At 68.3% G+C, this 56,163-nt stretch carries 55 protein-coding genes and 1 tRNA gene (1 of these 56 running past the window's edge); 16 read left to right on the top strand and 40 right to left on the bottom strand.

The window, feature by feature from the left end; genetic code table 11:
- From rplJ to ACXJ3V_RS04835, 7 genes are all read right to left on the bottom strand, one after another.
- A protein-coding gene (gene rplJ, locus ACXJ3V_RS04865; protein ID WP_457099423.1) for a 50S ribosomal protein L10 crosses the window boundary here: on the bottom strand, positions 1–337 show its 5' portion. Its footprint begins 179 nt before the window's first position; only the first 337 of its 516 coding nucleotides appear in the window; the start codon lies at positions 335–337; its stop codon lies off the left edge, out of view.
- Between the two features lie 272 nt (positions 338–609).
- Positions 610–1,725 carry a Gfo/Idh/MocA family protein gene (locus tag ACXJ3V_RS04860; protein WP_457099130.1) on the bottom strand — a complete coding sequence of 372 codons (1,116 nt, stop codon included), beginning with the start codon at positions 1,723–1,725 and terminating at the stop codon, positions 610–612.
- Positions 1,722–3,578 carry a DUF6807 family protein gene (locus ACXJ3V_RS04855; RefSeq protein ID WP_457099129.1) on the bottom strand — a complete coding sequence of 619 codons (1,857 nt, stop codon included), beginning with the start codon at positions 3,576–3,578 and terminating at the stop codon, positions 1,722–1,724. The genes ACXJ3V_RS04860 and ACXJ3V_RS04855 overlap by 4 nt, the downstream gene beginning before the upstream one ends.
- 175 nt (positions 3,579–3,753) lie before the next feature.
- Positions 3,754–5,097, bottom strand: a complete 1,344-nt coding sequence (locus ACXJ3V_RS04850; RefSeq protein ID WP_457099128.1) for an ABC transporter substrate-binding protein — start codon at positions 5,095–5,097, stop codon at positions 3,754–3,756.
- 99 nt (positions 5,098–5,196) lie between these two features.
- Positions 5,197–6,120: a carbohydrate ABC transporter permease gene (locus tag ACXJ3V_RS04845; RefSeq protein ID WP_457099127.1), complete on the bottom strand. Its 924-nt coding sequence runs from the start codon at positions 6,118–6,120 to the stop codon at positions 5,197–5,199.
- Positions 6,107–7,033 (bottom strand): carbohydrate ABC transporter permease, encoded by a 927-nt coding sequence (locus tag ACXJ3V_RS04840; protein WP_457099126.1) that lies wholly within the window; start codon positions 7,031–7,033, stop codon positions 6,107–6,109. The genes ACXJ3V_RS04845 and ACXJ3V_RS04840 overlap by 14 nt, the downstream gene beginning before the upstream one ends.
- 294 nt (positions 7,034–7,327) lie before the next feature.
- The gene (locus ACXJ3V_RS04835; protein ID WP_457099125.1) at positions 7,328–7,963 is read right to left on the bottom strand and encodes a 4a-hydroxytetrahydrobiopterin dehydratase; all 636 of its coding nucleotides are present in this window, start codon (positions 7,961–7,963) and stop codon (positions 7,328–7,330) included.
- Between the two features lie 91 nt (positions 7,964–8,054).
- On the opposite strand from ACXJ3V_RS04835, the gene ACXJ3V_RS04830 reads away from it, so the two are divergent.
- The 4 genes from ACXJ3V_RS04830 (at position 8,055) to ACXJ3V_RS04815 (ending at position 12,384) form a co-directional block, all read left to right on the top strand.
- Positions 8,055–8,756: a YqaJ viral recombinase family protein gene (locus tag ACXJ3V_RS04830; protein ID WP_457099124.1), complete on the top strand. Its 702-nt coding sequence runs from the start codon at positions 8,055–8,057 to the stop codon at positions 8,754–8,756.
- Between the two features lie 195 nt (positions 8,757–8,951).
- Positions 8,952–10,685 (top strand): MDR family MFS transporter, encoded by a 1,734-nt coding sequence (locus ACXJ3V_RS04825; protein WP_457099123.1) that lies wholly within the window; start codon positions 8,952–8,954, stop codon positions 10,683–10,685.
- A gap of 11 nt (positions 10,686–10,696) precedes the next feature.
- The gene (locus ACXJ3V_RS04820; RefSeq protein WP_457099122.1) at positions 10,697–11,155 is read left to right on the top strand and encodes a MarR family winged helix-turn-helix transcriptional regulator; all 459 of its coding nucleotides are present in this window, start codon (positions 10,697–10,699) and stop codon (positions 11,153–11,155) included.
- Between the two features lie 197 nt (positions 11,156–11,352).
- Complete coding sequence (locus ACXJ3V_RS04815; protein ID WP_457099121.1) at positions 11,353–12,384, top strand: NADP-dependent oxidoreductase; 1,032 nt, start codon at positions 11,353–11,355, stop codon at positions 12,382–12,384.
- An 8-nt stretch (positions 12,385–12,392) separates the two neighbouring features.
- Here the strand turns inward: ACXJ3V_RS04815 and ACXJ3V_RS04810 are convergent, their stop codons facing one another.
- Positions 12,393–13,298 (bottom strand): LysR family transcriptional regulator ArgP, encoded by a 906-nt coding sequence (locus tag ACXJ3V_RS04810; protein WP_457099120.1) that lies wholly within the window; start codon positions 13,296–13,298, stop codon positions 12,393–12,395.
- A gap of 72 nt (positions 13,299–13,370) precedes the next feature.
- On the opposite strand from ACXJ3V_RS04810, the gene ACXJ3V_RS04805 reads away from it, so the two are divergent.
- Entirely contained in the window at positions 13,371–14,027 is a 657-nt protein-coding gene (locus ACXJ3V_RS04805) for a LysE/ArgO family amino acid transporter (RefSeq protein ID WP_457099119.1), read from the top strand.
- Positions 14,028–14,032: 5 nt separating this feature from the next.
- Here ACXJ3V_RS04805 and ACXJ3V_RS04800 read toward each other — a convergent pair whose 3' ends face one another.
- Positions 14,033–14,377: an iron chaperone gene (locus tag ACXJ3V_RS04800; protein ID WP_457099118.1), complete on the bottom strand. Its 345-nt coding sequence runs from the start codon at positions 14,375–14,377 to the stop codon at positions 14,033–14,035.
- Positions 14,378–14,448: 71 nt separating this feature from the next.
- Between ACXJ3V_RS04800 and ACXJ3V_RS04795 the strand changes: the two genes are divergently transcribed.
- A complete protein-coding gene (locus ACXJ3V_RS04795) occupies positions 14,449–14,724 on the top strand; it encodes an acylphosphatase (protein WP_457099117.1) in 276 nt (91 codons plus the stop codon).
- Positions 14,725–14,729: 5 nt separating this feature from the next.
- On the opposite strand, the gene ACXJ3V_RS04790 is transcribed toward ACXJ3V_RS04795, so the two are convergent.
- The 14 genes from ACXJ3V_RS04790 to gabT form a co-directional block, all read right to left on the bottom strand.
- Positions 14,730–15,533, bottom strand: coding sequence for an amino acid ABC transporter ATP-binding protein (locus tag ACXJ3V_RS04790; RefSeq protein ID WP_457099116.1), 804 nt, complete (start codon positions 15,531–15,533; stop codon positions 14,730–14,732).
- Positions 15,520–16,242: an amino acid ABC transporter permease gene (locus ACXJ3V_RS04785; RefSeq protein WP_457099115.1), complete on the bottom strand. Its 723-nt coding sequence runs from the start codon at positions 16,240–16,242 to the stop codon at positions 15,520–15,522. Before ACXJ3V_RS04785 ends, ACXJ3V_RS04790 begins: the two co-directional genes overlap by 14 nt.
- 22 nt (positions 16,243–16,264) lie before the next feature.
- Positions 16,265–17,074, bottom strand: coding sequence for an amino acid ABC transporter substrate-binding protein (locus ACXJ3V_RS04780; RefSeq protein ID WP_457099114.1), 810 nt, complete (start codon positions 17,072–17,074; stop codon positions 16,265–16,267).
- 192 nt (positions 17,075–17,266) lie between these two features.
- Positions 17,267–17,956, bottom strand: a complete 690-nt coding sequence (gene rplA, locus ACXJ3V_RS04775; protein ID WP_457099113.1) for a 50S ribosomal protein L1 — start codon at positions 17,954–17,956, stop codon at positions 17,267–17,269.
- 14 nt (positions 17,957–17,970) lie between these two features.
- Positions 17,971–18,402, bottom strand: coding sequence for a 50S ribosomal protein L11 (gene rplK, locus ACXJ3V_RS04770; protein ID WP_457099112.1), 432 nt, complete (start codon positions 18,400–18,402; stop codon positions 17,971–17,973).
- Positions 18,403–18,532: 130 nt separating this feature from the next.
- Positions 18,533–19,621, bottom strand: coding sequence for a transcription termination/antitermination protein NusG (gene nusG, locus ACXJ3V_RS04765; RefSeq protein WP_457099111.1), 1,089 nt, complete (start codon positions 19,619–19,621; stop codon positions 18,533–18,535).
- Between the two features lie 60 nt (positions 19,622–19,681).
- Complete coding sequence (secE, locus tag ACXJ3V_RS04760) at positions 19,682–19,951, bottom strand: preprotein translocase subunit SecE (protein WP_457099110.1); 270 nt, start codon at positions 19,949–19,951, stop codon at positions 19,682–19,684.
- A gap of 45 nt (positions 19,952–19,996) precedes the next feature.
- Positions 19,997–20,069 (bottom strand) — tRNA-Trp (locus ACXJ3V_RS04755).
- 157 nt (positions 20,070–20,226) lie between these two features.
- Positions 20,227–20,673, bottom strand: coding sequence for a pyridoxamine 5'-phosphate oxidase family protein (locus tag ACXJ3V_RS04750; protein WP_457099109.1), 447 nt, complete (start codon positions 20,671–20,673; stop codon positions 20,227–20,229).
- Positions 20,674–20,730: 57 nt separating this feature from the next.
- Complete coding sequence (locus tag ACXJ3V_RS04745) at positions 20,731–22,095, bottom strand: NAD-dependent succinate-semialdehyde dehydrogenase (protein WP_457099108.1); 1,365 nt, start codon at positions 22,093–22,095, stop codon at positions 20,731–20,733.
- Between the two features lie 19 nt (positions 22,096–22,114).
- Entirely contained in the window at positions 22,115–23,683 is a 1,569-nt protein-coding gene (locus ACXJ3V_RS04740) for an APC family permease (protein WP_457099107.1), read from the bottom strand.
- Entirely contained in the window at positions 23,680–24,564 is an 885-nt protein-coding gene (locus tag ACXJ3V_RS04735; protein WP_457099106.1) for a universal stress protein, read from the bottom strand. Before ACXJ3V_RS04735 ends, ACXJ3V_RS04740 begins: the two co-directional genes overlap by 4 nt.
- The gene (locus ACXJ3V_RS04730) at positions 24,561–25,937 is read right to left on the bottom strand and encodes a flavin monoamine oxidase family protein (protein ID WP_457099105.1); all 1,377 of its coding nucleotides are present in this window, start codon (positions 25,935–25,937) and stop codon (positions 24,561–24,563) included. Before ACXJ3V_RS04730 ends, ACXJ3V_RS04735 begins: the two co-directional genes overlap by 4 nt.
- Positions 25,938–26,042: 105 nt before the next feature.
- Complete coding sequence (gene gabT, locus ACXJ3V_RS04725; RefSeq protein ID WP_457099104.1) at positions 26,043–27,401, bottom strand: 4-aminobutyrate--2-oxoglutarate transaminase; 1,359 nt, start codon at positions 27,399–27,401, stop codon at positions 26,043–26,045.
- Positions 27,402–27,446: 45 nt separating this feature from the next.
- On the opposite strand from gabT, the gene ACXJ3V_RS04720 reads away from it, so the two are divergent.
- On the top strand, positions 27,447–29,027 hold the full coding sequence (locus ACXJ3V_RS04720) for a PucR family transcriptional regulator (protein WP_457099103.1): 1,581 nt from the start codon (positions 27,447–27,449) through the stop codon (positions 29,025–29,027).
- Positions 29,028–29,191: 164 nt separating this feature from the next.
- Here the strand turns inward: ACXJ3V_RS04720 and ACXJ3V_RS04715 are convergent, their stop codons facing one another.
- Positions 29,192–30,670 (bottom strand): helix-turn-helix domain-containing protein, encoded by a 1,479-nt coding sequence (locus ACXJ3V_RS04715; RefSeq protein WP_457099102.1) that lies wholly within the window; start codon positions 30,668–30,670, stop codon positions 29,192–29,194.
- 117 nt (positions 30,671–30,787) lie between these two features.
- Here ACXJ3V_RS04715 and aceA point away from each other — a divergent pair, with 117 nt between their 5' ends.
- The 3 genes from aceA to ACXJ3V_RS04700 all read left to right on the top strand — a co-directional run bounded on the left by aceA (position 30,788) and on the right by ACXJ3V_RS04700 (position 34,257).
- On the top strand, positions 30,788–32,104 hold the full coding sequence (aceA, locus tag ACXJ3V_RS04710; protein WP_457099101.1) for an isocitrate lyase: 1,317 nt from the start codon (positions 30,788–30,790) through the stop codon (positions 32,102–32,104).
- A 19-nt stretch (positions 32,105–32,123) separates the two neighbouring features.
- Positions 32,124–33,770, top strand: a complete 1,647-nt coding sequence (gene aceB / locus ACXJ3V_RS04705; RefSeq protein ID WP_457099100.1) for a malate synthase A — start codon at positions 32,124–32,126, stop codon at positions 33,768–33,770.
- Between the two features lie 148 nt (positions 33,771–33,918).
- Complete coding sequence (locus ACXJ3V_RS04700; protein ID WP_457099099.1) at positions 33,919–34,257, top strand: YciI family protein; 339 nt, start codon at positions 33,919–33,921, stop codon at positions 34,255–34,257.
- Between the two features lie 5 nt (positions 34,258–34,262).
- Here the strand turns inward: ACXJ3V_RS04700 and ACXJ3V_RS04695 are convergent, their stop codons facing one another.
- Positions 34,263–34,619 carry a hypothetical protein gene (locus ACXJ3V_RS04695; protein ID WP_457099098.1) on the bottom strand — a complete coding sequence of 119 codons (357 nt, stop codon included), beginning with the start codon at positions 34,617–34,619 and terminating at the stop codon, positions 34,263–34,265.
- Between the two features lie 108 nt (positions 34,620–34,727).
- Here ACXJ3V_RS04695 and ACXJ3V_RS04690 point away from each other — a divergent pair, with 108 nt between their 5' ends.
- Entirely contained in the window at positions 34,728–35,930 is a 1,203-nt protein-coding gene (locus tag ACXJ3V_RS04690) for a pyridoxal phosphate-dependent aminotransferase (RefSeq protein WP_457099097.1), read from the top strand.
- Between the two features lie 12 nt (positions 35,931–35,942).
- Here the strand turns inward: ACXJ3V_RS04690 and ACXJ3V_RS04685 are convergent, their stop codons facing one another.
- From ACXJ3V_RS04685 to ACXJ3V_RS04645, 9 genes are all read right to left on the bottom strand, one after another.
- Positions 35,943–37,079 (bottom strand): UDP-N-acetylmuramate dehydrogenase, encoded by a 1,137-nt coding sequence (locus ACXJ3V_RS04685; protein WP_457099422.1) that lies wholly within the window; start codon positions 37,077–37,079, stop codon positions 35,943–35,945.
- Between the two features lie 3 nt (positions 37,080–37,082).
- Positions 37,083–37,487: a MaoC/PaaZ C-terminal domain-containing protein gene (locus tag ACXJ3V_RS04680; RefSeq protein ID WP_457099096.1), complete on the bottom strand. Its 405-nt coding sequence runs from the start codon at positions 37,485–37,487 to the stop codon at positions 37,083–37,085.
- On the bottom strand, positions 37,487–37,933 hold the full coding sequence (locus ACXJ3V_RS04675; RefSeq protein ID WP_457099095.1) for an FAS1-like dehydratase domain-containing protein: 447 nt from the start codon (positions 37,931–37,933) through the stop codon (positions 37,487–37,489). The genes ACXJ3V_RS04680 and ACXJ3V_RS04675 overlap by 1 nt, the downstream gene beginning before the upstream one ends.
- 50 nt (positions 37,934–37,983) lie before the next feature.
- Positions 37,984–38,781 carry a sulfite exporter TauE/SafE family protein gene (locus ACXJ3V_RS04670; protein ID WP_457099094.1) on the bottom strand — a complete coding sequence of 266 codons (798 nt, stop codon included), beginning with the start codon at positions 38,779–38,781 and terminating at the stop codon, positions 37,984–37,986.
- A 3-nt stretch (positions 38,782–38,784) separates the two neighbouring features.
- Positions 38,785–39,456 (bottom strand): DUF2510 domain-containing protein, encoded by a 672-nt coding sequence (locus ACXJ3V_RS04665; protein ID WP_457099093.1) that lies wholly within the window; start codon positions 39,454–39,456, stop codon positions 38,785–38,787.
- A 77-nt stretch (positions 39,457–39,533) separates the two neighbouring features.
- On the bottom strand, positions 39,534–40,253 hold the full coding sequence (locus tag ACXJ3V_RS04660; protein WP_457099092.1) for a DUF2510 domain-containing protein: 720 nt from the start codon (positions 40,251–40,253) through the stop codon (positions 39,534–39,536).
- A gap of 90 nt (positions 40,254–40,343) precedes the next feature.
- Positions 40,344–41,345 carry a sugar phosphate isomerase/epimerase family protein gene (locus tag ACXJ3V_RS04655; protein WP_457099091.1) on the bottom strand — a complete coding sequence of 334 codons (1,002 nt, stop codon included), beginning with the start codon at positions 41,343–41,345 and terminating at the stop codon, positions 40,344–40,346.
- Between the two features lie 42 nt (positions 41,346–41,387).
- Positions 41,388–42,533, bottom strand: coding sequence for a Gfo/Idh/MocA family protein (locus ACXJ3V_RS04650; protein WP_457099421.1), 1,146 nt, complete (start codon positions 42,531–42,533; stop codon positions 41,388–41,390).
- 94 nt (positions 42,534–42,627) lie between these two features.
- On the bottom strand, positions 42,628–43,674 hold the full coding sequence (locus ACXJ3V_RS04645) for a substrate-binding domain-containing protein (RefSeq protein WP_457099090.1): 1,047 nt from the start codon (positions 43,672–43,674) through the stop codon (positions 42,628–42,630).
- Positions 43,675–43,991: 317 nt separating this feature from the next.
- On the opposite strand from ACXJ3V_RS04645, the gene ACXJ3V_RS04640 reads away from it, so the two are divergent.
- The 3 genes from ACXJ3V_RS04640 to ACXJ3V_RS04630 all read left to right on the top strand — a co-directional run bounded on the left by ACXJ3V_RS04640 (position 43,992) and on the right by ACXJ3V_RS04630 (position 47,824).
- Positions 43,992–45,467 (top strand): sugar ABC transporter ATP-binding protein, encoded by a 1,476-nt coding sequence (locus ACXJ3V_RS04640; RefSeq protein WP_457099089.1) that lies wholly within the window; start codon positions 43,992–43,994, stop codon positions 45,465–45,467.
- Complete coding sequence (locus ACXJ3V_RS04635; protein WP_457099088.1) at positions 45,464–46,522, top strand: ABC transporter permease; 1,059 nt, start codon at positions 45,464–45,466, stop codon at positions 46,520–46,522. Before ACXJ3V_RS04640 ends, ACXJ3V_RS04635 begins: the two co-directional genes overlap by 4 nt.
- A gap of 123 nt (positions 46,523–46,645) precedes the next feature.
- Entirely contained in the window at positions 46,646–47,824 is a 1,179-nt protein-coding gene (locus ACXJ3V_RS04630) for an ROK family protein (RefSeq protein ID WP_457099087.1), read from the top strand.
- A 37-nt stretch (positions 47,825–47,861) separates the two neighbouring features.
- Here the strand turns inward: ACXJ3V_RS04630 and ACXJ3V_RS04625 are convergent, their stop codons facing one another.
- The gene (locus tag ACXJ3V_RS04625) at positions 47,862–49,103 is read right to left on the bottom strand and encodes a glycosyltransferase (protein WP_457099086.1); all 1,242 of its coding nucleotides are present in this window, start codon (positions 49,101–49,103) and stop codon (positions 47,862–47,864) included.
- 118 nt (positions 49,104–49,221) lie between these two features.
- On the opposite strand from ACXJ3V_RS04625, the gene ACXJ3V_RS04620 reads away from it, so the two are divergent.
- Positions 49,222–50,301 carry a DNA polymerase IV gene (locus tag ACXJ3V_RS04620; protein ID WP_457099085.1) on the top strand — a complete coding sequence of 360 codons (1,080 nt, stop codon included), beginning with the start codon at positions 49,222–49,224 and terminating at the stop codon, positions 50,299–50,301.
- 13 nt (positions 50,302–50,314) lie between these two features.
- Here the strand turns inward: ACXJ3V_RS04620 and ACXJ3V_RS04615 are convergent, their stop codons facing one another.
- The 3 genes from ACXJ3V_RS04615 to ACXJ3V_RS04605 all read right to left on the bottom strand — a co-directional run bounded on the left by ACXJ3V_RS04615 (position 50,315) and on the right by ACXJ3V_RS04605 (position 53,771).
- Complete coding sequence (locus ACXJ3V_RS04615) at positions 50,315–51,655, bottom strand: class I SAM-dependent methyltransferase (protein ID WP_457099084.1); 1,341 nt, start codon at positions 51,653–51,655, stop codon at positions 50,315–50,317.
- Entirely contained in the window at positions 51,652–53,031 is a 1,380-nt protein-coding gene (locus ACXJ3V_RS04610; RefSeq protein WP_457099083.1) for an FAD-binding oxidoreductase, read from the bottom strand. The genes ACXJ3V_RS04615 and ACXJ3V_RS04610 overlap by 4 nt, the downstream gene beginning before the upstream one ends.
- 62 nt (positions 53,032–53,093) lie before the next feature.
- Positions 53,094–53,771, bottom strand: coding sequence for a DUF6766 family protein (locus ACXJ3V_RS04605; protein WP_457099082.1), 678 nt, complete (start codon positions 53,769–53,771; stop codon positions 53,094–53,096).
- 318 nt (positions 53,772–54,089) lie between these two features.
- Here ACXJ3V_RS04605 and ACXJ3V_RS04600 point away from each other — a divergent pair, with 318 nt between their 5' ends.
- Positions 54,090–54,374, top strand: coding sequence for a hypothetical protein (locus ACXJ3V_RS04600; protein WP_457099081.1), 285 nt, complete (start codon positions 54,090–54,092; stop codon positions 54,372–54,374).
- Positions 54,375–54,378: 4 nt separating this feature from the next.
- On the opposite strand, the gene ACXJ3V_RS04595 is transcribed toward ACXJ3V_RS04600, so the two are convergent.
- Complete coding sequence (locus ACXJ3V_RS04595; protein ID WP_457099080.1) at positions 54,379–55,236, bottom strand: hypothetical protein; 858 nt, start codon at positions 55,234–55,236, stop codon at positions 54,379–54,381.
- A 66-nt stretch (positions 55,237–55,302) separates the two neighbouring features.
- On the bottom strand, positions 55,303–56,133 hold the full coding sequence (locus ACXJ3V_RS04590) for an SDR family oxidoreductase (RefSeq protein ID WP_457099079.1): 831 nt from the start codon (positions 56,131–56,133) through the stop codon (positions 55,303–55,305).
- Between the last annotated feature and the right edge of the window lie 30 nt (positions 56,134–56,163).

Below are 56,163 nucleotides of genomic sequence, written 5' to 3'. Positions count from 1 at the left end.
GGGGGGCGCCATCGAAGTAGCCGCCCTTGATCACCAGAAGAGGGTGTGCCTTGGCAAAGGCACGCAGTCCCTTCGCGACGGCGACCGGGTCACCGTGCACGAACGCGATGGCAGACGGACCCTTGAGTTCGTCGTCCAGCGTCGAGATCCCCGCGTTGTTCGCGGCGATCTTGGTCAGCGTGTTCTTCACCACGGCGTATTCCGCGTCCTGACGAATGCTGTTGCGCAGCTCCTTGAGCTGGGCAACCGTCAGACCGCGGTACTCGGTCAGCAGAACGGCGCTCGAGTCCTCGAAATTCTTCGTGAGCTCGGCGACCGATGCTTCCTTCTGCGCCATGGCCACTCCTTGTGTGAATGAGACGCCCGCGGTGGCGGAACGTCAGCCTCCGGCATCCGCTCACCCGATCTGGCGCCGCAAATGAAAAAGCTCCGGCGCAAGCGCACGGAGCTGAAATCCTGAATTCAGGGGAATCGTTCGTACACCTGCGCGGGTCCCTGCATCTGCAGTGCTTCGATCTCAATGCGCTTGCGCGCACCAGGATGACCGGCGGTCTTTGGCTTCGGACTACATTACCGGATGCCGGATCCCCGGCCAAATCGGCGCTGGTGTCACCACGGCGCGCCGAGCTCGCTGAACGTCCGCCCCTCCCACGCGACGCGCTCAGACCAGGCCTCGATCCCGTGCACAACCCGGAACTGCTCGTCGCCGCGACGCTCGACGGTGATGTGATCGGCGCCCACCGTCCGCGGGGGCGGCGATGCCACCACCTGTTCCAGAACACGCGTGAACGCTCCGGTGGCAGCCAGCGGGACGGCGAGCGCGGTACCCGCGCGCACGTGCGAGACCAGGTCGGCGAGCAGGCCGGTTCGAGCGAACTGGTAGGTGCGGGGCAGGGTCGCGCCGGGGCGATGCACCTGCAGGAGATCGAGCGTGTAGAAGTACAGCGCGTGTCCCCGGCTCCCCCTGAGCAGAACAAAGGGCTCATGCCGACGCGGTGCCGTCACACTGAGCGCCGCGGCGAGCCGGAGTCCCGACGCGAGCTCGATGATGAGCGACGACGTGTCGTCGGTGTCGATCGCATTGGCGCGGCGAAGATCTGGTTGGATGCTGCGCACATCATGGGGCTCGCGCGCGCCGGCGATCACGAGGGACGTGGCGAGGGCGTGGGCGAGCGGGTTCGTCACCGCGCCGTCCGCGACCACTCCCCCGTTCGAATCCCGGCGTTTTCCCGCCCAGGCGCTGCGGCGCCAGTACTGCTCGGACCGAGACCACAGGCCCACCGCACCGAGGTGCTCGATCTCACCGAGCTCACCGGAAGCGACAAGGTCCTGCGCTGCGGCGATGCCGGCGCTCCCGAGCGATTGAAAGCCGACCTGCACCGCGCGTCCTGCCTCGCGGGCCGCGGCGAGCACCGCGTCGTGCTCGGCGACAGCGGTGACCGGCGGCTTCTCGAGCAGGACATGCGCCCCCGCCGCGAGTGCGCGCTCCGCGAGGGCGGCGTGGGTGGGGATGGGGGTGCAGAGGATCGCGATGTCGAGCCCCCCGGCGGCCAGCATGGCGGCGGCATCCGGGTACACGCGCGTCGTCGGTGGGATGTCGACGGCGCCGCGCGGGTCGGCGACCGCGGCGAGTTCCACGTCGGCGGTGAGCGCGAGGACCGCATCGACGTGCGAGCGCCCGTGGCCGTAGATGCCCGCGATGCCGACGCGCAGCGGTGCGGTCACAGCCCTGCCTGCGAACGAAGGCCCGGAAGCGCCCGCTCCACCGCGGCAGCGTCCGCGAGCTCTTCGTCCAGGACGAAGGCGGTGAGTTCGAGGTTCAGCTCGCCGCCCTCCGGGATCGAGCGCGGCTCATCCCACGCGATCGAAGGGCCGGCGCCGAGGTATTCGGCGTACCGCACGAACCACGGCAGCAGTTCGTCGCCCTGTACGAGCACGACCGTCGTTCCGCGCTCGGGAAAGGTGAAGGCGAGCCAGGGTGTGGCCGCCCCGTGCACCTCGCGCTCGGTGTCGCCCGCCGGGCTGAAGACGCGGGCGATCTCCGGCGCGAACCGCCAGAAGATGCCCCCGTACCCGGCGCCGTCACGCCCATTCGTCGCCGGCGAGCCGAAGGTGATCGCGTCGAGCGTCGCCTTGAGATGGCTGCGCCACCGCAGCGCCCACCCGTTCTCGATCTCAGCCGAACGCAGCTCGCGCACCTCGACGAGCTGGGTCGTCCCGGTGTGGTCGACCCAACTGAGCCGCTCGTCGAGAGAGTGGCCGTCGATGCGCAGGCGATCCCGGCGCTGACGGCCATGGTTCGGAACCATGATCGACCCCTCGCCGCGCACGTACGTGCGACCGCCCCAATAGGAGGTGCCGTTGACGTCGGGGATCGCCAGGCTCACGCCCAGGTGATGCGGGTGGTCGGTCGGTTCAGTCACCGACAGCGGCGTGCCCGCCCTCGAGACCACGCTGTCCAGGAACGGCCGCGGCGAGAGCACCGAGTCGACGCTCGCACCGACTTCGTACTGTGCCACCACGGTCGATCCGAGTCGAAGCACGGGGCGCGCGGGTCCGACCCATCCACTGGCGTGCGATGCGGGCCCGGAACTCCGCCGGGCGACGAGCACCGGGCGGTAGAACAGGGGATGGTCGGCCTTCTCCCCCTCCAGCGCCTGCCGCATCCGCTGCCATGCCTGCCGCCCGATCTCGATGCGCGGCACCGACATTGTCGTCAGCGGTGGAGCGGCGAATCGGGACTGCGGGATGTCGTCGATGCCGACGACCGAGAGCTGCTCGGGCACCTCGACGCCCATTTCTCCCAGACGCGAGAGCAGGCCGAGAGCGACGAGGTCGTTGAACGCGATCGCGGCTGTCGCCCCGGTCTCGAGCACCGCATCGGCGGCGTCGTAGCCCGCCTCCATGCTCGAGCCGGCGCTGATCGTGAGGAACTCCAGCTCTGGGAACTCCCGTGCGAGCTCGCCGAGACCCAAGGCTCGCTGCTCGTTCGCATAGCTGAGCGGCGGGCCCGCGACATACGCGATGCGACGGTGGCCGAAGCCCATCAGGTGGACGCCGAGCTCTTTGATGGCGGTGCCGTAGTCCACGGCGAGCTGCGCGGCGGCGGTGTCGTCGACGCGGCGATTCACGACCACGACCGGTGACGTGCGCTGGATCAGCTCCTCGAGCTCTCGATCCGGCATTCGCGGTGACACGAGCACCAGAGCGTCGCATTTGCTGCGCGCCTCCACGGCGATCTCCGCTTCGACTCCCACCGCTTCGGCACTGTCGGCGACGAGCACCCGATAGCCATCGCGGGCCGCCGCCACCGTCAGGCCCTTGAGCACACCCTGGAACATCGGGTTTTCGAGGTCGGGCACGAGGAGGGCGATCGTGTGGCTGTTCCCCCGCACGAGGCTGCGCGCGGCCTCGCTGGGCGAGTAGTTCAATGCCGCGACGGCGCGGTTGACCTTCGCGACGATCGCGGGATCGACGGTGGCGACGCCGTTCAGCACTCGCGACACCGACGCCTGCGACACGCCGGCGTACTGCGCGACCTGCGACATCGTGATGGGGCGCGACGTGACCTCGGTCAACAGTGCCTCCTGGTGCTTCCTGTCTCAATCATGGGCGTGTCTGACCGTGAAGGGGCGCTTTCGCGCCTTCCTGGTCGGTACTGCCCGGGGCCGGACCCCTCATCACTTCGATCCGGCCCCGGGCAGTCTATGGACGGGCGAGCCGCGTACGGACGGACGCGGCTCGCCCGCCGGCTCAGATGGCGGCGTCGTCGAGCGCCTGCTGGAGCTCGGCGATGAAGCTCGCCGCTGCGTCCTCAGGCGTCATGTCGCCGAACAGCACCTTCTGGGTGTGCTGGTCGATGATCGTCTCGATCGCGCCACCGCCCGGCGGGGTCGCCGGCGGGGCGTCACCCACGCGGGGGGCGATCCTCTCGAGGAAGTCGACGACCTCCTGGTTGACCTCGTCGAGCTCCGGGGTGATGTACTCACGGATCTTCTCGTTGGCGGGCACACCGCGCTCGGCGAGCAGGATGTCGGCGGCTTCCTCGCTGTTGGCGAGCCAGTCGAGGAACAGCGCGACCTCACCGGGGTGCTCGGTCTTGGCCGAGGCCGACCAGAACATCGACGGCTTGTAGTACGCCGCCGCGCTCTCGCCCTCATCGGGCGTCGGCACCATGAGCGGCTCGAGGTTCTGACCGCTGGCGCTGCGGAGCGCGGCGACCTGGTTCGACCACCACGGTCCGAAAGCTGACTGGTTCGTCGCGGTGAAGGACTCGGCGAGACCGGCGGACTCGCGCTCGATCGTCGCGGACGGGTCGGGCGTGCCCCCTGCGGCTGTGGTGTCGAGCAGCAGCTGCCACCACTCCGCGAGGGTCTCCTCCGAGGCCGTGACCTCGGGCGAGCCGTCCTCCGCGTAGAGCGACTCGCCGTGCTGGCGGAGCCAGTTGTTCAAGCCGCCGTCCTCGAAGCCCCACGACTGCGAGCCGATGACCGCGCCGCCGCTCGCGGCGGTGATCTCTTCGGCCAGCGCAGTGAAGTCGTCCCACGACCAGGTCTCGTCGTCAGGGACATCGATGTCGAGGCTCTCGAGAAGGTCGAGGTTCGCCATGTAGGTGTAGGAGTTGATGCCCACCGGCACGCCGTACTGCACGCCGTCGAGGGCACCCGTGCCGAGCACCGGTGCGGGGAAGTCCTCGGTCGGCAGCGCCGAGCCGAGGGTGCCGAGGTCGAGCAGCACGCCGTTCGCGGCATACGTCGACAGCTGCTTCTCGTCCATCTGGATGATGTCGGGGGCGTCTCCGGCGGCCACGGTCGTCGCCAGCTTGTCCCAGTAGCCGGCCCAGTCGGTGTACTGCGGCTCGATGGTGATGTTCTCGTGCTCGGCCTCGAAGGCCGCGATGAGCTGCTCGGTGATCTCGTGGCGGACGTCGTTGCCCCACCAGGCGAAGCTCAGCGTGACGGGCTCGTCGGACAGTGTGGGCGCGGTGTCGGGGGCCTCCGCGGGGGCGCCTCCCGCGCACGCCGTCAGTGCCAGCGCCGTCGCTGCGCCGACGGCGGTGAACAGCAACCAGCGGTTAGCGGTTCTGGTGCGTCGCATGTCTTGCATCCTTTCGACCGAGGTCGGGTTTGTTGTGTGTGTGGTGCGTGTGATGAGGGTGAGCCCGGCGGGCCCGCGAAGAGGTGCGTGACGAACTCGTCACTTGATTCCCGTGGTCGCGATTCCCTTGATGAGGAACTTCTGGCCGAACAGGAAGATCAGGAAGATCGGGATCAGCGAGACGACGCTCATCGCGAACATCTGCGCGTAGTTGGTAGTGCTCTGCGCGTCCTCGAAGGAGCGCAGCGCCAGCGGCACCGTGTACAGCTCAGGCTTGGTGAGGAAGATGAGCTGCGAGAAGAAGTCGTTCCACGTCCAGATGAAGGTGAAGATCGCGCAGGTCGCGAGCGCCGGCACCATCAGCGGCAGGATGATCTGCAGGAAGATGCGCGGGTGGCCGGCCCCGTCGATGCGAGCTGCCTCATCGAGCTCCTTCGGGATGCCGCGGATGAACTGGACCATCAGGAAGATGAAGAACGCATCGGTCGCGAGGAATTTCGGCACGATCAGCGGCAGGAAGGTGTTGATCCATCCGAGCTGGGAGAACAGCACGTACTGCGGAACGATGATCACGTGGATGGGGAGCATGATGCTCAGCAGCATCACCGCGAACCAGAAGCGCTTGCCGTTGAACTGCAGCCGCGCGAACGCGTAGGCCGCCATCGAGCACGACACCAGGTTGCCGATGATGCACCCGATCACGATCAGTGCCGAGTTCCACATGTAGACGTTGAAGGGGAACGCCAGCGCGTTCCAGCCGTCGACGTAGTTCGAGATCATGAAGCTGTCGGGAATGATGCTCGGATCGCGGAAGATCTCGTCGTTGGGCCGCAGCGAGCTCACGACCATCCAGATCACCGGGTACAGCATCCCGAGCGCCAGCGCGATGAGCAGCGCGTGCCGCACGATGCTCGTCATGGGCCTGCGGAATGGATTGCGCCGGCGCTCGATTCGAGGGCGTCCCGTGACGATGGTCTCGGTCAAGAGGGGGCCCGTCACGGTGGGATCGTCAATCTTGGTCATCGTAGAAAACCCAATACCTCGAGGTCCAGAACATCAGGACGGTCAGGATGCCGATGATCACGAGCAGCAGCCAGGCCATCGCGGAGGCGTAGCCCATGTTGTAGTTCGTGAAGCCCTGCTGATACAGGTACAGCGTGTAGAAGAGCGTGGAGTCGACCGGACCGCCGGTTCCTCCCGAGACGATGTACGCCTGGGTGAAGGACTGGAAGGTCCCGATCAGCTGAAGCACGGCGTTGAAGAAGATGATCGGGGTGAGCAGCGGGATCGTGATCCGGAAGAGCTGCTGGCGCCGGCTGGCGCCGTCGACGGCGGCCGCCTCGTAGTACATCGTCGGGATCTGCCGGAGGCCCGCCAGGAAGATCACCATCGGCGAGCCGAAGGTCCACACGTTCAGGATCATCAGCGTCCCGAGCGCGGTGTCGGGGTTGGAGATCCAGCCCTGCCCCTGGATGCCGAACACGTGGAGCACTTGGTTGACGAGCCCGTCGATGCCGAAGATCTGGCGCCAGAGGATCGCGATCGCCACGCTCGCTCCGAGGAGCGAAGGCAGGTAGAACGCCGATCGATAGAACGCCAGCCCCCGCAGCCCTCGGTCGAGGACGACCGCGAGGAACAGCGCGACCGCGAGCTGCACCGGCAGCGAGACGAACACGTAGGTGAAGGTCACCTGCAGCGCGGAGTGGAGACGGTCGTCCTCCCACATCCGGATGTAGTTCTGCAGGCCGATCCATTTCGGCGGGCTCAGCAGGTTGTAGCGGGTGAAGGAAAGTCCGAACGAAGCGACCATCGGGCCGATCGTGATGAGGACGAGTCCCACGAACCAGGGGGCGAGGAACAGGTACGCCGCCTTGTTCTGCTTCTTGCCCGTCTCCTTGGCGGTCTTGAGCTTTCCGAGCTCGCTGACCGCACTCATGCGGCTGCTCCGTGCCCGCGGTGCGGGGACTGGGTTCTCGTGCGGTGCGTCGTCGTCACCGTAGACCCTCCGTCATCATTGTCGTCGAGAATGCGCATTCTGGAATGCGCTTTCTTTTCTAACAGGACGGATGTCTAACCGCAACAGCTTCCCGGAAAATCAATAGGGATCCGTGACCAAACCGTGAGAAAGGGCATTCACGAGACCGTCACCTAGCGCGCGGATACGTGGTGCAGCGCCTAATTTCGCGCGCGCTTCAGCGCCTCCCCGAGCCTGCGGGGCCCGGCGTCGAGCTCACGCCCGCGAGGGGGTGATGTCCACCTTGTGGCCGTCGGCATCCGCAAGGGTCCACCACTTCGGAGCATGACTGTCATCAGCAATCACCCCTCCGGCCGCGAGCGCCGCCGCCACGCGCTCCTCACCGGTTCCGGCCGCCACGACGATGTCGATGTGCATCCGGCCGCGGAGCGGCTTGTCGACCGGCTGCATCCAGATGAGAGGCCCCCGGCCGACGGGGTCCACGAGTTCGCGGTCGCTGATCGCGCGGTATCCGGTCACGGCCTGCCAGAAGGGAAAGACCTGACTCGCATCCGGAGTCGCGACGGCGATCATGAGCCGCTGCGGCCGAGTCGGGTCGACCTCGATGCCGAGCTCGTTCGCGGCCTGCGAGATCTGCCGCGCGAGCGCGACATCCTTCATCGTCAGGCCACCGGCGGAGTGGGTGAACAGGGTGACCCGCACCGCCGAATACCGCACTTCGACGTCGGGATGGTGGTTCGCGGCCTCGGCAAGCTCGGCGATGGCGGTGAACAGCCGAGCGCCGGTCGAGAAGTCGCCGGTGGCGAAGGTGGCGGATGCCCCGTCCACCCCGGCGCGCCAGTCCTCGACGCCCGGCTCGGAACGGAACTCCCTCGACGTGATCGTGTCCATGCCTTCGACCCTGGCCACCTCCTCCCGTCGACGCAAGGGCTGTAGGCGTGGCACCCCGCGCACGTCCCGGGCCCGGCGTAGGGTCGAGAGCGTGACCGCCGTACTCGCCGAATCCGCCGAATTCGCGGCGCGGGCACCCGGGCTCGCCGCGAGGGTCGTCGCCGACTCTCGAGATCGCGTGGCGTGGGTGCGTGCGCGCTCGCGCGGGATCACGGCGACGGATGTCGCGGCTCTCACCTCCGACCGGGTCATCGGCCGCGCCGCTGATGCGAAGCTCCTCGGCTCGGGGTTCTCCGGCAACGCCTACACCGCGCACGGGCGCGTGCGCGAGCCCGAGATCGCCCGGTGGGTCGCGGCGACCCACGGCATCCTTCCCTCGTCGGCCCTCTTCCACGCCGTCGTCGAGAAGCGGCACCTCGCCACCCCCGACGGCATCGCGGTCGATCACGACGGTCGCGTCACCCTCGCCGAGATCAAGACGACCAACAAGTCGTGGCGCAGCATCCCGCGTTCCTATCTGCGGCAGGTGTGGTGGCAGCAGCACGTGCTCGGCGCCGAGCGCACGCTGATCGCGTGGGAGCAGCACGACGAGTTCGTCCCGGTCGGCGACGAGCCGCTCTGCCAGTGGGTCGACCGCGACGATGCCGAGATCGCGAAACTCGTCCGGCTCGCCACCGCCCTCATCGACGAGCTGCACCGCCGCCACCTGCAGGGCCGCACCGATTCGCCGGAGCGGATGCCGAAGCCCGAGGTTCCGCGGCAGCCCTTCCGTGCCCTCGCCCTGGCCGACTGACCGCTCAGCTCGGTCATTCCTGCCACCAGACGGGGCCATGGCGAGAGCGCGGCGACCCGACGCAGCTCCGCGTCGAAGCGCTTAGTTGACACGAATCAACGATCGGCATATAGTTGACCGTTATCAACTGTTGACCTATGTCAATCATCCGCGCCATCGTCGTCGCATCCGTCTCCCGATCACGAAGGATTCGCTTTGTCCACTGCAACCGCAGCCGTGCCCGTCCAGGCACCCACCGAGACCACGAGGTCGCACCGCGAGGTCCTCCTGGCCCTCTCCGGCCTCCTCCTCGGCATGTTCGTCTCGATGCTCGCATCGACCGTCGTCTCGACCTCTCTCCCCGTCATCATCCACGACCTCGGCGGCGACCAGACCGCCTTCACCTGGGTCATCACCGCGACCCTGCTGACCACGGCGATCTCCACCCCCGTGTGGGGCAAGCTCGCCGACCGGTTCAACCGCAAGCTGCTCATCCAGATCGCGATCGCCATCTTCGTGCTCGCGACCGCCGCTGCCGGCTTCTCGCAGGACACCACCACGCTCATCGCGTTCCGTGCGGTGCAGGGCATCGGCGCCGGCGGTCTCGCCGCGCTCAGCCAGGTCATCATGGCCGACATCATCAGCCCGCGCGAGCGTGGCCGGTACATGGGCCTCTTCGGCGGCGTCATGGCCCTCGCGACCATCGGCGGCCCGCTGCTCGGCGGCGTGATCACCGACACCATCGGATGGCGCTGGAACTTCTTCGTCGCGCTCCCCTTCGCGATCGCCGCGCTCATCATCCTGCAGCGCACGCTGCACCTGCCCAAGCACCCCAGGCAGAAGGCTCGCATCGACTACCTCGGCATTGTGCTGCTGGCCACCTCCGTCTCGCTGCTGCTCATCTGGGTCAGCATCGCCGGCGACTCGTTCGACTGGTGGAGCACCGAGACTGTCCTCATGGTCGGCGGCGCCATCCTGGCAGCGCTCCTCTTCGTGATCGTCGAGCTGCGCGCACAGGACCCGCTGGTTCCGATGTCGCTGTTCCGCAACCGCACCTTCACGCTCGCCGTGATCGCGTCGATCGCCACGGGCATCGCGATGTTCGGCGCATCCGTCTTCCTCGGTCAGTACATGCAGCTCGCCCGTGGCGCCACGCCCACCCAGGCCGGCCTCATGACGATCCCGATGATCGCGGGTCTGCTGCTGTCGTCGATCGGTGTGGGCGCGCTCATCACGCGTTTCGGTCGCTGGAAGCCGTACCTCATCATCGGCTCGGTCTTCCTGATCGCGGGCTCGTACCTGCTGTCGACCATTCACTACGACACCAACTTCGTGCTCGTCTCGGCCTACATGTTCATCCTCGGCGCGGGCGTCGGCATGACCATGCAGAACCTCGTGCTGATCGTGCAGAACACCTCGAAGCCGACCGAGATCGGCGTCGCGAGCTCGGGCGTCACGTTCTTCCGCAGCCTCGGCGGCACCATCGGCGTCTCGGTCATGGGCGCTGCGCTCGCCACGAAGGTCACCGAACTCCTCGGCGACGCCAAGGACGACATCATGGCCGCGATCATCAGCCTGGGCGCCAAGGGCGCCGAGGTCGCCGAGACCATGCAGTCGGGCGCCATCCCGAAGGTGTCGGACATGCCCGAAGTGCTGCGCGTGATCTTCGAGGACATCTACGCACAGGCCATCTCGCACTCGTTCCTGATCGCCGTGCCGTTCGCGGTCGTCAGCCTCATCGCGGTCATCTTCCTGCCGAACATCCCCCTCAACCGGATGACGACGAAGGAGCGCATCGAGGCGACCGAGGCCGACCTGGCGACGGTCTCCGTCGCCGAGGGAATGCAGACCCTCGCCCACGTCGAGTCCGACGCACCGGCCGAGGCCGACAGCGACGCCGAGACGGCGGAGCGTACGGATGCCTCGGCCGAGGCACCCACCGGCCGATAATGTCATCCACGATGACTGATTCGCATGACCTCGAGGCCCGCACCGCTGCGGTGCGGGCCCTCGAGGGCGAGTTCAGTGAGCTGCTCAACCAGTTCCGCCAGATCGTGGCGGAGAACGCACACCGTCTCAGCCCCGGCCTGCTGCCGGGCGCATACAAGGTCTTCACGACCATCGCGCGTCGCGAGCGGGTGACGGTCTCCGCCCTCGCCGAATCGCTGCTGATGGACAAAGGCCAGCTCAGCCGGACCGTGCGCGAGCTCGAGCACCTCGGACTGGTGCAGCGGACCGCCGATCCCGCGGACGGCCGCTCGAGCCTGCTTTCCCCCACCGCCGAGGGGCTCGAGCGCCTCGCCGATGCGCGGCGACCCTACGAGAGCTCGCTCGTGACCAGGCTCGCGGACTGGCCGATCGACGAGATCGAGCACTTCACGCGACTGCTCGGCGCACTGAGTTCGGGCACCACGCCCTGACCTCGCGTCTGCGGCATCCTCCGCCTGCGCGCACTCTTCCCGCTCGGATCTCACATCCGCTCTCGGCATCCGCATGGCCAGGATTAGCCGCCCGGTAGCACCCGCGTAACACCGTCGAGACATTGGCGGAGTTGACTGGGTCGCATCCAAGGCAACCAGTGCTGCCAACGCCGACACGCACGGGGAAGGAGCGACCGATGCGATTCCGGCCGCTGCGACCGACATCCGCTCCGCACGGGGAGCTCGCTCCCGTGCCCGACCCGCCAGAGCTGATGCGTGCGGTCGTCATCGATGCCACCGGCGCTGCCGACGTGCTGCACGAGGTCAAGATCCCGGTGCCCCGGCCTGTGCTCAGCGAGCTGCTCGTGCGCGTGGTGGCGGCAGGGGTGAACCCGATCGACGCGAAGACCAGAGCCGGTGCCGGCGTCTCCGCGTCAATCGAGCACTACCCCGCGACGCTCGGCTACGACTTCAGCGGCATCGTCGTGCATGCGCCTTACGAGGCGCACCCCTTCCCACCCGGCACCCCGGTATTCGGGATGCTCCCCTTCCCTCGCTCGGGCGGAAGCTACGCCGAGTACGCGGTCGCACCGACGCTCTCGGTCGCGCGCAAGCCGTCGTCGCTGTCGCATGTCGAAGCCGCCGGGGTTCCGCTCGCGGCGCTGACCGCGTGGGGCCTGGTCGTGGAGACCGCGCACGCGCATGAAGGGCAGCGGATGCTGATCCACGCCGGCGGTGGCGGCGTGGGGCACTTCGCCGTGCAGTTCGCTTCCTATTTCGGGGCGCACGTGACGGTCACCGGCTCGGCGCGCAATGCGGCGTGGCTGCGTGAACTCGGCGCGTCCGTCGTCATCGACCACACGACCACGCGCTTCGAGGAGGTCGTGGCGGCGGTCGACGTCGTCATCGACCTCGTCGGCAACGCGGATGCCGAGACCGGCCGTCGCTCCCTGGGCGTGCTGCGACCCGGCGGACTGTACATCCTCGTACCCACCGGCTCGTTTCCGGGGTTCGTCGACGAAGCGGCCGCTGCCGGCGCGCGCGCCACCGGCTACAAGGTCGTTCCGGACGGCAGCGCACTGGCCACGGTGGCCCGGCTCCTCGACTCCGGGGCCGTGCAGGTCTATATCGATCGGGTGTTCGACCTCGCCGATGCGGGGGCCGCACACACGGCGGTCGAGGAGGGGCACACCCGCGGCAAGATCGTGCTGCGCGTCAGCGACGACTGATCGAGCGGCTACGCCGCCGCGGGTGCGAGCACTCGACGCCCCTCGTCGATGATCTCCGCCGCGATCGCCTCGAGCAGGGCCGAGCGCAGGTTCCACTGTTGCCAGTACAGCGGAACGTCGATCGGCGGACCGCCCAGCCCCACGAGCGCACCCGTGTTGAGCGCTTCGGCCGCCTGAAACCCCGGCAGCAGACCCCAGCCGAGACCGAGCTTGATCGCCGTGGCGAAATCGCCTGATGCCGGCACGTAGTGCCGCGGCGGCGCGGCCGGATCGACCTCGCGGGCCCGCAGCCATTGGGTCTGGAGGTCGTCGCGGCGGTCGAAGTCCACAAGCGGCGCGACGCTCAGCGCCTGTGGCGAGGAGTCATCCAGCATCCATCGCTCGATGAAAGCCGGCGTCGCAACCGCTTCGTACCGCATGGCTCCGAGCGGACTCACCCGGCATCCGGCGACCGGGGTCGCTCGCGAGGTCACCGCGCCCATCACTGTGCCCGCCTCGAGGAGGCCGGCGGTGAAGTCCTGGTCATCGCGGTGCAGTTCGAAGACGACCGGATACCGCTGCCCGAGGCGGACGAGCGGCGGGAGGAACCACGTGGCCAGCGAGTCGGCGTTGACGGCCAGGGGCACCGACATGGTGCCGCCGTCGGTGTCGCCGGCGTCCGAGCCGAGCTCAGCGACGATGTCATGCTCGAGCAGCGCGACCTGACGGGCGAGCCGGACGACCGCTGCCCCGGCTTCGGTCGGCCGTACCGGCTTGGAGCGGACCAGCACCACCCGGCCGAGCTGCTCCTCGAGCGCCTTGATGCGCTGACTCACCGCAGAGGGGGTGAGGTGCAGGCGGCGGGCCGCGGCATCCAGCGTTCCCTCGTCGACGACGGCGGCGACGGTCTCGGCCAGCTCGATCGGAATGCGCATGATTTAGCCATGCTAATGCAACTGTAGAATCATGAGCTGGAGTAACTCTACGGAAGGCCGTAGCGTCGTGTCGTGCTCTCCCCCGTTCTTGCCGGCATCGGTCTCGGCTTCTCACTCATCGTCGCGATCGGCGCCCAGAATCTCTTCGTGCTTCGCCAGGGACTCCGCCGCGAGCACGTGTTCGTCGTGGCTGCGATCTGTGCGATCTCGGATGCGGCCCTGATCGCTCTCGGCGTCTCAGGCGTGGGCTTGGTGCTGCACGCCGTGCCGTGGCTGATCGACGTCGTCCGGTGGGCCGGCGCCGGGTTCCTCGTCGTCTACGGCGTCCTGGCCGCGCGGCGGGCATGGCGTCCCACCGGGCAGGCGCTCGCGATCACCGCGGCGGAATCGGACGCGGAAGCGGAGGGCACCGTGACCGCGGCCGCGACCACCACAAGGACCCGCCTGCTGCCCGTCGTGGCGACCTGTCTCGCGCTGACCTGGCTGAACCCCCACGTCTATCTCGACACCGTGTTCCTGCTCGGCACCGTCGCGAACAGCCACGGCGACGACCGCTGGCTCTTCGCCGCGGGCGCGATGCTCGCCAGCGTGGTGTGGTTCTTCGGCCTCGCCTACGGAGCCCGCTTCCTGGGGCGCTGGCTCTCCACCCCGCGCGCCTGGCGCATCCTGGACGCGGTCATCGCCGTCGTCATGATCGGGCTCGGCGTCAGCCTGGTGCTCCCCCGCTGACTCCGTCAGCCGTCGATCTGGGCGCGACGCGCGGCGATGAGCGCCCGCACCGCGGCATCCGGCAGCGGCCGCTCGGGTTGGAAGCGGATCGTTCCCTTCGCCAGGTCGTAGCCCGCGAGGTCGTCCGCCACGAGTTCGATCGCCCCCGGGCTGAACGGATAGACCCCGATGTGCCCCTTGGCGCGCATGACCGAGATCAGCGGCTTGCCTTTGTAGACCAGCGCGGGCATGCCGTAGCCGCGGCCCTGCTCCGCCTCGGGGACGACTTCTGCAGCGAGGGCATAGACGTTCCCGATCGCCTCACGATCGCCGGGCTCGAGTTCAGCCAGATATTCGTCGACGGTTCCCATGGCGGCATCCTGCCACCCAGTCCAGACACTCCGACAGTGCCCATCGGCGTCGCGTGCGGCACGATGGGTGCATGAAGCGGGTGCGCGTCGTGGTGTCGGGCGAGGTCCAGGGTGTGGGCTACCGGTACACGATGCGCATGATCGCGCGCGAGGTCGGGGTCACCGGCTGGGTGCGCAACCGGCGCGACGGAAGCGTCGAAGCCGAGATCGAGGGCTCCGACGCACAGGTCGACGAGGTGCTGGCGTGGATGGCCGTAGGGCCGCCGGGCTCTCAGGTTCAGAGTGCCCGGGTGACGGATGCCGAGCCCCAGGGCGATCGCCGGTTCGAGGTGCTCGACACCGCCTGAACCGCTCAGTCCAGCGGCCGCAGGATCCGATTGAGGAATCGGCGCGTCCGCTCCTCCTTGGGAGCCGTGAACAGGTCGGCGGGGCGGCCGCGCTCGGCGACGACCCCCTGATCGAGGAACAGCACTTCGTCGGCGGCCTCTCGTGCGAACCCGATCTCGTGCGTCACGACGACCATCGTCCAGCCCTCGTCCGCGAGCTCCTTGACGACCTTGAGCACATCGCCCACGAGCTCGGGGTCCAGGGCGCTCGTCGGCTCATCGAACAGCAGCAGGTCGGGCTTGAGCGCGAGCGCCCGCACGATGCCGACGCGCTGCTGCTGACCACCGGAGAGCTGAAAAGGGTAGACGTCGCGCTTCTCGGAGAGCCCCACGCGGGCGAGGAGCGCCTCGGCGTTCGCGACAGCCTCGTCCTTGGCGACCTTCTGCACCCGCACCGGGCCTTCGATGACGTTCTGCAGGACGGTCTTGTGCGGGAAGAGGTTGTGGTGCTGGAAGACCATCGCCGACCGGTCGCGCAGCGCGAAGCGGTCGGAAGGCCGCAGCGGCGTCGAGAAGTCGATCACCGGACCCCCGTCGGCGGTCAGGATGCCGGCATCCGGCGTCTCCAGTCCGTTCAGGGCGCGCAGCACCGTCGTCTTGCCGGAGCCGCTGGGTCCGATGAGCACGACGACCTCGCCGCGACGCAGCTCGAAGTCGACTCCCCTGAGCACCTCGTGGTCGCCGAAGCTCTTGCGCAGGCCCTCCACGCGCAGGAGCGGGGTGTCGTCCGACGGGATCGGCGGCGCGAGCGGATCGTCAGTGGGCGACATAGCGGTCCAGCCTCTTCTCGATGCGACCCTGACCCGACGAGAGGACGAGGCAGAACAGCCAGTAGATGAGCCCGGCCTCCATGTAGATCAGGAGGAACTCGAGGCTGAAGGCCGCGATCTCCTGCGCTTTGCGGAACAGCTCGGTGACCAGGATCAGCGACGCGAGCGAGGTGTCCTTCACCAGCGAGATGAACGTGTTCGACAGCGGCGGCACCGACACCCGCGCGGCCTGCGGCAGGATGATCCGCGCGAGTGCGGTGCGCCGCGGCATCCCGATCGTGTAGGCGGCCTCCCACTGGCCCTGCGGGACCGAGAGCACCGCGGCGCGGATGATCTCGGCCGCATAGCCGCCCACATTGAGCGAGAACGCCAGGATCGCGCAGGGCCATGGATTCCACACGATGCCCAGCGATGGCAGCCCGTAGAAGATCACGAACAGCTGCACCAGCAGCGGCGTGCCCCGGATCACCGAGACGTAGAACCGGGCGATGTTGCCGAGCACCGGGTTGCCCGAGATCCGCATGAGGGCGATCCCCAACGCGATCAGCATGCCGATCGCGAAGGAGATCACCGCCAGCGGAATCGTGCCCGTCAGACCGGCCAGAGTGATCGGCCAGAACGAGTCCAGGAACAGCTGCCAGAGGTCCCCCGACGAGTCAGCCACGGCGGTCGGCGAGATCGAGTCGAGGAACGGCTGCCAGGAGGTCATCGGCAACAAGTATGCCGTGCGGTCACTGCGAAACGTCGACGCCGAAGTACTTCTCGCTGATCTTCGCGAGCGTGCCGTCCGCCCGCAGGTCGGCCAGCGCCCCGTCGACGGCAGCCTGAAGGGCGGTCTTGTCCTTGGTGAACGCGAACGCGTTGAGGGCAGGGTCGTCGGTCTCGGCGGCGATCTTCAGACCGGTCGGACCGTTCGTGGTCTCGTAGTCGAGGTAGGTGAGGTTGTCGTTGATGGTCGCGTCGACGCGGCCCTGCTCGACGAGCGCGACAGCCTGCGCCCATCCTTCGACGGCTTCGACCGTCGCGCCGCTGTCCTGCGCGAGCGTGTACCAGTTGCTCGTGAGCGACTGAGCCGTCGTCTTGCCGTCCAGGTCGTCGAAGCTCGAGATCGAGTCGTCGTCCTCCTTCACGACGATGACACCCGGCGAGACCGTGTACGGCTCACTGAAGAGGTACTTCTCCTCGCGCTCCGGGTTGATCGAGACCTGGTTCGCGATGACATCGAAGCGGCCCGCGTCGAGCCCCGCGAAGATCGCGTCCCACTGCGTCTCTTCGAACACGATCTCGAGGCCGAGCTTGTCGGCGACCGCTTCGGCGATCTCGACGTCGTAGCCGACGAGGTCGCCCGAGCCGTCCTCGTGGTAGGTGAACGGGCGGTAGGTGCCCTCGGTGGCCACGGTCAAGGTGCCGGCCGTCACGAGTCCGTACTCGTCCGCGGGGGCGCTGGACTCGGGCTCAGCGGTGCCGCCGGCGCAGCCGACCAGCAGCGCGGCGGCTGCCGCGGTGGCGACGGTGAAGATGAGGGCGCGATGACGCGTCATGAGAGGACTCCTCGGTGCTGTGGGCCTGCTGTGACCCGTGGGGCGGAACGGTCCACCGTAACCCGCGACCGCCGCCCAGGGCGAAGTTCGGTTACGTTCTGAGACAGCGCCGGTGGACAACGAACCCGATCACGCCACGAAGACGCAGAAGAGGCCCCACCCGAAGGTGGAGCCTCTTCACGCGATTGCAGGTCAGAGCGCGTTGACGTCCAGCGGGATGCCGGGGCCGAACGTGGTCGACACCGCAGCCTTCTGGATGTAGCGGCCCTTCGAGCTCGACGGCTTCAGACGCACGATCTCCTCGAGCGCAGCGTTGAAGTTCGCCTCAAGCTGCTCGGCCGAGAACGAGACCTTGCCGACGACGAAGTGCACGTTGGCGTGCTTGTCGACGCGGAACTCGATCTTGCCGCCCTTGATCTCCTCGACGGCCTTGGCCGCGTTGGGGGTCACGGTGCCGGTCTTCGGGTTCGGCATGAGGCCGCGGGGGCCCAGCACCTTGCCGAGACGACCGACCTGGCCCATGAGCTCGGGCGTCGAGACTGCCGCGTCGAACGCGGTCCAGCCTGCGGCGACCTTCTCGATGAGCTCGGCGCCGCCGACCTCGTCCGCACCGGCGGCGATGGCAGCCTCAGCTGCCGGGCCGGTGGCGAACACGATGACGCGGGCGGTCTTGCCGGTGCCGTGCGGGAGGATGACGGTGCCGCGCACCATCTGGTCCGCCTTGCGCGGGTCGACAGCGAGCTTGAGCGCGACCTCGACGGTCGAGTCGAACTTCGCCGAACCGGTCTGCTTCGCAAGCGCGACGGCCTCGGTGGACGTGTAGAACTTGTCAGCCTCGATCTTCGCGGCTGCGGCCTGGTAGGCCTTGGACTTGGTAGCCATTTTCGTTATTCCCCTCAGTCCTCAACCGTGATGCCCATGGAGCGGGCGGTGCCGGCGATGATCTTCGAGGCGGCCTCGATGTCGTTCGCGTTCAGGTCGGGCTGCTTGGTCTCGGCGATCTCGCGCACCTGTGCCTTGGTGAGCTTGGCCACCTTGGTCGTGTGCGGGGTCGGCGAGCCCTTGGCGACGCCTGCGGCCTTCTTGATCAGCTCAGCCGCCGGGGGCGTCTTGAGAATGAACGTGAAGCTGCGGTCCTCGTAGACGGTGATCTCGACGGGGATGACGTTGCCACGCTGCGCCTCGGTGGCGGCGTTGTAGGCCTTGCAGAACTCCATGATGTTGACGCCGTGCTGACCGAGCGCGGGCCCGATCGGCGGTGCCGGGTTGGCGGCGCCAGCCTTGATCTGGAGTTTGATCAGGCCGGTCACCTTCTTCTTAGGTGCCATGTTCCTTTTCCTCTCATTCGACCGGCACTTCGACGGGCTCAGTGACCTGTCGAGTGTCCGTTCTCCCGCGCGCCCGGCCATTCCGGACCGCGGTTCCCCCGAGAACGAGCCTCGGGAAGTCTTGTGGTGGCTAGAGCTTCGTGACCTGGTCGAACGACAGTTCGACCGGGGTCTCGCGCTCGAAGAGCGAGACGAGGACCGTGAGCTTGCCGCTCTCGGGCTTGATCTCGCTGATCGTGCCGGGAAGACCCGCGAACGAGCCCTCCTTGATCGTGATGGTCTCGCCGACCTCGAAGTCGACCTCGGCCGGGAGCACCCGCGAGACGGCAGTGCCGCCGCGCTTGGCGGTGCCCGACTTGGCGGTCACGACCTCCTTGATCTCGACGAGGCTCTTCAGCATGTTGAAGGCCTCTTCGAAACGCAGCGGAGTCGGGTTGTGGGCGTTGCCCACGAAGCCCGTGACGCCGGGGGTGTGCCGGACGACCGACCAGGTGTCTTCGGTGAGCTCCATGCGCACCAGCACGTAGCCGGGGATGCGCACGCGCGTGACCATCTTGCGCTGGCCGTTCTTGATCTCGACGACGTCCTCCATGGGGACCTCGACCTGGTAGATCTCCTCCTCGACCTCGAGCGTCGACTTGCGCTGCTCGATGTTGGCCTTCACCTTGCGCTCGAAGCCCGCGTAGGAGTGGATGACGAACCACTTGCCTGGCAGGGTGCGCAGTTCGGCACGGAAGGCCTCGTACGGGTCCTCTTCGGCGTCCTCGTCGGACTCCTCGGCGCCGTCCTGGACGTCGGCGGCGGCATCCGATTCTTCGCCGAGGAAGTCCTCATCGAGGACGGATGCGTCGGGCTCGCCGTTCACGTCGGGGCCGTCGTAGCGCGACACGGTGTCGGCAGCGGCGGCTTCACGCGCGGCCTGCTCCTCAGCCAGTGAGTCGTTGAGGACCTCCGCGGCGGCTTCCGCCTCCGCAGCTTCGTCGATGTTCAGCGCGTCGTTCACGATCGCGTCAGCCTCCGGGTCGTCGATGTCGATGTCGTCAAGGTCAGCGAGGTCGTCGCCGGCCCCGTCGTCGACCACGTGCAGGGCCGCGTGCTCAGCAGGCTCGACAGAGCGCTCCTCCTCGGCCAGGACGTTGCCCTCTTGGGCCTCGTCGTCTTCCGAGGACTGCTCGGCGGCCGTCGCCCAATCGGCGTCGTCGACATATCTTTCAGACACTTCGTTCTCTTCCGTTTCGTGGGCGCCTGGACGTGCGCCCGCGCTGTGGCTCAGTGGGTACTACGCCCCCGCCGGCACACCGAAGACGACAGTGGTCAGCCAGACGAACAACAGGTCGAGGCCGTAGACGATCGCCATCATCACAACGACGAATCCCAGCACGACACCGGTGAACTTCACCAGCTCCTGGCGTGTCGGCGTGATGACCTTGCGAAGCTCGGCGAACACCTGACGGATGAACAGCGCGATGCGAGAGAAAACGTTCGGCTTCTTCTCGCGGGGTGCGGCGCTCTTCGCGACGACCTCGCCCTTCGGCTCGTCCTGAACCATCGAACCCACCTGATTACCTTCCGTGTGTCAGCTTCCGCTGACGCGCAGGGCGGACAGGAATCGAACCTGCAACCTGCGGTTTTGGAGACCGCTGCTCTGCCAATTGAGCTACCGCCCTAAGGCCTTTTGGCCCAAGGTCGCCCGCAGTCCTGCGCCGTGTCCTGACAGTGAGGGGTGTTGCCCGTATCCCCGGGCACGGCGAAAGAATGCAGACTTCAACTGCACTCTCAAGTGTACGGCATGGCTCTCCGAGCCGCGAACCGAGCCCGGTCCAGCTAGTAGTCGGCGATGCCGTAGCGATCGGGTTCAGGCGCACGATGGAAGCTGCGGCCCGAGACGCCGGACGGGCGGATCCGCACGTAGTTGTACTTGAGCGTGGGCAGCCAGGGCCGCAGTGGGAGCTCGTCGGCCGCGGCGACGTCTTCGCTCGTCTCCAGCCGCTGCGCGCTCCCCCGCACGACGACACTCCAGGCATCGGTGTCCGTGTGATCGTCGACCTCGAACAGCACCTCGTCGTTGACCATCAGCTCGAAGAGCTTGCTGCCCTCGGCCGTGCGGAAGACGATCGTCTCGCCATCCGTCACGTAGTTGACCGGGAAGATGTCGAGGACATCGCCGACGTGCGACACGAGGCGACCCAGCTCCTGGCCGGAGATCAGGCGCCAGCATTCCGCCACGGTCAGACTGACGAGGGGGTTCACGCCGGACTCGTTCGCATCCACGTCTCCATCCTGCCGCGATGCTCGGTCTCGCGGCAGGGGCATCGCCGTGAAAACGATCTATCCGGCGACGCGGATGAGCTTCTTGTTGACGAATTCGTCCGCCGCCAGCAGGCCCATCTCACGCGAGGTGCCCGAGCGCTTCACTCCCCCGAAGGGAAGCTCCGGCGAGTCCGCCAGCACGAGGTTGACGTAGACCATGCCCGCCTCGATCTTCTCGGCGACGCGGGCCGCCTGTTTCGGATCGGTCGTGAACACGTACGAGCCCAGGCCGAAGGTGGTGTCGTTGGCGATGGCGACCGCCTCGTCCTCCCCCGCAGCCTTGTAGACGACCCCGACCGGCCCGAAGAACTCCTCGCGGTAGGCGTCCATGTCGCCGGTGACGCCCGTCAGCACCGTGCCCGGGTAGTACGCGCCGTCGCGGGTACCGCCGGTGACGAGCGTCGCGCCCTGGGCAACAGCCTTGTCGACCTGTTCGGCGAGGCGCTCGGCCGCGATGAGCGACGACAGCGGCCCCAGCACGGTGTCCTCGGCGAACGGGTCGCCCACCTTCGCCGCGCTCATGGCCGAGGTGAACTTCGCCAGGAACTCGTCGTACAGCCCGTCGACCACGATGAAGCGCTTGGCGGCGTTGCAGGACTGCCCGTTGTTGTCCAGTCGCGCATCCACGGCGGCCTGGACCGCACCGTCGAGGTCGTCGGTGGACAGCAGGATGAACGGGTCGGAGCCGCCGAGCTCCAGCGCGACCTTCTTGAGGTTGCGTCCGGCCACCTCGGCGACGGCCGCGCCGGCGCGCTCCGAGCCGGTCACCGAGACACCCTGCACCCGCGGGTCGGCGATGACATCGGCGGCCTGATCGTTCGTGATGTACAGGTTGACGTACGCGCCCTCCGGCAGGCCGGCGTCCCGATAGATCTCCTCCATCGCGGCCGCCGAAGCCGGGCACTGCGAGGCGTGCTTGAGCAGGATCGTGTTGCCGATCGCGAGGTTCGGCGCCGCGAATCGCGCGACCTGGTAGTACGGGAAGTTCCAGGGCATGATGCCCAGGAGCACCCCGATCGGCGAGCGCCGGATCAGCGCGGTGCCCTCGCCCAGGATGTCGAACGGCTGGTCGCCGGTGATCTTGTCGACGTTGTCGGCGTAGAACTCCGTGATGTCCGCGGCGAAGTCGACCTCGCCGAGCGCCGCGGCGAGCGGCTTGCCCATCTCGCGCACCATCGTCGCGGCGAGCTCGTCACGGCGCTCACGATGCAGTTCGGCGACGCGCCGCAGCAGCGTGGCCCGCTCGGCGACGGGCGTCACGCGCCAGTCGCGGAAGGCGGCATCCGCAGTCCCGATCTTCTGATCCAGCTGCGCGTCGGTCAGCGTGTCGTAGGTGGCCAGCGTCTCGCCCGTGGCGGGGTTGACGACCGCGTAATCACTCATCCGTATCTCCGATTCGTCTTCAGACAGTCTGTCGCGCCTTGCGGGCGCTCGGGGGTGCGTCCATGGCGAGGGTCTCGCCGCGGAAGAAGGCCGGCCGCTTGATCGCCTGCCAGATCATGATGACGATCCCGAGCCCGATGATGACCATCCCGAGGATGAACACGATGCCGATCCCGCCGATCTGCGAGCCGCTGCCGTAGGCAGGGTCCATCGAGTCGATCAGGGTCGTGAAGAACAGCACCGCGAGGATGACGCCGCCGACGAGCGGGAACAGGAACGTGAAGAACACGTTGCGCACGGAGTCGAACCACTGCTTGCGGAAGTACCACACGCAGGCGAACGCCGTCAGCCCGTAGTAGAAGCAGATCATCATGCCGAGGGTGAGGATCGTGTCCCAGAGGGTGTCTTCGCTCACGACCCGCATGACGGCGTAGAACACCGACGCGACGACGGCCGACACGATGGTCGCGTACCCGGGGGTGAAGAAGCGGGGACTCACCTTGGCGTACGCCGGCGGCAGCGCCCCGTAGTGGCCCATCGCGAGCAGCGTGCGCGCCGGTCCGACGAAGGTGGACTGCAGCGACGACGCGGAGCTGGTGAGCACCGCGAGCGAGACGAGGAACGCGAGCGGGCCGAGGATCGGACCGGACAGGTGGAAGAAGACGTTCTCCTGGATCTGCTCGTTGCCCAGGCCCAACTCCCCCGTGCCGACGCCCGCGAACATGATCATCGCGACGGCCAGCAGCAGGTACAGCAGGACGATGATGAGCACAGTCCCGGTCGCGGCGCGACCAGGGGTCTTCTCCGGGTTCTTGGTCTCCTCGTTCATCGTGAGGGTGACGTCCCAGCCCCAGAAGATGAAGATCGACAGCGACAGGCCGGCAGCGAAAGCGCTGAACGATGACACCGCGAACGGGTTGAACCACGCCCAGTCGAACGGCATGAAGTCGAAGGCGTTGCCGTTGACGGCCTGCACGATCGCCGCGACCGCGAAGAAGATCAGCACGACGACCTGGAAGGTGACGAGCACGTACTGCAGCTTCTGGGTGGTCTGCATGTCGCGGTACGAGATGAAGGTCGCACCGAGCATGAACAGCAGGCACACCGTGATGTTGATCCACGTCACGCTCGCGAGGTCGGCGAGGGCCTCATTGCCGGTGATCTGCGAGAGCAGCAGGAACAGGAAGTCGACCGCGACCCCGGCGAGGTTGGACAGCACGAGGATGGTGGCGGCGATCAGGCCCCAGCCGGCGAGCCATCCGATCCACGGGCCGAACGCGCGGGCCGCCCAGGTGAACGAGGTGCCGGAGTCGGGCATCCGGTTGTTCAGCTCGCGGTAGCCGAACGCCACCAGCAGCATCGGGATGAAGCCGACGAGGATGATCGCCGGTATCTGGGCGCCCACGACGGATGCCGTCGGGCCGATGGCGGCGGTGAAGGTGTACGCCGGCGCGATGCACGAGATGCCGATCACGATCGCGCCGATGAGGCCGACCGTCCCGGCGCTCAGGCCCTTCTTGGACAGTCCGCCGGCACCTTCGCCGGTGGTAGGGGCAAGGGGCGCCGGGGCGCCTGCGGGAGCACTCATTGCTCTCCTTCAGGGGTGATGGTGCGAGGGACGACGACCATCGGCACGGGAAGCTCGTGCAGCATCTTCGCCGCCGTCGAGCCGAGGAAGAGCCGCCGCGGCTGGGCCAGGCGGCTGGAGCCCACGAGCACGAGCTCGCCCGGCTCCCAGTCGAGGTGCGCGACCGCCGATTCGATGCTGTCGCCGCGACCGACGACGACCTCGCTCGGGATGTCGGCGGGGAGAGCCGCCTGCGCGGTCTTGAGCACCTGATCGGCGTGCGCGGCGCCGGCGATGCGGATCACGCCGGTGTCGACGGTCGGCGGCAGATCGACGGTGACCAGGGACAGCAGTCGCACCGAGGCGCCGGTCGCCTCGGCGAGCGCGACGGCCTCGCCGATGAGGACCTCCGCACCTGGGCGCGTGCCGATCGCCACGGTCAGGCGGGTGACGCCGGTGGAGGCGGCGACCTTGCGCGACCCCTTGGGTGCCAGCACGACCGGCACGTCCGAGCTGTGCAGCAGCTCGGACGTGGTGGAGCCGAGGCGATGCCGGCCGCGCAGACCGCCGTTGGCCGTCCCGACGACGATGTGCGTGGCCGTCAGCTCAGCGGCTGCGGCCACGAGGCCTTCGCCGAATGAGTCGGCGAACCGCACGTGCTCCTCATGGGCGACGCCCGCCGGCACGCTCGCGGCGGCTTCGGCCAGCCACAGCTCCGCCTGCGCGGTGATGTAGCGGTCGTAGCTCGCGTCCGGCGGCGTGATCACGCTCCGGCTGTCCGCGGGCAGCACCTGCACGATGTGGAGTTCGGATCCGGATGCCGCGGCCAGCCGCGCCGCGAGGGTGACGGCATCCTTCCCCGCCTTGGTCGCAATGTAGCCGACGACGATCCGCCCGGTCATGTGCGGTCCCTCTCGACGATCGCGGCGGCGACGAAGCGGCCCATGCGGATGGCGCCGTCGACGTGCTGGTAGCCGGCGCCGGCCATGTCGCTGCACGCGAAGTGGATCGGACCGACGGGCGTGCGCTGGTCGACGCCGTAGCGGGCGAGGCCGCCCAGATCGAAGCTCGCGGCGTAGGCGCCGCGGGTCCACTCCTCGCTGCCCCAGTCGCTCTCGTAGTAGACGATCGGGTTCTTGGCCTCGGGTCCGTAGTAGTGGGAGAGGGATTCGAGGATCCGCTCCTTGCGCTCGTCGGCGGAGAGGAGGAATACGTCGTCGGCGTGCTGGTCGGAGACGAAGCCGACGAGGGTGCCGTGCTCGTCGCCGTGGTTGGTGTTGTCGTAGGCCTCGTGGGAGAGCTCGTAGGGGCTGAACGCGGTACCGGACAGCCCCTGCTCGCGCCAGAACGGGCGGTCGTAGACGGCGTGCACCTTGATGACGAAGCCCATCGAGATGTGCTGGTGCAGCTGGTGCTGCCGGCGCGGCAGGGCGGGGACGAACTGGATGCGGCTGTAGAGCACCGGGGCGTGCGCGAGGATCGCATACCTGGCTCGGACCGTCAGCGAATCGGTGGTCGCTGTGACCCCGGTTGCTGAGCCTGTCGAAGCATCCGACCATTCCAGCGTGCGCACCGGCTGCCCGAGGTGGACGTCGTCGCCGAGGCGCTCGGCGAGGAGCAGCGGAACCTGCTGAAGACCGCCGACGACCCGCTTGTCGAGGATGAAGTCCGCGTCGACGAGGTTCGAGTAGCTCCCGGCGCTCGCTGCCATCAGCAGGGACTGCAGCAGCGAGAAGGCATGGGTCGGCTTGGTGAGCATCGCCGAACCGGTGGCAAAGGCGAGGTTGCGGACCGCCTCATCGTCGTCGGTCTGCGCTCGCAGCCAGGCATCCCACGAGATCGTGTCCCACTCGGCGGCCTTCGCGTGCTCCCATGGGCGGTCGGGGTCGATCTCGGCGACCATCGCGTCGAGCCGCTCGGTGATCTCGGCGATCACGCGCTCCGTTTCCGGCGCGACGGGGAACATCTCCCCCGTGAACCTGTGCGTGACACCGTCGGGGCCGACGTAGACGCTGTCGCCGTCGCGGTAGCGGCTGAACGTCTCGAGCCCCAGGTCCTCGATCGTCTCGATGAGTGCGTCCTGGTCGGGCGAGACCCACTGGCCGCCGATCTCGAGCATGGCGCCGTCGATGACGTCGGTCCAGAGGCGGCCGCCCACCCGGTCGCGCGCTTCCAGCACCGCGACCGACAGGCCCGCCTTCTTCAGCTCGTTGGCGGCCGTGGTTCCGGCTGCGCCCGCGCCGATGATGACGACGTCCCTCGTGATCTCCGTCATTCTGACTCCTTCGTCTGGCTGGTGGTCGGTCCCTGAGCCTGTCGAAGGGCCGAGCGTTCTCATGGCGGACGCTTCGACAGGCTCAGCGACCAGGTTTCTGTTCGGTCAGGCCGCGGCCAGCGCCTCGGCGACGACGTCGATGCCCTCGTGCAGCAGGGCGTCCGGGATCGACAGCGGCGGGAGGAACCGGATGACGTTTCCGTAGGTGCCGCAGGTCAGCACGATGACGCCCTGGGCGATGCACGCCTTCGCCACCGCGCCGGTCAGCGCCGCATCGGGCTCCCCCGTCGCCGGGTCGACGAACTCCGCGGCGATCATCGCGCCGTGGCCTCGCACGTCGCCGACCCGCGCGTCGGTCGCCTGCAGGGCGCTGAGCCGGTCGGTGAGGATCGCGCCGATCTCGTTCGCCCGCTCGATCAGCCCCTCGGTCTCGTACACCTCGATCGCCGCGACGGCAGCCGCGCACGCGATCGGGTTGCCGCCGTAGGTGCCGCCGAGGCCGCCGGAGTGCGAGGCATCCATGATCTCCGCGCGTCCGGTGACCGCTGCGAGCGGCAGTCCCCCGGCGATGCCCTTGGCCGTCGTGATGAGGTCGGGGACGATGCCGAAGCGCTCCGACGCGAACATCGCGCCGGTGCGGGCGAAGCCGGTCTGGATCTCATCGGCGATGAAGACGACGCCGTTGGCGCGGCACCACTCCACGACCGCCGGGAGGAACCCCTCGGCGGGGACGATGAAGCCGCCCTCGCCCTGGATGGGCTCGATGATGACGGCCGCGAGGTTGTCGGCGCCGACCTGCTTCTCGATGATCGAGATGGCCTTCTTCGCGGCATCCGCCCCGGAGAGGCCATCGCGGAAGGGGTAGGACATCGGCGCGCGGTAGATCTCCGACGCGAACGGGCCGAAGCCGCTCTTGTACGGCATCGCCTTCGCGGTGAGGGCCATCGTGAGGTTCGTGCGGCCGTGGTAGCCGTGATCGAACGCGACCACCGCCGAGCGCTTGGTGAACTTGCGGGCGATCTTGATCGCGTTCTCGACGGCCTCGGCGCCCGAGTTGAAAAGGGCGCTCTTCTTCTCGTGGTCACCCGGCGTGATGCGGTTCAGCGCCTCGGCGACGGCGACGTAGGACTCGTACGGCGAGATCATGAAGCAGGTGTGGCTGAACTGGGCGACCTGCGCCTGCACCGCGGCGACGACCTTGGGATGGGCGTTGCCGATCGTCGTCACGGCGATGCCCGACCCGAGGTCGATGAGCGAGTTGCCGTCCGCGTCGACGATGACGCCGCCGCCGGCGGCGACGGCCTCGATCGGCGCCGTGTGGCCGACACCGGCCGCCACTGCGGCGGCCTTGCGATCGAGCAGCTCCTGGGAGCGAGGACCGGGGATGCTGGTGACCAGGCGCCGTTCCTGGGGAAGCGAGGGTCCGCCGACGGGGGGCGCGGTCAGGGTGTCTAGTGCACTCATGCTCGTGAGCGTACGTATTCGGACGCGGCACCCGCACTCGCCTCGGTGTACATTCTCGAACGGTGGCTGTACACCTCGTACAGCTCTTGGGAGGTGTCCGTGGTCGCGGCGATCGAAGAACCCACACTGCGTGCCCTCCTCGGGCGACGCGAGCTGCATCTGCGACTCGAGTCGGGCGAGGCGGACCTTGCGCCGGGTGCGCTGGATCGCTCTATCCGCTGGGTGCACAGCTCGGATCTCGCCGATCCGACGCCGTTCCTCTCCGAGGGCCTCGCGCTGCTCACGACGGGGACGCAGTTCCGCGATGCGAGCGACGAGGACTACGCCGATTACGTGCGCCGCCTCGCCGAGCGGGGAGTGCTCGGCCTCGGGTTCGGCACCGAAGTGGTGCGCGACGGCATCCCGCCGGCCCTCGCCGACGCCTGTCGTGCGGAGCGGATGCCGCTGTTCGAGGTGCCCTATCGCACCCCGTTCATCGCCCTGGCGCGCGCGAACGGCGAGGCGATCGCTGCCCAGTCGTACGCACGGCGCAGCTGGGCGCTCGCCGCACAGCGCGCCATCTCGCTCGCCGCGCTCCGGCCCGACGGGCTGGGTGCGACGCTCGCCGAACTCGCCCGGCAGCTCGACACGTGGGTCGGCATGTTCGACGCGGCGGGAGCCCTCAGCCGCGAGCACCCGGCCGGAGCCCTCACGACCGAGGTGCTCGACGGGATCACCGCCGAAGCCGGCGCCGTCCTGCGCCGGGGTGCCCGAGCGGGCTCATCGCTGCGGCTCGGCGACACGCCTTTCTCGCTGCAGACCCTCGGCCGAGGCGGTCACCTGCGCGGCGTCATCGCGATCGCCACCGGCGACCTCGATCAGGAGGGCCGCACCGTCGTGACGTCGGTGGTGGCGATGGCGGGCCTCGCGCTCGAGCAGCAGCAGAGCCTGGCCCGCGCGCACGGCCTGCTGCGCGCGGGGCTCGTCCAGTCGCTCATGACCGGCGACCCGGCGCTTGCCCGGCGCATCTCGCGAGAGCTGTGGAACGGATTCCCGGCCGCGCCGGTGCGCGTGGCGATGACGGATGCCGCGACCGCCCGGTCGGACGCGGTGGCGGAGTGGCTCGCCGTGCGCGCGACCGAGCGCAAAGGCGGGGTCTTCTTCGGTCGCACCGAGGACGGCCTGCTGGTCGTCGCGCGGGACGAGGATGTCTTCGTCGAGCTCGCGGAGCTGTTCGGCGCCTCCGTCGGCATCTCCGAGCCGATGTCGTATGCGGCCTTCACCCAGGCCCATGCTCAGGCAACCACCGCCCTGCACCGCGGAACCCGACAGGTCACGAGGTTCGCCGAGGTCGCGGCATCCGGAATCCTCTCCGCCCTCGACTCGGACGCCGCTCGCTCGCTCGCGGGGGCCCGACTCGCCCCGCTGCGCGAGCACGATGAGGCCCACGGCTCGGCGCTCATCGAGACGGTGCGGGTGTGGCTCGAGCAGGATGCGCGGATAGACGCGGCGGCCACGACGCTCGGAGTGCACCGGCACACCGTGCGCGCACGCATCGGGCTCGCCCAGACCCTGCTCGGCGCCGATCTCGCCTCGTTCGCAGCCCGCGCCGACCTCTGGGCGGCCCTGCAGGTCGCGGCGAGGTGAACCGCCGGGTCGTCAGCCCCGAGACGGGCGCTCCCGGACCGTCGCACCTCCGCTGAGCGGAGGGTATCGGTCCAGCGGAGGGCCGAAACCCGGTGCCTGTTCCTCCCCTGCGCCCTGCCCCTCCGCTCAGCGGAGGAGAGGCGCGAAGCGCGCCGAACCGGTGGTCAGCGCGGGGCGTGCGCCTCGAGGAACTCGTAGACGTCGGTCGTGTCGACCCCCGGGAACGCGCCAGTGGGGAGCGTCGCCAGCAGCGTGCGCGGTGTGCGGACGTTCGGCCAGGACTGGTCGCGCCACGCCTCTTCGAGGTCGGCCGGCGGCCGTCGGCAGCACACCTCGACCGAGTGCTTCGACACCCCGCGGTTCGGGGTGTCGCGGCCGATGAACCAGCGCGTGTCGTCGAAGCGCACTCCGACGCTGACCGAGTGGGCGCCTTCGCTGGATGCCTCGACCCGGGCCGTGCACCAGTAGGTGCCGTTGCCCGTGTCGGTGTACTGGTAGTACGGTTTGAAGTGGTCGTCGACGTCGAAGATGGCGCGACTCGTCCAGCGGCGACAGCACAGCTGTCCCTCGATCGAGCCGAGCCGATCGGTCGGGAAGTTCACGTCGTCGTTCTCGTACGCCTTCGTGATCGTGCCGGACTCGTGCACCTTCAGGAAGTGCACCGGGATGCCGAGCTGCACCGTCGCGAGATTCGTGAAGCGGTGCGCGGCGGTCTCGTACGAGACCGAGTAGGCGTCGCGGAGATCTTCGATCGAGATCGCCTTGTCCTTCTTCGCATCCTGCAGGAACGGCACGGCGTGCGATTCCGGGATGAGCAGCGCACCGGTGAGGTAGTTGGTCTCCACTCGCTGCCGGAGGAACTCCGCGTAGCCGGTCGGCTCCCGGTGGCCGAGGATTCGGCTGGACAGGGCCTGCAGCACCGCGGTCCGGGGGTCGCCCTTCGCGGTCAGCCGGCTCGAGAGGTACAGCCGGCCGTTCTTGATGTCGGCCACGGAACGAGTGGTCTGCGGCAGATCCGGCACGTAATGCAGGGTGAACCCCAGATGGCCGGCGATGTCGGATGCCGTGCGCTGCGTGAGCGGACCACCCGGGTGGTCGACGGCGGCGAGGAGCGCCCGCGCCTGCTGCTCTAGTTCGGGGAAGTAGTTGTTCTGCGTGCGCATGAGCCGCCGCAGGGCGAGGTTGGCGCGGCGGGCTTCCTCGGGGGTCGCGGCGCGCTCGTCCCGAAGGCGGTCGATCTCGGCCTGCAGCGCGAGCATCGCGCTGAGCGCCTCGGTCGGCACGGCCTTGCCGATGCGGAAGGGAGCAATGCCCAGCGCCTGGAACGTCTGACCCTTCATGGCACGCTCGAGTGCGATCTCCAGGGTGGCTCGCTCGTCGAGGTGCTCCGACTCCAGCAGGGCATCCAGTGTCGTTCCGAGCGCCCGAGCGATCGCACGCAGCAGCGTGAGCTTCGGCTCGCGGTGCCCGTTCTCAATCATCGAGAGCTGACTGGGCGCGCGCTCGACGGCCGCAGCGAGCTGGTCCAGGGTCAGGCCGCGCTGGGTGCGCAGCTGACGGATGCGTCGGCCGAGGGTGAGGGGATCCACCTCTTCATCTGACTCCACGTTCGCGTCCAGGTGACCCGCGGCTCCGGTATTCATGACAGCATTCTGTCACGAAAGCAGAAGAAGTCTGGATCTTCACATCCGCTTTGGCCATGACACCGCTCGAACTTCACACAGTGTGGTGACACGACCAGCGATTCGAGGAGAACCGACATGACGATCCACGCCACCCCCGGCCAGCCGCCCCTCCGTGCGGGCGACCAGACGCAGACCGCCGCCGAGCTCCAGGAGGTCTGGGAGACCGACCCGCGCTGGGACGGCATCGAGCGCACCTACACCGCCGATGATGTCGTCGCGCTGCGCGGCTCGGTCCGCGAGGAGTCGACCCTCGCCCAGCGCGGCGCCGAGAACCTGTGGAACCTGCTGCACACCGAGGACTACATCCGGGCGCTCGGCGCCTACACCGGAGGTCAGGCCGTCCAGCAGGTGCGCGCTGGCTTGAAGGCGATCTACCTGAGCGGCTGGCAGGTCGCCGCCGACGGCAACCTCGCCGGCCAGACCTACCCCGACCAGAGCCTGTACCCCGCGAACTCCGTCCCGGCCGTCGTCCGTCGCATCAACAACGCGCTGATCCGGCAGGACCAGATCGAGCACGCCGAGGGCGACATCACCCAGGACTGGATCGCTCCGATCGTCGCGGATGCCGAGGCCGGCTTCGGCGGACCGCTCAACTCCTACGAACTCGCGCAGTCGCTGATCCAGTCCGGCGCCGCCGGCATCCACTGGGAAGACCAGCTCGCGAGCGAGAAGAAGTGCGGACATCTCGGCGGCAAGGTGCTCGTACCGACGCAGCAGCACATCCGCACCCTGAACGCCGCTCGGCTCGCCGCCGACGTCGCCGGCGTGCCGACGGTCATCATCGCCCGCACGGATGCCCTCGCGGCGGACCTCCTCACGAGCGACGTCGACGAGCGGGACCAGGAGTTCACGACCGGCGAGCGCACCAGTGAGGGCTTCTACCGGGTGACCCCAGGCCTGGACGCGGTCATCAGCCGGGGTCTCGCGTTCGCGCCGTACGCCGACCTGCTGTGGGTGGAGACGGGCGAGCCCGACATCGAGCTGGCTCGCGCGTTCGCGGCGGCGATCCATGAGCGGTTCCCCGGCAAGCTGCTGGCCTACAACTGCTCGCCGTCATTCAACTGGAAACGCCACCTCGACGATCAGCAGATCGCGACCTTCCAGCAGGAGCTGGCTGACCTGGGCTACAAGTTCCAGTTCATCACGCTCGCCGGCTTCCACGCCCTGAACTACTCGATGTTCGACCTCGCCAGCGGCTACGCCGAGCGCGCCATGAGCGCGTACGTCGAACTGCAGGAAGCCGAGTTCGACGCCGAGGCACGCGGCTACACCGCGACCAAGCACCAGCGAGAAGCCGGAACCGGCTACTTCGACCGGGTGTCGACCGCACTCAACCCCGACAGCGTCACCCTCGCCCTGGTGGGATCCACCGAGGCCCAGCAGTTCCACTGACCAGACCGGAGAACAGATCATGACCATCACACACACGGGCTCTCCGCCCAGGACGACCACCCACACCCCGTCGATCGAAGTGCTCGGCACCATGCGCGAGCGCTACGACGAGATCATCACCCCGGACGCACTCGCGTTCCTCACCGAGCTGCACGATCGGTTCGCGGGACGCCGGCACGACCGGCTCGCCGATCGCCAGCGCCGCCGCTTCGAGGTCGGCAACGGGCACGACCCGCGGTTCCGCGATGACACCGCCCACATCCGCGACGACGCCGAGTGGCGCGTCGCGGGCGCGGGCCCCGGGCTCGAGGACCGCCGGGTGGAGATCACCGGACCGACCGACCCGAAGATGACGATCAATGCGCTGAACTCCGGCGCGAAGGTCTGGCTCGCCGACCAGGAGGATGCCACCTCCCCCACCTGGCGGAACGTCATCGAGGGGCAGCTCTCGCTCCACGACGCGATCCGAGGGCGGCTGCGCTTCACGAGCCCGGAAGGCAAGACCTACGAGGTCACTGCCGAGCGGACGCCGACCATCGTGATGCGCCCGCGCGGCTGGCACCTGATGGAGCAGCATCTGCGGTTCATCGACCGCTCCGGACGCGGGCTCGCGGCATCCGGCTCGCTCGTCGATTTCGGACTCTACTTCTTCCACAACGCGAAGCAGCTGATCGCGAACGGCCGGGGCCCGTACTTCTACATCGCCAAGCTCGAATCCAGCGAGGAGGCGAAGCTGTGGGATGACGTCTTCACGTTCAGCGAGCGGCACCTCGGCATCGCGCACGGCACGATCCGCGCCACGGTGCTGATCGAGACCCTGCCTGCGGCGTTCGAGATGGACGAGATCCTCTTCGAGCTGCGCGATCACTGCGCGGGCCTGAACGCCGGACGCTGGGACTACATCTTCTCGATCATCAAGAACTACCGCGGGCGTGGGGCGCGGTTCGCGCTCCCCGACCGCAGCGAGGTCACGATGACGGTGCCATTCATGCGGGCGTACACCGAACTGCTCGTGCAGACCTGCCACAAGCGGGGCGCCTTCGCGATCGGCGGCATGAGCGCCTTCATCCCCAATCGCCGCGACCCTGAGGTGACGCAGCGCGCGTTCGAGAAGGTCGCCGCCGACAAGAAGCGCGAGGCCGCCGACGGCTTCGACGGCACGTGGGTCGCGCATCCCGACCTGATCCCCACGGCGAGGGCGGAGTTCGATGCCGTCCTCGGCGACCGGCCCAACCAGCTCGACCGCCAACGCGACGATGTCGACGTGAAGGCCGCCGACCTGATCGATGTGCACATCGGCCGCCCGATCACTGCGGCAGGCGTACAGGGCAACGTGTCGGTCGGCATCCGCTACCTCGAGGCCTGGCTGCGCGGGCTGGGTGCGGTCGCCATCGACAATCTCATGGAGGATGCCGCCACCGCGGAGATCTCGCGCAGCCAGGTGTGGCAGTGGATCCATCAGGACCGCACGACCGACGACGGCACCCCGATCACGCGCGACTACGTCGAGGGGCTCATCGAGCAGGTGCTGGGCGGGACGCAGCGGACGGCAGGCGACCGCTTCGACGATGCGGCCGAGGTGTTCCGCGAGGTCGCGCTCGGTGCCGACTTCCCCGCGTTCCTCACGCTCAACGCGTACTCGCGCTACCTGGTCGACGTCGACTGAGCAGCGCCGGATGCCCCGACCCGGCCGGGTCGGGGCATCCGTCAGTCCACCACCGAGTGCACGGGGAATTTCTTTCGCGTTCTGTCGATCCCGCCATGTCGGGATCGACGCCCTTCACGTAGCGTCACTCAACGGAAAGGACAGCGCGATGAAATACCTCATGCTCGTCGTGGTCGACCCAGATCTCGCACCCGAGGAAGACCCGCCCCTCTCGATCGAGGAGTGGGTCGACGAGACCTACGGCAGTGGTCACGCGACCGACGGCGACCGGCTGCGCCCGCCCGCGGAGGCCAAGACGGTGCGGCGCCGAGGCGGCAAGGTCATCGTCACCGATGGGCCCTTCGCCGAGACGCACGAATGGATCGCGGGCTTCGACATCCTGGAGTGCGAGAACCTCGAAGAGGCGATCGAGATCGCGTCGCGGCATCCGATGTCCACGTCCGGGATCATCGAGCTCCGGCCGGCGTGGCCGCTCGACCTGGCCTGATCGCGTCAGACGCGGGACTGGTGCGCGGGCTCGCTGTCGGCGAGTCCCGCCGCCGGTCGCGCTTGAGCGGGCGCGACGGGTGCCGGTGCTTCGCGCGCGAGGCGCTGTGCGCGGATACCGCTCGCGAGTGCCCAGGACAGCAGCCACACCGCGGAGATCACGGTGAGGATCGGAGACACCCGCAGTGCCGCCTCAGGATCGATCAGTATCGCGAGGCAGGCGAGCGCGGCAAGTCCTCCGAGGATCGCGCCGACCGCGCCGATGATCGCCACTTTGCATCCATTGGCGATCCACCAGGTGATTCCGCCGGCGACGATGAGCACGATGGCCATGACGACGGCGCCCCACATCCATGCGCCCATGCCCCCCAAGGTACTCGCTGGGCGGCGTGCGCGCGACAGACCTGCTGTCGGGCCGGCGCAGACCTCCCGCCTGAGCGCGGGCCGGGTTCGGCCGGTAACCTCATAGGCGTGACTGAACGCGCTCCGCTCTCCCGCAAGCTGTCCGCCATCGCCGAATCGGCGACACTCAAGGTCGATGCCAAGGCCAAGGCGCTCCAGGCCGCCGGCCGCCCCGTCATCAGCTACGCGGCGGGCGAGCCCGACTTCGCGACCCCGCAGTTCATCGTCGATGCCGCCGCTGAAGCCCTCCGCGACCCCTCGAACTTCCGCTACACCCCGGCCGCAGGTCTCCCCGTGCTGCGCGAAGCGATCGCCGCGAAGACGCTGCGCGACTCGGGGCTCGAGGTCGAGGCATCCCAGATCATCGTCACCAACGGCGGCAAGCAGGCCGTGTACCAGGCGTTCCAGGCGGTGGTGAACCCGGGCGACGAGGTGCTGCTGCCCGCGCCCTACTGGACCACCTACCCCGAGGCCATCGCCCTCGCCGACGGCGTGCCCGTCGAGGTGTTCGCCGGTGCCGACCAGGAGTACAAGGTGACCGTCGAGCAGCTCGAGGCGGCGCGCACCTCCCGCACCACCACGCTCGTCTTCGTGTCGCCCTCGAACCCGACCGGTGCCGTCTACACGCCAGAAGAGACCCAGGCGATCGGCGAGTGGGCCGTTGAGCACGGCATCTGGATCATCTCCGACGAGATCTACCAGAACCTCACGTACGAGGGTGCGCGAGCGGTCTCGATCGTCGAGGCGGTTCCGGATGCCGCAGCCCAGACGATCCTCGTCAATGGCGTCGCGAAGACCTACGCGATGACCGGATGGCGCGTGGGCTGGATGGTCGGCCCCAAGGACGCGATCAAGGTCGCCGCGAACCTCCAGTCGCACCTTTCGAGCAACGTCAACAACATCGCGCAGCGCGCGGCGCTGGCCGCGCTCACCGGCCCGCAGACCGAGGCGGAGGAGTTCCGCGTCGCCTTCGACCGGCGCCGCAAGCTCATCGTCGGCGAGCTCTCGAAGATCGACGGCGTCGCCGTGCCGAACCCGCTCGGAGCCTTCTACGTCTACCCGGATGTGACCGGGCTGCTCGGCCGCACCTGGCGGGGCAAGACGCCGACCACGAGCCTCGAGCTGGCCGACCTGATCCTCGAAGACGCCGAGGTCGCAGTGGTGCCCGGTGAGGCGTTCGGACCGTCGGGATACCTCCGGCTGTCGTACGCGTTGGGCGACGAGGCGCTGCTCGCGGGCATCAAGCGCCTGCAGGAGCTCTTCGCGTCTTGACCCGGACCGCGCCTACAGCTCGACGCCGACCAGCACCGGCTCGGGCTGCAGGATCAGGCCGAACTCGGACTGCACGCGTCCCTGGATGAACCGGGCCAGCTCGGCGATCTCCTCGGCGGAGGCCGAACCGCGGTTCGTCAGCGCCAGCGCGTGCTTCGACGACAGCGCCGCGCGCGACCGCGGGATCTTGAACCCGCGGCGCAGCCCGGCGTGCTCGATGAGCCACGCAGCGCTGACCTTCACCTCGGACTCCCGCGCGGTCGGCGCCGGAACGTAGCCGTCGTAGGCCGACAGCGGGATCACGAGCACCGGGTCGAGGTCGGGGGTGACCTGCCACCGCGGGCACTCGACGGGCAGCGTGCGCGCGAAGCTCGCCGAGACGATGGCGTTCTGGAAGAACGATCCCGCGCTGTACGTGTCAGGGTCCGCGTCGTCCAGCACCATGCCCTTGGCGCGGCGCGTGGACAGCACGTGGTCGCGGACCCACTCCAGCGTCACCGCCTCACCGGGCCGCAGGCCGAGTGCGCCGCGGAGCTGCTCCCCCGCGATCGGCCGCGCGCCGGCGCCGACCTCTGCGAGATCGAGCGTGACGGAGAGGATGACCGCCGACCGCAGCGGCACGGAGCCGTAGTGGTTCTTCAACACGGACGTGCGGAAGCCGAGACCGAGATCGGCGGCGGAGACGGTCGACACTTCGCCCGTCGGCTCGTCGATGAGCTCGACCTCGATGAGGCTCTGCACGATCTCCTGGCCGTAGGCGCCGATGTTCTGCACGGGCGCGGCGCCGACGGTGCCCGGAATGCCCGACATCGCCTCGATGCCCGCCAGTCCCTCGGCGACCGCGTACGCGACGAGCGCGTCCCAGCTGTGCCCCGCCTCCACCCGCAGGCGTACGTATCCCGGCCGAGGCGACGGCATCCGCTCGATTCCGGTCGTCCGCACGCGCACGACGGTCCCCTCGAACGGCGCGTCGCCGACGAAGAGGTTCGATCCGCCGCCGAGCACGAGCCACGGCTCGCCGCCTGCCCACACCTCACGGAGGGCATCGACCAGCTCATCGGCGGTGAGCGGCTCGATCATGCGCTCCGGGGCGCCGCCGGTGCGCAGCGTCGTCAGCCGCGCAAGCGGAACAGGCTCGACTTCGGGCATCATCTAGGCGAGACGAACGCGCGCCTGCGCTTTGCCGAGCACAGTCGTCTCGCCGTGGGTCACCGTCAGATCGATGCGGGCGGTCTCGGCGTCGACGGCGCCGACCTTGGCGACGACCGTGAGGTCGGCACCGGACTCGGGATCGACGACGACCGGGCGGGTGAAGCGCACGCCGACCTCGACGAGGCGTCCGGAGTCGCCCAGCCACGCCACGATGGTCGAGACAGACAGACCCATCGTCAGCATCCCGTGCGCCAGCACTCCGGGAAGCCCGACGGCGGCGGCGACGTCATCGCGGTAGTGGATCGGGTTGAAGTCGCCTGAGGCGCCGGCGTAGCGCACCAGCGACTCGCGGGTCAGATGCACGGTGCGCTCGGCGACCACATCGCCGACGGTGAGCTCGGCCATCACTCGCCCTCTCCGACCAGAAGGATGGATGTCGCGGTCGCAACGTGCGCCCCTGCGGCATCGGTGATCGCGGCTTCGCTCGTGACCATCGCGTTGCCACCGATCGTGCGGAGGCCGGTGACCGTGAGCGCCGCGGTGAGCTCGTCGCCGGCGACGATCGCCCGGGAGTAGGCGAACCGCTGCTCGGCGTGCAGCACGTGGGACAGGACGATGCCCGAGTCGGGCTCTGCGAGCAGCTGCTGCAGCGTCAGCTCCTGCATGATGATCGCGAAGGTCGGCGGGGCGACGACATCCGCGTAGCCGAGCGAGCGGGCGACCTCCGGGTCGGTGTGCTGGGGGTCATCGGCGAAGACGGCGCGCGCGAACTCGCGCACTTTCTCACGACCGACGAGGTAGGGCGCCGTCGGCGGAAACGTCCGGCCGAGGAGTTCGGGGTTCACTGGCACCGTGCCATCCTACCGAGCCGGGGGCTGGCGCCCCGTCGGGGAGGGATGCCTCAGCGCCGCCGTCCGCGAACGGCCCGGAGCGCCATCTGCCCGGCGATCACGGTGAGGAACAGCGCGAAGAGGATGTTGGCCACGAGGGGATCGACCTGCACGGCGATCCACGCGCCGAGCGCCGTCGTCGTGCACGCGGCAAGTCCGATGAGCGCCGCAGCGACGAGGTCGACGTTGCCCCGGCGCACGTTGCCGATCGTGCCCGACACCGCGGTCGGAATCATCATGAGCAGCGACGTTCCCTTGGCGATGAGGTCGCTCGTGCCGAACACGAGCATGAGCGCGGGCACCACGATGATGCCACCTCCCACACCGAGCAGTCCGGCGAGGATGCCCGTCACGACACCGAGTGCAAGCAGGCCGACGACGGTCAGCGCGTCGAGCACCAGTTCGGCGTCACGAGACGGGACCACCAGGAAGAGCGTCACGATGACGGCACCGAGAAATGCGACGAACCCCCAGCGCAGTGCGGTGATCGGCACCCGCGGCAGCAGGTACGAACCGATCTGCGCGCCCACGATCGCCCCTGCCGCAAGGAGGAGGGCGGCGATCCAGTCGACCGAGCCGTGCACGGCATACGAGATCACCCCGACGGTCGCGGTCGGCACGATCGCCGCCAGCGAAGTGCCGGCAGCCAGCCGCTGGTCGAACTTCAGGATCAGCACGAGCAGCGGCACGATGACCGTTCCCCCGCCGACGCCGAACAGCCCCGACATGAGGCCTGCCAGCAGGCCGATGCCGAGGCACGCCACGATGAACGCGGGTGTCTTCGCGGCGCGCGGAGCTGCCTCGGACACGATTCAGTTGCTGTTCGCGGCGTCGATGGCCCAACCGCCGTCGGCCGGGATGACGGTGTACGACCAGTGCTCTTCGACCTGCTCCGGCTCGGGCAGCGGCGCGCCCGAGTCGTCGACGGTCGCCTGGTAGGTCTCGGTGGTCGACACGACGACCTGGGCGTCGTCGTCCTGCTGGACGTCGGTCACTTCGAGCACGTAGTCGTCAGTCGTGTCGTTGAAGTACCTGGCCTGCTCCTCGAAGCTCCCGCAGTCCGGCAGCTGGATCTCGTCGCGGAACGCGGCCGTGGTCGAGCCCATGTACTTGTCGCAGTTCGCCTCATCCCATGCCTCGTCGTAGGTGTTGACGGCTGCGACCGCGGCCTGGGTGTCGGCGTCGTCCGACTGGACGGAATCCTCGACCGCGCCCACGATGAGCATCGGCAGGTAGACGGCCGCACTGATCACGATCCCGAGGGCCAGGACGCCGATCGCGATCCACATCACCCACAGGTTCGACTTCCGATGCGGCGACGGCGGAGCGGGCAGGTAGGGCCCACCGGGAGCCCCGCCGTAGTGGGCCGAAGCGGATGCCGCCGCTCCCGTGGCCTCGCGGGTGTGCTCGCTCCACTGCACGCCGTTCCACCAGCGGACGGCGCCGTGTCCGTCGTCGTACCAGCCCGCGGGTGTCGTCGTCACGTCGGCAAGACTATCGGCCGCGCCTTCGAGGTCAGAGGCGGCCGTTCGTGGCCGAGAGCCTGGGGCGCGCAGCGGACTCAATCATCGACGATTGCGTCGATCGCCCAGCCCCCAGCATCCGACCTCCACAGCTGATATTGGAACCGATCTTCGTAGTCGACAGACACACCCAGGTCATTGCCGTTGTCGTCGTAGGTGCTCGAATACGTCTCGGTCGTCGACACGGCGATCCACACACCGAAGGTCACGGCGCCGCGGATGAACGTCCCGTAGTCGTCGACCGAGCCGGCGAAGTCCTCGGATGCAGCGGCGAATTCGGCGCAATCGGTGAGGTCCATTCCCGCACGGAACTCCGAGGTCGTGGTCTCGAAGAAGGCGTCGCAGTCGCCGGTGAGCCACGCCTCGTTGTACCGCTCGACGGCATCGACGGCCGCCTGCTCATCCGGGGTATCAGGCTGATCGGCCGTGGGCTCTTCGGCGGCCGGCTCATCGGTGATGACTTCGCTCGGGACCGCGCCGGACGACTCCCCCGAGGTGGACGACAGCACGCTGAAGACACCGAAGAGATACATGAGCCCTGCGCCGAGGAGGATGACCCCGAGAACCACCCACACGATCCACAGCCGTGACTTCGGCGTGACTGCAGGAGCGGCGGCGGCAGGGTCGCCTCCCCAGTAGGGACTGAGCGTCGGGGCTGTGGTCTGAGGCAGGGCGACATGCTCGGTCCACTGACTGCCGTCCCACCACCGCGTTCCGCCATGGCCGTCGTCGTACCAGCCGGGAGGCACCGTCGTCATGGCCAGACGATACTGCCTCGCCGCCGGCGCGCGCTCAGGTTGAGCTGTCGCGGCACGCCGGGGCGCGGCATCCGTCCACCGCCGTCCGGATCAGCGACTGCTGAAGGCGGCGTCGAACGCAGCCTCGGGTGCGGCGAAGGCGTTCTTCTTGACGAATTCGAGCGCCTCGGGGGCGCCGAGCAGGCGATCCATGCCCGCGTCCTCCCACTCGACCGAGATGGGGCCGTCGTAGCCGATCGCGTTCAGCGCGCGGAAGGAGGCCTCCCACGGCACATCGCCGCGCCCGGTCGAGACGAAGTCCCAGCCGCGGTGCAGGTCCGCCCAGGCGAGATGCGAGCCGAGCCGACCGTTGCGGCCGTTGCCGAGGTTGAGCTTCACGTCCTTGCAGTCCACGTGGTAGATGAGGTCTTTGAATTCGAGGATGAAGTCGACCGGGTTCAGCTGCTGCCAGATGAAGTGCGACGGGTCCCAATTGAGCCCGAACGTCTTGCGGTGCCCGATCGCCTCAAGGGTGCGGACAGTCGTCCAATAGTCGTAGGCGATCTCGCTCGGGTGGACCTCGTGCGCGAAGCGAACGCCGACCTCGTCGAAGACGTCGAGGATCGGGTTCCAGCGGTCGGCGAAGTCCTGGTAGCCGGCGTCGACGGCTTCCTGCGACACCGGCGGGAACATCGCAACGTACTTCCAGATGCTCGAGCCGGTGAACCCGACGACCGTCTTGACCCCGAGCTTCGCCGCGAGCCGGGCGGTGTGCTTCATCTCCTCGGCGGCGCGCTGGCGCACCCCTTCGGGGTCACCATCGCCCCACACCTGGTCGGAGAGGATGTCGCGGTGCCGCTGATCGATCGGGTCGTCGCAGACCGCCTGTCCCTTGAGGTGGTTCGAGATGGCCCAGACCTTCAGGCCGTGACGCTCGAGCAGTTCGAGCTTGCCTTCCACATAGCCAGGCTCGTCCCAGCGCCACGGGTCGAGGTGGTCGCCCCAGCAGGCGATCTCAAGGCCGTCGTACCCCCACTCGGAGGCGAGTCGGGCGACCTCCTCGAGCGGCAGGTCGGCCCACTGGCCGGTGAAGAGGGTGATGGGTCGCGTCATTGCGGTGTCCTTTCAACGTCAGGGTCTTGCCAGGTCGCGAGGTCAGTCGCCGACCGGCGTCCAAATGCTCCCGGCATCCGAGCTGCGCTCGACGGCATCGAGGACGCGCTGCACGTGCAGCCCGTCCGCGAACGACGGGAGCGGCTGGCTGCCGCTGTCGATCGCCGAGACGAAGTCGTAAACCTGGTGGGAGAAGCCGTGCTCGTAGCCGAGCATATGACCCGTCGGCCACCACGGCGCAAGGTAGGGATGGTCATGCTCGGTGACGAGGATCCGCCGGAAGCCGAGCTCCGTTTCGGGCAGGGTCGCGTCGTAGAAGTCGAGCTCGTTGAGGCGCTCGAGGTCGAACGAGATGGCGCCGAGCGACCCGGCGATCTCGATGCGCAGCGCGTTCTTGCGGCCGGTGCGGAATCGCGTCGCCTCGAACGAGGCCAGCGCGCCGGAGTCGAGTCGTCCGGTGAACAGCGCGATATCGTCGACGGTCACGGCGCCGCGCTCGCTGGAGGCGGTGCCGGAGAGTCCGATCCCCTCTCCAAGGAGGGGGCGTTCCGAGACGAGCGTCTCGAGGATGCCCGAGACTGTCGCCAGCCGCTGACCGGTGATGTACTCGGTGAGATCCACGGCGTGGGCGCCGATGTCGCCGAGTGCACCTGACCCGGCTTTGTCCTTCTGCATGCGCCAGGTGAGCGGCGCCTCGGCGTCCATCAGCCAATCCTGCAGATACTCGGCGCGCACCTGACGGATCTCGCCGATCCGCCCCGCCGCGACGAGATCACGGGCGAAGGTCGTCGCCGGCACCCGACGGTAGGTGAATCCCACCATGGAGCGGATGCCGCGCTCGGCCGCCCGCTCGGCTGCGGCGGTCATCGCCTCCGCCTCGGCGACGGTGTTCGCGAGCGGCTTCTCGCAGAGGACGTGCTTGCCGGCCTCGAGTGCGGCGATCGCGATCTCGGCGTGCGTGTCGCCCGGTGTGACGACGTCGACGACGTCGATGTCCTCACGCGCGATCACCTCGCGCCAGTCGGTCGCGCTCTCGGCCCAGCCCCACTTGCGTGCGTTGGCCGCGACGCCTTCGGCATCCCGCCCCACCACGACGGTCATCTCGGGCTCGACCGCGAGGTCGAAGAATCGGGCGGCGACTCGCCAGCCCTGGGAGTGTGCCGCGCCCATGAAGCCGTGGCCGATCATGGCGACGCGAAGCTTGTTGGTCAACCCAGTGTCCTCTCGGGTGGTTGGCGCGGGGCGCCCGTCGTCAGACGGACGCCCCGCGATGATCTCGTGTCTACTCGAACGCGAGGTCGATGTACTGGTCGACGTTCTCCTTTGTGACGACGGGAGCGTCGAGCACGATCCGGTTCGGGATGCCAGGTGTGATCAGGTCGCCCATCGTCTTGCCCTGCGCGATGAGACGCGCCAGCGCGACGCCGTCAGCGCCCTGCGTCGACGGGTAGATGACCGTGGCCTTGAGCACCGTGTCGTCGGCCTGGATGGCCTCCATGGCGCTCTTGCTGCCGGCGCCGCCCATCATGAAGAACTCGTCGCGACCGGCGGAGTCGATCGCCGCGAGGACGCCGATGCCCTGGTCGTCGTCGTGGTTCCAGAGTGCGTCGATGTGCGGGTTGGCCGCGAGCAGCTGGGACGCCGCAGCCTCGCCGCCGGCGACCGTGAAGTCGGCAGCCACGCGGGCGGAGACCTCCAAGCCACAGTCATCGAGTGCATCCTTGAAGCCCTTGGAGCGGTCCTGCGTCAGCGGCAGTGAGTCGATGCCGGCGATCTCCGCGACGATCGCGTCGGGGTTGTCGCCGAGCTGCTCGCAGATGTAGGTTCCCGCGCTGACGCCCATGCCGTAGTTGTCACCCAGGATCGTGGCGCGTGCCGCGAACGGGCTCGAGAACAGCCGGTCGACGTTGATGACCGGGATGCCGGCCTCCATCGCCTTGATCGCGGCTTCGGTCAGAGCAGCGCCGTCGGTCGGCAGCAGCACGATCGCGTCGACCTTCTGGTTGACGAAGTTCTCCACGGCGGCGATCTGTGCGATCGGGTCGTTCGTGCCCTCCGCGACCTGCAGGTCGACGTCGCCGAAGCTGTCGGCGGCGGCCTTGGCGCCGGAGTTGATCGCGCCGAGCCAGCCGTGGTCGGCCGCAGGGCCCGAGAAGCCGATGACGACGGTGTCGCCCTCGGCGGCGTTCTCCTCCGTCGTGGTGCCCTGGTCGACGACGTTGTCCTCGTCTGCTCCGGAGCCGGTGCAGCCCGCCAGCAGTCCGACAGCGGCGATGACCGCGGTGCCGGTCAGTATCAGGCGTGTGCGCGCCTTCAGGTGTGAGCGCATTGTTATTCCTCCTTGAATGTGATGCAGCCGTGGCAGCGTGCTGGATTCGAGAGGGAAGTGCTGCCCGCACTCGAGGGATCCACGCTGACGGGATCAACGTAACAGAACTGCGCTTCTGGGTGTCAGCTTTTGTTTTTCTGTCGTCAGAAGTGGGTGGATCGTTATCTTCGCGTGATTTCGGCGGTGGTAAGTCTTCCACCGTCCCATTCGTTCGCAGACAGCAGCCCGAATTGGCACTCGGCAGAGCGGACCGGGCGTGTTATGTTCAGCAAGTGATCAAAGTTGACCATGGATCGGCGTTACTCACGGTGACCGGCGTGACAAAGTCCTTCGCGGGCGTGCAGGCCCTGCGCGGTGTCGACCTGGATGTGCTGCCGGGCGAGGTGCACTGTATCCTCGGCCAGAACGGGGCGGGCAAGTCGACCCTGATCAAGGTGCTCGCGGGAGTACATCGTCCTGATGAGGGTGAGCTCTCCTGGCTCGGTGAAACGGTCGAGATCCCCACGCCTGAGGCGGCGATCGAACTCGGCATCGCGACCATGTATCAGGAGCTCGACGTCGTCGACGGTCTCACGATCGCCGAGAACATCTTCCTCGGCCACGAGCTCGCGCGGGGTGGATTCACCCAGCGCTCCGAGGCAGCACGCCAGACTCGCGAACTGCTTCGCCGACTCGGACACGCCAATCTGTCACCCAACATGGAGGTCGGCCAACTCAGCGCGGCGAGCAAGCAGATCGTGAGCATGGCGCGCGCTCTCTCGCACGACATCAAGCTGATCATCATGGACGAGCCGTCGGCGGTGCTGGACGGCGAAGAGGTGAAGAACCTCTTCCACGTCGTGAAGGAGCTCACCTCCGCCGGCATCGCCGTCGTCTACATCACGCACCGTCTCGCGGAGATCCGCCAGATCGGCGACCGCATCACGGTGCTGAAAGACGGCCGGTCGATGGCCAGCGGCCTGCCGGTCGCCGACACCCCGACCGCCGAGCTCATCCGGCTGATGACCGGCCGGTCCGTGGCGAACGTCTTCCCGCCCGCGGTACCTGTCCCCGCCGACGCACCCACCGTGCTCGAAGTCGACGGGCTCGCGCTCGCGGGCGTCTTCGAGGATGTGTCGTTCTCGGTCCGCGCCGGCGAGGTGATCGGCCTCGCCGGGCTCGTCGGGTCGGGGCGGTCCGAGATCCTCGAAACCGTCTACGGCGCGCGGCGCGCCACCTCCGGAGCGGTGCGAGTGGGCGGCAGCACCCTTCGCCGCGGCTCCGTCGTGCACGCGGTGCGGGCCGGGATCGGCCTCTCACCCGAGGAGCGCAAGAGCCAGGGTCTCGTCCTCGACGAGCCCATCTTCGTGAACGTGACACTTTCATCCATGTCCCGGTACGCCAAGGCGGGATTCCTCGACGAGCGCGCCGAACGCAAGGTCACCCGCGAGCAGATCGAGGCGCTCGAACTGCGTCCCGCCGACCCGGACCGACCCGCCATGACGCTGTCGGGCGGCAACCAGCAGAAGATCCTCCTCGCCCGCTGGCTGGTGCATGGCACGAAGGTGCTCCTGCTCGATGAGCCCACCCGCGGCGTGGATGTCGGTGCCCGCGCCGAGATCTACGCTCTCATCCGCCGTCTCGCCGCCGCGGGCAATGCCATCGTGGTCGTCTCCAGTGAGATCGAGGAAGTGCTGGGTCTGGCCGACACCGTCCTCGTCATCTCGGACGGCCGCGTCGTCGCGTCACTTCCCGCCTCGCAGATAGACGAGCACGGCGTACTCGATCTCGTCATGAAAGGAACGGCCGCGTGAGCGAGCAGACCACCGGGATGCAGAACGTCCCCCAGCCACCCGCCGGACAGCCCGCCCCGCCGAGCGGCGATCAGCACAAATCCGGGTTCCAGCGATTCATGTCGGGCTCAGTCGGTCGCAACCTCGGCCTCGTGGTCGCGCTGCTGCTGCTCGTAGTCGTCGGCGCCATCACCGCTCCCGACACCTTCACCAGCCTCAGCAACGTGCTCACCATCCTGCGCCAGGCATCGATCATCGGCGTGATCAGCATCGGCATGACGCTCGTCATCATCGCGGGCGGAATCGACCTCTCGGTCGGCTCGGTGATGGGCCTGGCATCGGTCGTCGCCACGATCGCCGTCGTCCAGAACCTTGCCGACAACTCGCATTGGATCGTGATGGTGGTCGCCGCACTCGCAGTGGGTGTCGCCGCGGGGCTCGTGAACGGCGTGGTCATCGCGTACGGAAAGGTCGTGGCGTTCATGGCGACCCTCGCCATGCTCGTCGCTGCGCGCGGACTCGCCGAGATCCTCGCGGAGCGTCGCACGCTCCAGGTCGGCGACCGGGGTTTCATCCTGTTCATGAATGCCGACCTGATCGGCGTCGACATCCTGATCTGGATCTTCGCCATCGTCGCAGCGCTCGGGTGGGTGCTGCTCAACCGCACGACCTTCGGCCGCCGTACCGTCGCCATCGGCGGCAACCGCGAGGCCGCCCGTCTCGCGGGCATCAACGTGAGACGCCACATCATGTGGCTGTACGCACTGTCGGGTCTCACCGCCGGCATCGCCGCCGTCATGATCCTCGGACGCACGACCGCCGGCACGTCGACGCACGGTCAGCTGTACGAGCTCGACGCGATCGCCGCCGTCGTCGTCGGCGGAACCCTTCTGGTCGGCGGCCGCGGCACGATCACCGGCACCGTGTTCGGCGTCCTCATCTTCGCGACTCTGACGAATGTGTTCGTCCAGAACAACCTCACCTCTTCGGTGCAGGCGGTTGCGAAGGGCGTCATCATCGTCATCGCGGTGCTGCTGCAGCAGCGATTCGCCAAGCCCACCGGACGAGCGACATGATGGATGCCGCGCCTGGCGCCAGCGGACTATTGAACGTCTTGCGGCACCTGGGCGCGGCATCCCCGTCCGAAGTCACGCGATATTCGGCGATCCTGAGCCGAAGGTAGATGAAATGTGGCGCGAATGAGCATCGAATCGTCTCCCACCGTGTCGGGTGTGGGGCAGCTGTTCCAGCTGCTGCGCGATGGCGTGCCGCGAACCCGCGCGGAGCTCGCGAAGTCGACGGGCCTGGCCCGTTCGACGATCGCGGTCCGTGTCGACGAGCTCCTGCGGATGGGTCTCATCATCCCGATAGCCGACACGGTGTCGACCGGCGGGCGGCCTCCCTCGCTGTTCGCCCTCAACCCGAGCGCGCGCCTCGTGCTCGCCGCCGACATCGGCGCCTCGCATGCCACGCTGGCGATCACCGACCTCGCCGGCTCGATCGTCATCGAGCACAGCGAGCCGCTCGATGTGGCCCTCGGTCCGGTGCCCGTGCTCTCCTGGGTCGTCGAGAACGCCGTCGCGATGCTCGAGCGGATCGGGCGCTCGACGAAGGATCTCGCCGCGATCGGCATGGGCGTCCCCGGTCCGGTCGAGCACTCGACCGGACAGCCCGTGAACCCGCCGATCATGCCCGGCTGGGATCGCTTCGACGTCCCGGGCTGGGTGCAGCAGCATCTCGATGTACCGGTGCTCGTCGACAACGACGTCAACATCATGGCGCTCGGCGAGCGCGCGGTGGCGTGGCCTGGCGTCGATCACCTCATCTTCGTCAAGGTGGCCACCGGCATCGGCGCGGGGGTCATCTCGGGCGGCGTCCTGCAGCGCGGCGCGCAGGGCATCGCCGGGGACATCGGACACGTCCGGGTCGCGCGCGGGGCAGGCGTGCCGTGCCACTGCGGCAACACGGGATGCCTCGAGGCCCTCGCGTCCGGCCCAGCAATCGCCCGTGCGCTGCGCGCGCAGGGAGCGCCGGCCGAGAACGGCGACGACGTCGTCAACCTCGTCAAACGCGGGAACATCGACGCCATCCAGGCTGTGCGCCAGGCCGGCCGCGACATCGGCGAAGTGCTGACGACGTGCGTCAGCCTCGTGAATCCCTCGGTGATCGCGATGGGCGGGTCGATGTCCCGCGTCGGCGAGCACCTCATCGCCGGGGTGCGCGAGGTCGTCTACACCCGGTCGATTCCGCTGGCGACCGAGCACCTCGCGATCGTCCAGTCTGCGGCGGGAAAAAACGCCGCGGTGCTCGGAGCGAGCATTCTCGCGATCGAACACGCGCTCTCCCCCGAGACGCTCACCGCGCTCGTCCACGCCTGACCGAGCGCGCCAGAAGAAGGCGCCCCCGGCCCGCGGGTCAGGCCGCGACCGCGACCAGGCGATCCACGATCGCACGGTAGCGCTCGGCGACGGCCGGCCAGGACGAGTCCTGCGCGTCGCGCAGCGCGGCGTCGCGCATGCGCTCGGCCGCGCCGTCCTCCTCGAAGACCAACCGGATCGCGGCGGCGATCGAGTCGGGATCCTCGTGCTCGACGATGAGTCCGGCGCCCCGGCCGAGCAGTTCGACGGCATGCGGGAAGCCGGTGGCGACGACGGGCACGCCGGCTGCCACCGCTTCGGCGAGCACACCCGACGTGGCCTGGTCGCGCGCGTCGTAGGGCAGCAGCACGACGTCGGAGCCTTCGACCAGTTCCGCCAGTTGCGTCGGGTCGAGGTAGCGGTCGTCGAGGGTGACGACGTCCGTGAGATCGAGGTCGATGATGAGCTGCTGCAGCGATTCGCGGTAGCGCTCACCCTCGCGCGCGAGCACCTTCGGGTGCGTCCGGCCGGCGATCACGTACTCGATCGAGGGGGTGGACTCGCGCAGCTGAGCGATGGCCCGGATGCCCCATTCGAGGCCCTTTCCCGGGGTCATGAGTCCCCAGGTGAGAATGCGCTTCGGCCCCGCGTGCGCGATCGCCGGTGCCGCACGAGGCGCTGTGACGCCATGCGGGATGACGCGGACCTTGGACTCCTTGACGTTGTACGACCGGCGCAGGATCGCGCGGGCGTTGTCCGTCATGACCACCACGATCGCGGCCAGCCGGCACACCGTGTCGAGGACCGCGCGCTGATGCGGTGTCGGTTCGAGAAGCACGGTGTGGAGCACGACGATCGCGGGGGTCGACAGCGATCGCAGCAGCGGGATGATCTCGTCGCCGTCCGGTCCGCCGTAGATGTCGTACTCGTGCTGGATGATCGCGACATCGCACTTGTCGAGGGCGCGAACTGACGTGCGCATGCTGACGCGATTCCGGGAGATCAGATCGGCGGTGGTCGGGATCAGGCCGATCACCGGAGGGCTGAGGCGGCCGTCCCGCACATCGAGCACACGCACGATGGTGGGAGGCTGCGCGTCGCCGGCGGTGAGTGCCTCGGCGAGCGCCTCGGTGAACGTGGCGAGCCCGCATCGGGTGGGCGGATACGTGGAGAGAAACCCGAAGTGGGTCATGGCGACCATCTCTGTGGGCCCGGAGTCATCGACCCTGGGATTCTTCGAGACGTCTGCCGAACGGCATCCCTCGTGGAACTGCGCCTGCACCGCCGCGGTCCGGTCCACGCGACGTGCCGAAGCCACCGCGCTGTGCCCCCAGTCTACACGTGGGGTATGGCGGCCTCCCGGCGACGGGAGCAGCGAGGGCCTCGCCGGTGTCGCCGGCGCACCCCAGACTGGACTCATGAGCGACGGACCTGCGCGGTGGGTGCTGCACGTCGATCTCGACCAGTTCATCGCCGCGGTCGAGGTGCTCCGGCATCCCGAACTCGCCGGCAAGCCGGTGATCGTGGGCGGCCGAGGCGATCCGACCGAGCGTGCCGTGGTGTCGACCGCGTCGTACGAAGCGCGGGAGTACGGTGTCGGCTCCGGGATGCCGCTGCGCATCGCCGCCCGGAGGATTCCGGATGCCGTGATCCTTCCGGTGGATGCTCCGGCCTACACGGCGGCGTCCGAACAGGTCATGGCGACCCTGCGCGCGCAGCCGGGCGCGGTCGTGCAGGTGCTCGGCTGGGATGAAGCGTTCATCGGCATCGCGACGGATGATCCCGAGGGTGTCGCGCGGCGCCTCCAGCAGGCAGTCCTCGACCGGACCGCCCTGCACTGCAGCGTGGGCATCGGCGACACCCTCGTCCGCGCGAAGGTCGCGACCGGGTTCGGCAAGCCGCAGGGCATCTTCCGGCTCACCGCCGAGAACTGGCCGGCGGTCATGGGCGCACGCCCGACCATCGAGTTGTGGGGCGTCGGCACGAAGGTGCAGCGCCGCCTGGCCGGGCTCGGCATCCGCACCATCGCGGAATTGGCGTCCGCCGACGATGAGCTGCTCGCGGGTGAGTTCGGCCCGAAGATGGGTCCCTGGTACGGCCAGCTCGGGCGTGGCGAGAGCACCGCGGTGGTCGACGACACACCGTGGGTGCCCCGCGGGCACAGCCGCGAGACCACGTACCAGCAGGACCTCACCGAGCGCGACCAGATCGAGGAGGCCGTGGATGAGCTGCTGCTCCAGGTGCTCGACGACGTCGCCGCCGAGGGGCGGCCGGTCATCGGGCTCACGCTGAAGGTGCGCTACGCACCGTTCCTCACCAAGATCTTCACGAAGAAGATTCCCGCCAGCTTCGACCGAGACATCGTGCGGGCACGGGCCATGGATCTGCTCGCGAAGGTCGAACCAGAGCGCCCGATCCGACTGCTCGGCATGCGTCTCGAGATGGCCATGCCCGAGGACGCACGCGAGGGCCACTCCCCCACGCGCAGCGGCTGGTAGCCGAGCTCCGCCGCTACGGCGTCCACCAGGGTCGCAGCGGCAGACCGCTGATGCCCTCGCGATCGTCGGGTCGGCCCATCAGCACCTGGTGCAGCTGGATCCCGCCGGCCTCGAAGCCGAGCCGCGATCCGGCCATGTACAGGCCCCACACCTTGGCGGCGGGAAGCCCGACCTCGCTTACCGCCTCATCCCAGTGCTCGACGAGGTTGGCGCACCAATCCCGCAGCGTCAGCGCGTAGTGGGGGCGGATGTTCTCCTCGTGCAGCACCTCGAGTCCGGCATCCTGCGCTTCGGTGATGATGCGACCGGACCCGATGAGCTCCCCGTCGGGGAAGACGTACCGGTCGATGAAACCGGGGGCCGATGGCTCGCCCTTGTTGCCGGGGCGGGTGATGCAGTGGTTGAGCAGCAGCCCGCCCGGGCGCAGCCGGGACTGCAGGAACCGGAAGTACGCCGGATAGTTGCGCACGCCGATGTGCTCCAGCAGACCGATGGACGAGACCGCATCGAAGTCACTCTCGGCGATGTCCCGGTAGTCGCCGTAGCGCACCTCCGCCAGCTCGCTGAGTCCCTCCTCGACGATCGCCTGGTGCGCCCAGGTCGTCTGCTCCCGCGAAAGCGTCACGCCCGTCGCCCTCACCCCGCGGCGAGCGGCGTAGCGCACCATGCCGCCCCACCCGCATCCGACGTCCAGCAGCCGGTCGCCCGGCTGGAGTCGCAGCTTCTCGAACACCAGCCGGTACTTGTTCTCCTGCGCCTCTTCGAGCGAGGCGTCGAGGTTCGGGTAGCACGCGCAGGTGTAAGTCATCGAGGGCCCGAGCACCCACTCGTAGAAGGTGTTCGACACGTCGTAGTGGTGGTGGATCGAGTCGGCATCGCGCGACTTGCTGTGTCGGAGACCGGCCGCGACGCGGCGCCAGCGCGGGGGAACCTCCTGCGGAGGGGGCGCAACCGGACGCAGGTTCTCGAAGCCGATCGTGCGGGCGATCTTGGCCATGAGCCGCGCCGGCGGCCGCCGGAACACGAGGCCCTCCGAGAGCGCCTTGAGCAGCTCGTAAGGGTCGCCGGGGTGCACACCGTGGATGTCGAGGTCACCGGCGATATACGCGCGAGCGAGCCCGAGGTCGCCGAATCCGGTGGCGAGATACGCCGTGCCGCGAGGGGTCTTCAGGTCCAATCCGAACGGCGCATCCTCCGGTCCCGCTGAGCTTCCGTCGTAGGCGGTGAACCGCAGCGGCAGCTGCCCGCCGGCGAAGATCTCAAGCACCTCGGCCAGGGTGAGCTTGCCGCTCTCTTCAGCCGGGCCCCCGGCATCCGTCTCATCTTCCGTCGCGCGGTCCTTGAATGTGGTCATCGCCGTTGCACCGCCTTCGCATACAGGTCGAGCAGTCGTGAATCCGGGTCGTATCGCTGCTTGACGGCCCGGTAGGTCTCGCCACCGTAGAGCGCGTCGAACTCCTCCGCGGAGTAGAACGCGTCGGAGTAGAGCGACTTGTGGCCGTCGAGCTCGCCGACCCGGCGCTCGATCATCCGGTTGCTCTCGCCCTCGACCTGACCGACCGGCACCGTCGACCAGAAGCCGACGTTGACATAGGTGCGATTCGGCTCGATCGGGTACAGCGGCCATCCCTCGCTGCCGCGCAGCCGCAGCGGGCACAGCCAGATCGGCTCGATCGGCACGTTCGCCAGGAACCAGTCGAGGAATTCGACGCAGCGCTCGATCGGCACCTCGACGTCCTGGATCACGCGTTCGCGCGGCGGGCGTCCGTGGAGCTTCTCGAGCCGGTCGCCGATGTCGTACCGACGCTCCAGCCTCATGAGCTTCCAGTAGGCGCTGCTGCGCAGATAGCGCCGCGGCCAGAATCGACGGACGAGCGGATGCTGCGCCCCGAACGCGCCGGAGCACCAGAACCAGTCGGTGTCCCACCGCCACAGATAGTCGTGGATGGTGAGCCGGTCGGTCTTGACCCCGTCGTCGTGCTGGAGGGATCGGTAGTAGATCTGCTGCCCGGTGTAGTCGCTGACGGGTCCGGATGCCGCGGTCTGCACGCCGACGCACAGGTAGCTCTCGTCGGCGCTGAACACGACACCGTCGAGGTAGTCCACCGGGATGCCGTCGAGTTCGCCGGTCTGGATGATCCGGTCCATCGCCGCGACCAGTTCGGTGAGGCTGTGGAACCGGACCTGGCGAAGTGCAACGAACGGCTGGACCTCTTCCAGCTCGATACGCAGCCGGACGGCGTAGCCCAGCGTGCCGTAGGAATTCGGGAACGCGCGAAACAGGTCGACGTTCTCGTGCGGCGAGGCGGTCACCACCTCTCCCCCGCCGGTCAGGATGTCCAACTCGAGCACCGACTCGTGCGGCAGCCCGCTGCGGAACGACGTCGACTCGATGCCGAGGCCGGTGACCGCACCGCCGAGGGTGATGGTCTTCAGCTGCGGCACGACGAGCGGCGCGAGGCCTGCGGGCAGGGTCGCCGCGACGAGATCCTCGTAGGTGCACATGCCGGCCACGTCGGCGGTGCGCGCCTCCGCGTCGATCGCGATGACGTCCGCCAGCCCGGAGGTGTCGAGACCTGGGGTGTTCGTCTTCGTACGAGCTCGGAACAGATTCGAGGTGTGCTTCGCCAGCCGCACCGGGGCGGCCACTGGGACAGCGCGATAGCTCTCCAGAAGCCGCTCTACGCCGGCGGCGTGAGCGGTCCGTGCGTCGGTTGCCGGGGCGGACACGCCTCCACGCTAGTCCTCGACGGAATTCGCGTGAAGAGGAGAAGGCGCGAGCGATTCGGACGCTAGTTGGACTCGACCGAGGTCGTGTGGTGCGGCGTCCCGACCGGCTTCGACTCGCTCGATCCGCGCTGGCGCAGGTAGATCGCGAAGGTGACCATCGCACCGACGGCAAGGAACTCGGACTGCCAGTTCTGCAGCGTGCGGTTCCAGAAGTCCGCGGACACCACGTAGTCGAGCCACGTCTCGGCGGGCATCCCGTGCTGGGCGTTCTCGTCGTTGGCCACGGCGACACCGCCGACGGACTGGGCGAACCAGGACAGCAGGAAGATCGTGCCCATCACAAGGAGCAGCGAGTTCGAGTACACCCACTGACGCCATCCCTCGACGCGCGCCCAGCGTGGCGAATCAGGCCGCGCGTGCGCCCCGACGAGCTGCTCCTCGTCGGACCCGGGACCAGCATCACCGGGCTCCTTCGATTCGGGCGAGCCCCGCTGGATGAGCCAGACCGTCGCAGCGATGAACAGGAAGAACTGCAGGAACTCCGACTGCCAGTTCTCCGAGACATCGACGAGGAACGCCGACGAGGTGACGAACTGCCCGTACGAGATCGCGGATTCGCCGTGCTGCATCAGCTCCTCGTTGTTGTTCGCGAGCCCGACGAAGGACTGACCGATGAGCGCCGCGGCGAACAGCGCGAGGAAGAACAGGCTGAGTCCGTTGTCCCGGAGGAATGTGCGCATCTCAGCGACCCAGCAGCGGCAGCAGGATCATCACGGCAAGGCCCGCGGCGATCAGGATCATCCACGTCCAGAACATGCTCCGCATGCCGATCGTCTCCTGCTCGGTCGGTGTCATAACGCTGACGCTAGACCTCGCAGTGCACACCCGGAGGGGGCTTGACGTGGTGCCTCGCATCCGTCGCACCACTCACCGGCAGGCTTGTCAATCCCCACCCGGGCGGCACGGACGCGACGCAGAATCGTCTGACAGAACTCTCCTCGCCGAGTGATCTACGACGATGCGACACCGATTGTCGCTGACAGAGCGCGGAGCCTGCCATGACCGACACCACCCTCACCCAGCGGTTCGCGCTGGAGCGCGTCGACCCGAGCACCTGGGTGATCACAGACACGCAGGCGACGGATGCCGCGGCCTCGCCCATCGCGCACCTCACGCTCAACGATTACGAACAGGTCGAAGTGATCTGGGGAGTTCCGCTGCCGCTGCCCGTCACTTTCGCGAACCTGCAGGACGCCCTGGACAGCCTCGACGAGTGGGCCCACCGCAAACGCGGAGCCACCAAGCCCATCCCGATTCCGCATTTCCCGCCCCCGCCGCACTAGGCGCTCAGGTCTCAGCGCTCCGCGGGGGTGCGAGGCGCTTTGCACCGTGCTCGACGACGATCCGAACGAGTTGCGTGCCGGGGACGAAGATGTTGACCGCCTCCACGCCGACATCGAGCAGGAACTTGGGCTCGAGGATCTTGCCCAGATACTGCTCGAACGTGGCGCCGCCCGGATGGGTGTCGCCAGTCAGTCCGTCGAACTCGATCACGGCCTCTTTTCCGGCGTGACGATAGCGAAAGGCGTACACCGGCCGATAGACGAGGTCGACGACATCCACCGTCACTCGCTCCTCCAGCACGCGGTCCGCGCCGATCTTGCCGATGGCCGCCGCCATCACCTCACGCACGAGCATCGACGCCTTCGCCTCCGGGGGAACCACGACGGTGCCCGACGTGGCTTCGGCAGCCAGCGTCTCCGCGTTCGCCAGCGTGCTCGCGAAGCTGTCGTACCCGCTCAGCGTCGGGTTCTCGGCGCGGGTCAGCCCGTCGTACGCGAAGGCGCGCGCGTTCTCGTCCCGGCAGGACTCGAGGCCGGACAGCACGAAGCGTCCCTGGCTGACGAGAAGGGTCTGCTCGGCGATCTGGACGCTGCGGACACTGGATGCGACGGGGACGGCGTAGGTCCGCGTCCGTTCGTATTCGGCCACCGTCGTCACGTGCAGCCGCCAGAACGGCTGCAGCCGGCGCTCCCGGTAGACGCACTCGTAGTCCTCGGAGGTGGCGCGATTCAGCAGGCCCCCCAGCTTCGCCCCGGTGCCGAACGCGTCCGCTCGCCGCGACCACGCACGGCCTTCGGCGTGGTCGAGGCTGAATCGATCGGTCAGCAGGAGGATGCGCTCCTCGGCGACCTCGACCTCCATCGCGACACCCCCTATCGATGTCGGGGTCAGCATACGACCGCTCGACGCCGGGCGGGAGGGGCTCCGCTACGACGCGAATGCGCTCCGGTGGTCGACCGCCCACTGTGACAGCGGCGTGGGCGTGATTCCGAGGGGCGGGGCGAGCGGCTCCTCCGGCTCCTCGATGGTCTCGGACCAGTACCCGAGCAGCATGTCGAGGATGCCCTCGGGGATGAACCGGCCGACGTCCTCCCGGAACTCATCGGGAGTCACCTCGATGAGGGGCACCTCGCATCCGATCGCATCCGCGACGGCGGACAGCTGCTCGATCTTCGTGAGACTCGCGGGGCCGGTGAGCTCGTAGATCCGGCCCGAGTGTCCCGGTTCGGTGAGCACGATCGCGGCGGCAGTCGCGACATCCGCTTCATGGATGAGCACCTGCGAGGACGTCGGGTACGGAACGCGAACGCCGTGGCCGGCGCGGACGGCGAACGACCACGAGAGCAGGTTGGTGGCGAGGTTGCCGGGACGGAGGATCGTCCAGTCGTCGGTGCGCGTGGTGACGACCTCCTCCACCGCGCGGTGGTGCAGTTCGCTGGCGGATCCCACATCGCGCGAGTTCCTTGCCGACACCGCGAGCGAAGACAGCACCACGAAACGGCTGACACCCGCGGCGATGGCGCGGTCGACGAAGGCCGCGACCCCTTCGTCCGCCGGGAAGAGGTACACCGCGTCGACGTGGTCGAAGACCTGGTCGGGCGTCGTCGCGAGACTGCCTTCGTACACAGCGACACCGTCGGGAAGTTCGGCTGCCGCGGCGGCTCGACTCAGTGCGCGCACCGCGACGCCTCGCTCGAGCAGTTCGTTCACGAGGCGACGGCCGATATTCCCGGTCGCACCGGTGATGAGAATCGTCATTTCAGCTCCTTGGGTGGTGTGAACCCCAGG

It is taken from the genome of Microbacterium sp. P5_E9, assembly GCF_054049175.1.
This window is presented reverse-complemented; position numbering and strand designations above follow the sequence as displayed.

Bases quoted from the DNA above. Each gene is read 5' to 3' on its own strand.
- ACXJ3V_RS04850 (WP_457099128.1), bottom strand. From the start codon at position 5,097: ATGCGACGCACCAGAACCGCTAACCGCTGGTTGCTGTTCACCGCCGTC.
- ACXJ3V_RS04845 (WP_457099127.1), bottom strand. From the start codon at position 6,120: ATGACCAAGATTGACGATCCCACCGTGACGGGCCCCCTCTTGACCGAG.
- ACXJ3V_RS04840 (WP_457099126.1), bottom strand. From the start codon at position 7,033: ATGAGTGCGGTCAGCGAGCTCGGAAAGCTCAAGACCGCCAAGGAGACG.
- ACXJ3V_RS04835 (WP_457099125.1), bottom strand. From the start codon at position 7,963: ATGGACACGATCACGTCGAGGGAGTTCCGTTCCGAGCCGGGCGTCGAG.
- ACXJ3V_RS04820 (WP_457099122.1), top strand. From the start codon at position 10,697: ATGACTGATTCGCATGACCTCGAGGCCCGCACCGCTGCGGTGCGGGCC.
- ACXJ3V_RS04815 (WP_457099121.1), top strand. From the start codon at position 11,353: ATGCGATTCCGGCCGCTGCGACCGACATCCGCTCCGCACGGGGAGCTC.
- ACXJ3V_RS04810 (WP_457099120.1), bottom strand. From the start codon at position 13,298: ATGCGCATTCCGATCGAGCTGGCCGAGACCGTCGCCGCCGTCGTCGAC.
- ACXJ3V_RS04800 (WP_457099118.1), bottom strand. From the start codon at position 14,377: ATGGGAACCGTCGACGAATATCTGGCTGAACTCGAGCCCGGCGATCGT.
- ACXJ3V_RS04795 (WP_457099117.1), top strand. From the start codon at position 14,449: ATGAAGCGGGTGCGCGTCGTGGTGTCGGGCGAGGTCCAGGGTGTGGGC.
- ACXJ3V_RS04790 (WP_457099116.1), bottom strand. From the start codon at position 15,533: ATGTCGCCCACTGACGATCCGCTCGCGCCGCCGATCCCGTCGGACGAC.
- ACXJ3V_RS04785 (WP_457099115.1), bottom strand. From the start codon at position 16,242: ATGACCTCCTGGCAGCCGTTCCTCGACTCGATCTCGCCGACCGCCGTG.
- ACXJ3V_RS04780 (WP_457099114.1), bottom strand. From the start codon at position 17,074: ATGACGCGTCATCGCGCCCTCATCTTCACCGTCGCCACCGCGGCAGCC.
- rplA (WP_457099113.1), bottom strand. From the start codon at position 17,956: ATGGCTACCAAGTCCAAGGCCTACCAGGCCGCAGCCGCGAAGATCGAG.
- rplK (WP_457099112.1), bottom strand. From the start codon at position 18,402: ATGGCACCTAAGAAGAAGGTGACCGGCCTGATCAAACTCCAGATCAAG.
- secE (WP_457099110.1), bottom strand. From the start codon at position 19,951: ATGGTTCAGGACGAGCCGAAGGGCGAGGTCGTCGCGAAGAGCGCCGCA.
- ACXJ3V_RS04745 (WP_457099108.1), bottom strand. From the start codon at position 22,095: ATGAGTGATTACGCGGTCGTCAACCCCGCCACGGGCGAGACGCTGGCC.
- ACXJ3V_RS04740 (WP_457099107.1), bottom strand. From the start codon at position 23,683: ATGAGTGCTCCCGCAGGCGCCCCGGCGCCCCTTGCCCCTACCACCGGC.
- ACXJ3V_RS04735 (WP_457099106.1), bottom strand. From the start codon at position 24,564: ATGACCGGGCGGATCGTCGTCGGCTACATTGCGACCAAGGCGGGGAAG.
- ACXJ3V_RS04730 (WP_457099105.1), bottom strand. From the start codon at position 25,937: ATGACGGAGATCACGAGGGACGTCGTCATCATCGGCGCGGGCGCAGCC.
- gabT (WP_457099104.1), bottom strand. From the start codon at position 27,401: ATGAGTGCACTAGACACCCTGACCGCGCCCCCCGTCGGCGGACCCTCG.
- ACXJ3V_RS04715 (WP_457099102.1), bottom strand. From the start codon at position 30,670: ATGAATACCGGAGCCGCGGGTCACCTGGACGCGAACGTGGAGTCAGAT.
- aceA (WP_457099101.1), top strand. From the start codon at position 30,788: ATGACGATCCACGCCACCCCCGGCCAGCCGCCCCTCCGTGCGGGCGAC.
- aceB (WP_457099100.1), top strand. From the start codon at position 32,124: ATGACCATCACACACACGGGCTCTCCGCCCAGGACGACCACCCACACC.
- ACXJ3V_RS04700 (WP_457099099.1), top strand. From the start codon at position 33,919: ATGAAATACCTCATGCTCGTCGTGGTCGACCCAGATCTCGCACCCGAG.
- ACXJ3V_RS04695 (WP_457099098.1), bottom strand. From the start codon at position 34,619: ATGGGCGCATGGATGTGGGGCGCCGTCGTCATGGCCATCGTGCTCATC.
- ACXJ3V_RS04685 (WP_457099422.1), bottom strand. From the start codon at position 37,079: ATGCCCGAAGTCGAGCCTGTTCCGCTTGCGCGGCTGACGACGCTGCGC.
- ACXJ3V_RS04680 (WP_457099096.1), bottom strand. From the start codon at position 37,487: ATGGCCGAGCTCACCGTCGGCGATGTGGTCGCCGAGCGCACCGTGCAT.
- ACXJ3V_RS04660 (WP_457099092.1), bottom strand. From the start codon at position 40,253: ATGACGACGGTGCCTCCCGGCTGGTACGACGACGGCCATGGCGGAACG.
- ACXJ3V_RS04655 (WP_457099091.1), bottom strand. From the start codon at position 41,345: ATGACGCGACCCATCACCCTCTTCACCGGCCAGTGGGCCGACCTGCCG.
- ACXJ3V_RS04650 (WP_457099421.1), bottom strand. From the start codon at position 42,533: ATGATCGGCCACGGCTTCATGGGCGCGGCACACTCCCAGGGCTGGCGA.
- ACXJ3V_RS04645 (WP_457099090.1), bottom strand. From the start codon at position 43,674: ATGCGCTCACACCTGAAGGCGCGCACACGCCTGATACTGACCGGCACC.
- ACXJ3V_RS04630 (WP_457099087.1), top strand. From the start codon at position 46,646: ATGAGCATCGAATCGTCTCCCACCGTGTCGGGTGTGGGGCAGCTGTTC.
- ACXJ3V_RS04620 (WP_457099085.1), top strand. From the start codon at position 49,222: ATGAGCGACGGACCTGCGCGGTGGGTGCTGCACGTCGATCTCGACCAG.
- ACXJ3V_RS04615 (WP_457099084.1), bottom strand. From the start codon at position 51,655: ATGACCACATTCAAGGACCGCGCGACGGAAGATGAGACGGATGCCGGG.
- ACXJ3V_RS04605 (WP_457099082.1), bottom strand. From the start codon at position 53,771: ATGCGCACATTCCTCCGGGACAACGGACTCAGCCTGTTCTTCCTCGCG.
- ACXJ3V_RS04600 (WP_457099081.1), top strand. From the start codon at position 54,090: ATGACCGACACCACCCTCACCCAGCGGTTCGCGCTGGAGCGCGTCGAC.
- ACXJ3V_RS04595 (WP_457099080.1), bottom strand. From the start codon at position 55,236: ATGGAGGTCGAGGTCGCCGAGGAGCGCATCCTCCTGCTGACCGATCGA.
- ACXJ3V_RS04590 (WP_457099079.1), bottom strand. From the start codon at position 56,133: ATGACGATTCTCATCACCGGTGCGACCGGGAATATCGGCCGTCGCCTC.